This is a genomic window from Mesorhizobium sp. L48C026A00, assembly GCF_000502375.1.
Lineage (GTDB): Bacteria > Pseudomonadota > Alphaproteobacteria > Rhizobiales > Rhizobiaceae > Mesorhizobium > Mesorhizobium muleiense.
Genome location: NZ_AYWU01000017.1, coordinates 1 through 57,671, shown reverse-complemented (window position 1 = coordinate 57,671; position 57,671 = coordinate 1). Strand labels below are relative to the sequence as shown.

The window sequence follows — 57,671 nt, the reverse complement described above, 5'->3', positions numbered from 1 at the left end:
CGCGCACAGCAGCATTGTCTAAAGCACCAATCGCATCAGCGGCCGGCCTGCCTTGCGCTCGACCAGCCTCTCGAAGCCGGCTTTCTCGAAGACCCGCGACGAGCCGACGAACAGCCCGATCGAACGCGAATCTCTCGACAGGTCGATCGGACATGCCTCGACCAGCCGCGCGCCATTCTGGCGAGCAAATTCGATGCCGCCTTCGACCAGCCGGTGCGTCACGCCCCGGCCGCGCGCCTTGACGCGGATGAAGAAGCAGGAAATCGCCCAGACGCCCGGATCGGTGGCGTCGGCGGGATCGACCGGCGCCGACCCCCTGCCTTTGTTGTTCCATTCGGGCACGTCGGCGCGCGGGCCGATCTGCATCCAGCCGACCGCCTTGCCATCCTCGAACGCCAGCACGCCCGGTGGCGGCCCGGCCTCGATCCGCGCCTTGATGTGGTCCTTGTTGCGTTCCCGGTTGCTGGCGCGGCGCGCTGCCGGCGACAGCCGGAAATGTGTGCACCAGCAGCCGTAGCAGGCGCCCTGCTTACCGAAAAGATCTTCAAAATCCGCCCAAAGCTCAGGCGCCAGCGGCGCTATGGTCGTATTCACGAACTCTCTCCCGGCCCACCGCCTTGTCGTGGCGTCCGTCCTGACGTACCATTGCTTTTGTTCTCTTTATGTTCGCAGCGATGGCGGTTCCTGTCAACAATCCCGATCACGGTTTTTGCCGCGACTGCCTGACCTTTCAGCGCGGTGAGGCACGGCGCTGTGAGCGCTGTGGCAGTCCACGGCTGGCCCGCCATCCGGAGCTCTATCGGCTGCATCTCGCCCATATCGATTGCGACGCGTTTTATGCGGCGGTCGAAAAGCGCGACAACCCGGCGCTGAAGGACCGGCCGTTGATCATCGGCGGCGGCAAGCGCGGCGTCGTCTCCACCGCTTGCTACATCGCCCGCGTCCACGGGGTGCGCTCGGCGATGCCGATGTTCAAGGCGCTCGAAGCCTGCCCGGAAGCGGTCGTCATCCCGCCGGACATGGAAAAATATCGTCGCGTCGGCCGCGAGGTGCGCGCCATGATGCAGGCGCTGACGCCGCTGGTCGAGCCGATCTCCATCGACGAAGCGTTTCTGGACCTTGCCGGCACCGAGCGCCTGCATGGTCTGCCGCCGGCGGTGGTGCTGGCGCGCTTCGCGTTGGGTGTGGAGAAAGAGATCGGCATCACCGTTTCATCAGGCCTTTCCTACTGCAAGTTCCTGGCCAAGGTAGCGTCGGACTTTCGCAAGCCGCGCGGCTTTTCGGTGATCGGCGAGGCCGAGGCGACCGGCTTTCTGGCCGAGCAGCCGGTGACGCTGATCTGGGGGGTGGGAAAAGCCTTCGCCGCCACGCTTGAGCGCGACGGCATCCGCACCATCGGCCAGTTGCAGCGCATGGAGCGCGGCGACCTGATGCGCCGCTACGGCGTGATGGGCGACCGGCTCTACCATCTTTCACGCGGCGAGGACGACCGCCGCGTCCACCCCGACCAGGATGCGAAAAGCGTCTCGGCAGAGACCACTTTCGACGCCGACATCGCCTCCCCCGAGCAACTGGTTTCGGTGATGAGAGCGCTGTCGGAAAAAGTCTCGGGGCGGCTGAAGAAATCCGGCATTGCCGGGCGCACCGTCGTGCTGAAGCTGAAGACGCAGGATTTCAAGACCCGCACGCGCAACCGGCAGCTCGGCGACCCGACACGGCTGGCCGACCGCATTTTCTCGACCGGGCTCGAGCTGCTGCGCAAGGAGGCGGACGGCACCCGATACCGGCTGCTCGGCATCGGCGTCAGCGACCTCTCGAATGACGAAAAGGCCGATCCGCCCGACCTCGTCGATATCCAGTCACGCAAGCGTGCCATGGCCGAAAGCGCCATCGACAGGTTGCGCGACAAGTTCGGCAGCAGGGCGGTGGAGACCGGCTACACCTTCGGCAAGGGCCGCAATGCCCACCCGCCCGAGCCGATCGAGGACTAGTTTAAGCATGACCCCGAACCTAAGGTCCGCGCAAGCGAAAAGCGGATCCAGTTTCCGAAGGATCACGCCCAAGCAAGATGGGTAAAGCAGGCCTCTTCAGATGCGTCGCAAATCGATCCGGCTGGTCGTCACGCGCTCGCCGGTTTTTGGGTCGACGTCGATAACGGTCAGCCGCATGCCGTCCTCGCCGTTTTTCTCGACGGTCATTTGCGCGGTACGATCGCCGTTGACCTCCTTCGCCCAGCGGATGCCGAGATTGATCGCATTGCCCGAGCGCTTGCCGCTGAGCTGCGCCGGCCCGGTGCGGGATCCGACATAGGTGCCGGTGTACTTCGTCCCGCTGGACTTCAGGTCGGCACTGATGGCGCGCGTCACCACGACGAGACCGCGGCAGGTGCCGTCCAGCGACAGTGAACTCGATGTCGCGTCGGAATTGAAGCGGCAGGAGACGTTCACCGTCGGCGCCTCGGTGGTTACCTTGACGGTGCCCTTGCCGGCAAAATTCCCCTCGAACGAGCGAAGAAAATCGGCCTCGTCGGCATGAGCCGCGCCGGCGGCAGCCGTCAGGCAGCCGGCGAGTGCAAATCGTGCACATGATTTCATTGGATCTCTCCCCTTGAACTGGCTGTTGGACCAACGCTCGCCGTGACGGCGGGTTCCGCCCTCAACATGACCGTTTTGCAACGCGCCGCTCTGGCCCAGCCGAATGCGTCGACTAGCGGTTGCGGTGAAAGTCCCGACTTGCGACATAGCGCGCATGGCACCCTCGCCCTCGATCCCCAAGGCTGCGTTCTGGATGGCGCTGTCGATCGCATCGTTTCTGACGATGTCGGTCGCCGGCCGCGCCACGACGGCCGAGCTCAATGTATTCCAGGTGCTGGAGCTGCGATCGGTGATCGGCCTGTTCATCCTCCTGCCGCTGGTGATGATGTCAGGCGGTTTTGCGGCGATGCGCAGCAAACGCCCCACCGCCCATATCGCCCGCAACGTCGTCCATTTTGTCGGCCAGGCGGCATGGCTCTACGCCTTGACATTGATCCCGCTGGCCGTGCTGATCTCCATCGAATTCACGACGCCGATCTGGACGGCCATTCTGGCGGTCGGCTTTCTTGGTGAAAGACTAAGCCGGCCCAGACTTGCAGCGATCGTGCTCGGGCTGATCGGTGTGCTGATCATCGTCCGTCCGGGCGTCGGCTCGGTCGATCCGGGACATGTTGTCGTGCTGGGTGCCGCGGTCTGCTTCGGCATATCCGTGGTCCTGGTCAAATCGCTGACGCGGACGGACAGCGTCGTGTCCATCATCTTCTGGATGCTGGTCATCCAGTCCGTGCTCGGCCTTGTCCCGGCGTTCTACGAATGGCGCAACCCGCCGCTCGAACTGTGGCCGTGGATCCTGCTGATCGCCTTCACCGGCATGTCGTCGCATTTCTGCATGGCGCGTGCACTCGCCTATGCCGACGCCACCGTCATCTCGCCGATGGACTTTTTGCGCGTGCCGCTGTCGGCGCTGATCGGCTGGCTGCTGTATCAGGAGCAGATCGACGCCTTCACCGCCGGGGGCGCCTTGCTGATCCTGCTGGGCAATCTGCTTAATCTGCAGAAAAAGGCGACCAAACCAGCGGAAGTGGCAGCGTCTTAGCATTTTGCGGCCAAACATCTTCGTTTGGCGTCCGACAAAATGCGTCAAAGCAAAGAGCTACCGCGCGGTTTTGGTTCCACAAAACCGCGCTTAGCCTCGCATTTCAGTCGCCTTCGTCGGGTATGTTGAGGAGATGCCCGCAGGCCTTGCAGTGGACGGCGTCGGCTTCATGCCGCTGGAGGCCGCATTGCGGGCACGGGAAGAAGACCTTGTTGGGACGGAAGAGCGCCTGCGCCAGCCTGACGAACAGCGATATGCCGATGATCATGGTAACGATGGCGGTGAGCTTGCCGGCTATCCCCGGCAGGACGATGTCGCCGAAGCCGGTCGTGGTCACCGTGGCGACGGTGAAATACAACGCATCGACATAGCCTTCGAGACCGGCCCCGGTGCGGAAGAAAAAGGTGTAGACGAAACCGGTGACGACAAACAGGAATGTCAGGAGATTGATGACTGCGTGGCTTGCCTCGCGCCATTTTTTGAGGCCGCGCATCTCGAAAAACCGCCACAGCGCGCCGCTGCGCGACAGCGACCACAGCCGCAATATGCGCAGAAAACCCAGATTGGCCAGCGTTGTAGGCATCAGCAGCGTCAGCAGGATGAATGCGTCGACCCACGACGTCGGCTGTTTCATCAGGCGCAGCATGTCGTTTGACGCCAGCAGCCGGGCAATCATGTCGACGGCGACAAGCGCTGCCACTGAATAATCGAGCCAGAGGAACGAGGACGATTCCTGGATCACCGGTGTGGCGATGAAGAAGGCGATGATGGCAAGGTCAATGATAACAGCCGCCAGCTGAAACCGGAAAGCCGCGCGCGTGCGCCCGTGATAAAGCTTGCGCAATTTGTCGCGCAGCCGTGCCAGGGCTGAAAACTCCTGCACTCCGTCACTTTCCGGCGCCTTCATGACAACTGCGATAACGCTCGCCGCGACAGCCGTCCAGAGGGCAGAGCAGAGGCAAGCCGCTGTGGCTTGAGAACATCCGGAGCGTTTCGGACCCGGAAAGCATTCAGACCGGTTTCGCCTCGATGACGCTGATGCGAGGTCCGGCTTCAACGATATTCGCGACCTGGAAATCCGACGCCGCAAGCAGCAACCTGAATTCTTCCGCCGTGCGCTCCTGCCCGCCCGGCATGACCAGCATGTTCAGATCGCCGAATTTTGCGCCGGCGCCTTCGTTGGGCGGCGCCAGAATGCTCTCGAGCACCAGCAGTTTGCCTTCTAGGCGGATCGCCCTGCGGCAGGTTTTCAGGATCCGGATGTTTGTGTCGTCGTCCCAGTCATGCAGGATCCATTTGAGCACAATCGCATCGGCGCCCTCGGGCACCGAGACGAAGAAATCGCCGGCGACGATGTCGCAGCGATCGGCCACACCCGCGGCGTCAAAGACCGGGCCGGCCTTCGCCACGACCTGCGGCTGATCGAATAGAATGCCGCGCTGGCCGGGATTGCGGCGGAGGATTTCGGCAAGCAGCGCGCCCTGCCCGCCCCCTACATCCATAACGACAGAGAACCGCCGGAAGTCATAGGCCGCGAGCACCGCGGCGGCGACGCCACGCGACATCGCCGTCATCGCCCGGTCGAAGATGACGGACTCTTCCGGATGCTCGGCCCGATATTCCCAAACGCCCTTGCCATGAGCGTGGCGAAAGGCGTTTTCGCCGGTGCTGACACTGTGCAGCAGATCGCTCCATGCCTGACGGAAATAGGGCCGCCCGGCCAGTATCGCCCATGGCGCGACCGAATGCTGAACGTCGGATCGCAACGCACCGCCAACCGGGGTCAGCGAGAAGGATCGGTCTTCCGCTTCATGGAACACGCCGACCGACGCAAGGGCGCGCAGCAGCCGGTAAAGCGCCTGCGGATGAGTATTGGTCAACGCGGCAAGTTCGCCGCTGGTGCGTTTCCCGTCCTTCAGATGGTCTGCGATGCCCAGCGTGGCGGCGACGCATATCGCCTGAGACACCTGGAAGCCATTGACCATTTTCTGGAGTTCGGCAGCGGCTGTCCGCTCATCCATGACGCGCTCCCCCGGCCGCCAAAAAGAGCCAGGCCGCCGAGCTCACAATACCAGCGGCATGGTCACCGGGCAATGCGACCCGGGCTGGCGGAATACGGTCGCTAGCTCACACCAACTCAACTTCCACCACGCCCGGCACCGCGCGCATGGCCGACGCGATCTGTGGCGAGACGCGGTAGCGGTTGGGCAGTTCGATCTCGACCTCGCCCTGCGCCTCATCCTTGATGACGATGATGCTCACCTGGCTGTCGCCGCGCTGGGTAAGCTGCGATTGAATCGCCGACGCCGGCCTGTCGTCCCTGACAAAGATGCGCAAGGCTTTTTGGATGCGGCTTGCCTCGCCCTCCAGCGACTGCACCGTCTGGATGCGCAAATTGACGCCTTCGGGCCTGTCCTCGGCCGAAACTGTGATCACCACCGAACGGCCGGGCTCGAGCAGGTCCCGATATTGCGCCAGACCTTCGGAAAACAGCACTGCTTCATACTGGCCCGACGTGTCGGAGAACTGCACGACGCCCATCTTGTTGCCGGTGCGCGTCTTTCGCTCCTGCTTGGTGGTGACGGTGCCGGCAAGCCGCCCGGCGGCAGCACCGCGTTTGACGGCGGCCGAGAACTCGGCCCAGGTCTGCACCCGCATCTTCTGCAGCGCCGCCTTGTATTCGTCCAGCGGGTGCGCCGAGAGATAAAAACCGACCACCTGGAATTCGCGGTGTAGGCGGTCGGCGGCAAGCCACGGGTCGGTCGCCGGCAGGTTGAGCGCCTGCGACTGTGCGCCGAGCGAGGCGCCGAAAATGTCGTGCTGGCCCGATATTGCATTCTGCTGCGCCAGCGACGCCAGCCCCATCATCCGCTCGACGCCCGCCATCATCGCGGCGCGGTCGTGGCCGAAGCAGTCGAGCGCGCCGGCCATGATCAGGCTTTCGAAGACGCGCTTGCCGACGATCTTCGGGTCGACCCTTTCGCAGAAATCGGCGAGGTTCTTGAACGGTTTTTCGCCGCGCACGGCGACGATATGCTCGACCGCCGCGTCGCCGACGCCCTTGAGCGCGGCCAGCGAATAGAAGATCCGGTTTTCGGCGACTTCGAAGGCGCGGAAGCTTGATATCACCGACGGCGCCACGACATCGATGCCGAGGCGCAGCGCATCCTGGCGGAAATCGGCGAGTTTATCGGTGTTGCCCATGTCGAGTGTCATCGACGCGGCCAGGAATTCGACCGGGTAGTGCGCCTTCAGATAGGCCGTCTGGTAGGAGACGACCGCATAGGCGGCGGCATGCGACTTGTTGAAACCGTAATCGGCGAACTTTGCCAGCAGGTCGAAGATGAAGTCGGCTTGCGGCTTGCCGACGCCACGCTCGATCGCGCCCGAGACGAAGCGCTCGCGCTGCTTGTCCATCTCGGCACGGATTTTCTTGCCCATGGCGCGACGCAGCAGGTCGGCTTCGCCGAGCGAATAGCCGGCAAGCTCCTGCGCGATCTGCATCACCTGCTCCTGGTAGACGATGACGCCTTGCGTCTCCTTGACCAGATGGTCGATCTTCGGATGGATCGACGCCATCTCCTCCTCGCCATGCTTTCTGGCGTTGTAGGTCGGGATGTTCTCCATCGGGCCCGGCCGGTAAAGCGCGACCAGCGCGATGATGTCCTCGATGCAGTCGGGCCGCATGCCGATCAGCGCCTTGCGCATGCCGGCACTTTCCACCTGGAACACGCCGACCACTTCGCCGCGTGACAGCATGGCGTAGGTGTCGGGGTCGTCGAGCGGAATGTGGGCGAGATCGATCTCGATGCCGCGGCGGCGGATCAGCTTGACCGCGGTCTCCAGCACCGTCAGCGTCTTCAGGCCGAGGAAGTCGAACTTCACCAGCCCGGCCTGCTCGACATACTTCATGTTGAACTGGGTGACCGGCATGTCGGAGCGCGGGTCACGGTACATCGGCACCAGCTCCCACAGCGGCCGGTCGCCGATGACGATGCCGGCGGCGTGCGTCGAGGCGTGGCGGTAGAGCCCTTCCAGCTTCTGCGCCATGTCGAGCAGTGTCTGCACGATCGGCTCGCGCGCCGCCTCCTCGGCAAAGCGCGGCTCGTTGGCGATGGCGTCGGCGAGCTTGACCGGATTGGCCGGGTTCGACGGCACCATTTTGCTGAGCTTGTCGACCTGGCCATAGGGCATCTGCAGCACGCGGCCGACATCGCGCAGCACCGCGCGGGCCTGCAGCGTGCCGAAGGTGATGATCTGGCCGACCTGGTCGCGTCCGTATTTCTGCTGGACGTAGCGGATGACCTCCTCGCGCCGGTCTTGGCAGAAATCGATGTCGAAGTCGGGCATCGACACGCGGTCGGGATTGAGGAAGCGCTCGAACAGCAGCGAGAAGCGCAGCGGGTCGATGTCGGTGATGGTCGTCGAATACGCGACCAGCGAGCCGGCGCCCGAGCCGCGCCCCGGCCCGACCGGAATGCCTTGCGCCTTCGCCCATTTGATGAAGTCGGCTACGATCAGGAAGTAGCCGGGGAATTTCATCTTCTCGATAATGCCGAGCTCGAATTCCAGCCGTTCGCGGTATTGCTCGACCGTGTAGCCGGGGGCCAGGCCGTGCGCGGCGAGCCGCGCCTCCAGTCCTTCATGCGCCTGTCTGGCAAGCTCCTGCGCCTCCGCCTTCACCGCCGCATCGGCGTCGGCGACATCGCCGCCGGCAAAGCGCGGCAGGATCGGGTTGCGGGTCTTGGGATAGTAGGAGCAGCGCAGCGCGATTTCGACGGTGTTGTCGATCGCTTCCGGCAGATCGGCGAACAGCCTCGCCATGTCAGCCTGGCTTCTCAGAAAATTGTCGGGCGACAGCCGCCGGCGATTGTCGACGGCGACGACCGACCCTTCGGCGATGGCGATCAGCGCGTCATGCGCCTCATAGTCGTCGCGCGAGGAGAAAAACGCCTCGTTGGTGGCAACCAACGGCAAGTCATTGATATAGGCGAGGTCGACTGACGATTTCTCGATGGCCCGGTCATAACCGGAAACCCGTTCCAGCTCGACATAGAGCCGGTCGCCGAACAGCGCCTTGAGCGCCAGAAGCCGCGTCTCGGCGAGGTCGCGGCGGTCCTCTTTCAGCGCGTTGCCGATCGGGCCGCGCGGCCCGCCGCTGAGACAGATCAGGCCGTCGCAATGGCCTTGCAGCATCTCGGTCGTCAGATGCACGTCCTCGCCGGGCGGCGTTTCCAAATAGACCCGGCTGACCAGCCTGACCAGATTGCTGTAGCCGGCCTCGGTCGCCGCGATCAAAACCACGGGCCGCATTTCCGGGCCTTGCCGCCTGCGGTCGCGCTGGCTGTCGCTGGCTTCGCCGGAAAAAGCGAGAGCGGTCTGGCAGCCGATGATCGGCTGGATACCCTCCTTCACCGCCTTTTGCGCAAATTCGAGTGCGCCGAACAGATTATTGGTGTCGGTGACGGCAATGGCCGGGGCGTCATCCCTGACCGCATGGGCGACGACCGTGCCGAGTTGCAAAGCGCCTTCGAGCAGCGAATAGGCCGAATGCACGCGCAGATGAATGAACGGACGCGCCGGCGCTTCCGGCCGCGACGCCTTCACAAAGGCCTCGCGCCGCAACGGATCGCGGGGAAGTATCTCATTCGCCATGGTTTTTTAGCGCCGCCTCAAAAAGACTCAGTCGATGAGGATGTATTGTCCGGCACCGGACGATGCGAGTCCAGCAATTGAGGAAGTTGCGACCTCGCGATCAGTGCTAATGACGGTGTAGAGCAATCGCCTGAGGTCTGCGCTGCTCATCGCCGCGGCAGGCGCGGTCGGCGAAGCTGCCGATCTCCCCTTGCGGGGGAGATTGGCCGTCATCGCGGCTTTCGCCAATCTCCAACGACCCAGATTGGTGTCGAGCATGTTTTTTCAGCCTCACGCAAATTCCATGATCACCGCGTCGACGGCGAGACTGTCGCCCGGTTTTGCCTTGAGTTTCGACACGGTGAGATCGCGCTCGGCGCGCAGCACGTTTTCCATCTTCATCGCCTCGACGACCGCCAGCGTCTCGCCGGCCTTGACCTCCTGCCCTTCGGCAACGGCGATCGACACGACGAGGCCGGGCATCGGGCAGAGCAGCATCTTGGAGGTGTCGGGCGCCACTTTTTCCGGCATCAGCCTTTCGAGTTCGGCGATGCGCGGCAGCATGGCGCGTGCGCTCACCGACATGCCTTTCCAGGCGATGCGAAGCCCGTTCGGCACCGGCCTGACCTGCGCGGCGATTCTTCGCTCGCCGACCGTGCCGCGCCAGACGAGATCGCCCGGCCGCCAGTCGGACGCCACCGTCAGCGCCGTGCCACCGTCGATCGACACACCGAGCTCCATCGGAATGGAGATCATGCCTTCGATAACGCAGGCCGAAAGGTAATCCTTGCCGATCTTGACCACCCAGTCCCGTTTCAGCACACCCGAATGCGGCGCCAGCCGCCCGCCCAGCCGGTCGAGCCGGTCGCGGCGCAGCAGTTCGACCGCGGTGGCGATGGCTGCGAGCACGGCCTTTTCCTCGCTATCAGGCACAATCGGCGCGAAGCCGTCCGGATATTCCTCTGATATGAAGGCGGTCGATATCCGCCCTTCCCGCCAGCGCGGATGCTGCATAAGTGCTGCCAGAAACGGCATGTTGTGCTCGATGCCGTCGACGACAAAACTGTCGAGCGCTTCCGACATGGCGTCTATTGCCGCGAGCCGCGTCGGCGCCCAGGTGCACAGCTTGGCGACCATCGGGTCATAGAACATTGAGATTTCCGAACCCTCGGCAACCCCGGTATCGTTGCGGATGACGATGTCGCCGAACCGTCCCTCCTCCGGCGGCCGGTATCTCGTCAGCCGCCCGATCGACGGCAGGAAATTGCGATACGGGTCCTCGGCGTAGAGCCGGCTTTCCACCGCCCAGCCGTTCAGCCTGACGTCGCTTTGCTTGATGGCGAGCTTTTCGCCGGCCGCTATGCGGATCATCTGCTCGACTAGGTCGATGCCGGTGACGAGCTCGGTCACCGGATGCTCGACCTGCAATCGCGTATTCATTTCAAGGAAATAGAAGTTCTTTTCACTATCGACGATGAACTCGACCGTGCCGGCGCTCTGGTAGTCGACCGCACTGGCCAGCGCCACCGCCTGCTCGCCCATGGCTTTCCGGGTCCTGGCGTCGAGGAAAGGTGAAGGCGCCTCTTCGACGACCTTCTGGTTGCGGCGCTGGATCGAGCATTCGCGCTCGCCGAGATAAAGCGCGTTGCCATGTGCGTCGGCCAGCACCTGGATCTCGATGTGGCGCGGATCGACCACGAACTTTTCGATGAAGACGCGGTCGTCACCGAACGAGCTTTTGGCCTCCGACCGCGCCCGGTCGAACCCGTCGCGCACCTCGGCCTTGCTCCAGGCGATGCGCATGCCCTTGCCGCCGCCGCCGGCCGAGGCCTTGATCATCACGGGATAGCCGATCTCGCCGGCTATTTTCTCGGCATGACCGGCATTCTCGATGACGCCGAGCCAGCCGGGCACCGTGCTGACCCTGGCTGCATTGGCGAATTTCTTCGATTCGATCTTGTCGCCCATCGCCCTGATCGCTCCGGGTTTCGGGCCGATGAAGACGATGCCTTCCTGCTCCAGCGCTTCACAGAAGGAGGCGCGTTCGGACAAAAACCCGTAGCCGGGATGCACGGCTTCAGCACCCGTCGCCTTGCAGGCGGCAATGATCTTCTCCGGCACCAGATAGCTCTCAGACGCCGGCGAAGGCCCGATATGGACAGCCTCGTCGGCCATCTCGACATGCACGGCGTCACGATCGGCGTCCGAATAGACCGCGACGGTGGCTATGCCCATCTTGCGCGCCGTCTTGATGACGCGGCAGGCGATCTCGCCACGATTGGCGATCAGGATTTTTGTGAACATACGGGTTTTGTTCCCTCGGCTGCCTTTCTTTTATGGGCTTGGCCCGGCCGGTCAAGGCACGTAGGCGCATATCCGGGCGTAAGTCGGCTGGTGCCGACCAAAACCGCGCTACGAACTGTCAATTCGTCCCATAGTCCAGAACCTGCAGATACGCTAAAGCTCGCCTCGATTGCCGATTTGGCTTGAGAGGAGAGCCCCGATGAAAACCCGTGCCGCTGTCGCTGTCGCCGCCGGAAAGCCGCTCGAAATCCTGGAGGTCGACCTCGACGGCCCTCAGCCCGGCGAGGTGCTGGTCGAGATCAAGGCGACCGGCATCTGCCACACCGACGAGTTCACGCTGTCGGGCGCCGATCCCGAAGGGATTTTTCCGGCGATCCTCGGCCATGAGGGCGCCGGCATCGTCGTCGATGTCGGCAAGGGCGTCACCTCGGTCAAGAAGGGTGACCACGTCATCCCGCTCTACACGCCGGAATGCCGGCAATGCCCATCCTGCCTGTCCAGAAAGACCAATCTGTGCACCGCGATCCGCGCCACGCAGGGGCAAGGGCTGATGCCGGACGGCTCGTCGCGCTTCTCGATGGGCAAGGACAAGATCTTCCATTATATGGGCTGCTCGACCTTCTCCAACTTCACCGTGCTGCCCGAGATCGCGCTTGCCAAGGTCAATCCCGACGCGCCCTTCGACAAGATCTGCTACATCGGCTGCGGCGTCACCACCGGCATCGGCGCGGTGATCAACACAGCCAAGGTCGAGATCGGCGCGACGGCCGCCGTCTTCGGCCTCGGCGGCATCGGCCTCAACGTCATCCAGGGACTGCGCCTTGCCGGCGCCGACATGATCATCGGCGTCGATCTGAACAACGACAAGAAGCAATGGGGCGAGAAATTCGGCATGACGCATTTCGTCAATCCGAAGGAGATCGATGGCGATATCGTGCCCTATCTCGTCAACATGACCAAACGCGGCGCCGACCAGATCGGTGGCGCCGACTATACGTTCGACTGCACCGGCAGCACCAAGGTGATGCGCCAAGCGCTTGAGGCATCGCACCGCGGCTGGGGCAAGTCGGTCGTCATCGGCGTTGCCGGCGCCGGCCAGGAGATCTCGACGCGGCCATTCCAGCTGGTCACCGGACGCACCTGGATGGGCACCGCCTTCGGCGGCGCGCGCGGCCGCACCGACGTGCCGAAGATCGTCGACTGGTACATGGACGGCAAGATCGAGATCGATCCGATGATCACCCACACGCTGAAGCTGCAGGACATCAATAAGGGTTTTGACCTGATGCACGAGGGCAAGAGCATCAGGAGCGTGGTGGTTTATTGACGAGAACCCGCGAAGAGCAAGACAATCGCTTAGGTTTGCGCTGCCCCTCATCTGCCTGCCGGCATCTTCTCCCTGTATAGTGACGGGGAGAAGGGGCTGATCGCAACGTCGGCGCGCTTTCTGCCACGCTGAAGATTGGCGAAATCCTTTGCGAAGGCGTCTTTCTCCCCGTCACTATACGGGAGAAATGCCCGGCAGGGCAATGAGGGGCAGCGCCGACCTTTGACCGCTCGAACAGCCAAGCGAAATCGCCCGGCTCCATACGCGTTGGAACGAACCATGCCCGCACCTGCCATTTACGTCGATGCCGATGCCTGTCCGGTTAAGGCCGAAGTCGAGAAGGTCGCCGGGCGCCACGGCGTCGTCGTCACCTTTGTCTCCAATGGCGGCCTGCGTCCGTCGCGCGATCCGATGATCCGCAACGTCGTCGTGTCCAAAGGCGCCGACGCGGCGGACGACTGGATCGTCGACAATGCCAAGCCCAACGACATCGTCGTGACATCAGACATCCCGCTTGCCGCCCGCACGGTGGCGCTCGGCGCCCATGTGCTGGGGCCGACTGGACGCCCGTTCACGCCGGAAACGATCGGCATGGCGGTGGCGATGCGCGACCTCAAGCAGCATCTGCGCGAGACCGGCGAAAGCAAGGGCTACAATGCCAGTTTCGCGCCGCAGGACCGCTCGCGGTTTCTCGGCGAGCTCGACCGCACCTTGCGGCGTGCGCTGAAATCCGCCGCACCGGATTAGAACGCGATCTTGAGGCCCAGCTTGCCGCTGACGGTTGAACTGTCCTCGGACCATTTGCCGCGAATTTCAGTGCTGACGGTTGTCGATGAAGACATCTTCAGATTGAAGCCGGAGGACAGCGCCACCGAGAAGTCCGCATCCTCAAAATCGCTCTTCAGGCCAGAAACGCTTGCCGTGTTCGAATAGCCGAAACGCTGCTGCAGATCGGCGCGCGCATAGGGGCTGATCACCATGCCGTTTCCGAGCTGATAATCCGCGTAAACCCCAGGGTCGAACTTGATCGCGCCAAACGATAAACGGCTCTTTCCGAATTCAAAGCCGGAGTCGTCCCTGTATCCGTCGCCGGTAAAGGTAACACCCAACAGCCCGCCGCGAAGATCGAAACGCACGCGATCGGTCAAGTTGAAGATGCGGCCGATCGACCCTGTTATCGCGTAGCCTTGCGTGTCGTAGCTGGCGTCATTTCCCTCGACGTCCGTGTTGCCCAGGAACGCCGAGGCGGCGACAAGAGCATAGCTGGTGCCGTGACGATAAAGCCCATAGCCGCCGAACATGCCGCTTCTGTTGGTCGCGTCTCCAACTCCGAAATCGTCGGCATTGACGTCAGCCGAGGCATAACCGCCGAACAGCCCCAGGTTCAAACCATGCTTGCTGTCGAACCCGAAATGCTTTGCCGCATTGAAGTCGACACTGACGGCAGCGGAGAATTCATCGACATCGAAACTCGGTCCGTCATGGACGCCCAAATCGCTCGCAACGATGAAGCCGTCATGCTCCGTGTGGGCCAACTGGCCGGAAGCGAACACGCCGAACGGTGAAGACTGGGTCGGCGGAGCTGCATTTGCTGGGCCGACCCCTGGGCCGACTCCCGCCTGGATGATGTCGTCAGACAATTTGAGAAGCGCATCCAGGGACGTGTCGACGATCGCGCTATTGACTGTCACGCCGGCATAGCAACCCGGCAGCAGGAAGGTGCCCTCTCCTTCACTCTCCTCGACAATACAGGCGTTTGCCTTCGAAGGCAGGAAAACCAATGCAGCGCCAATCGAAATTGAACTCGCGCACAGGCGCAAACGCCAACTCTTGCCTTTCATTGTCCCCTTCCCCTGCTACTTGTGTCGTCTGGCTTAAATATCAGGACATGCAATGCGCAGTTGAACTATGAAAAACATCACTGACTGCGGTAGATGCGGGTGCAACACTAAGCCAGCGTCGGTAGGAGCATAACAAATTATCTCTGCCGTGGATATGATTTCGAGTGGACCGCTTCCGGCGGACCAAAATGGCTGCGGCGGCTACTTTCCGGCTGGACCCCCGAGGCATCCACACAGGGAAACCGAGCTCAGCCAGATCGAAGCGGGTCGCGTCCTACGCTTCCTTTGACATGGGTTATGGTGTAAAAATTGCGTCGGTCTTCGGAGAAACCATTCCAGCGCTTGAGCGGAACGGCGCCAGTCGGGCGGACACTTCGGCGACTTGAAGATGTCACGCGCCGAAACGAGCCCTTGCCATGAGTTGTCGTCTCCTCCTGCGCATTGCTGTGGTCCTGCTGGTTTCACTTGTCGGATCCCTCGGCGCTCAAGCCGCGGTCGAGGAAGGCAAGTCGCCTCAGCCGAGCAAGCGGCTGGCGATTGTCATCGGCAATTCCGACTACCGGGGCGCCCGTCTCCCGCATCTGGCCAATGCTGCAAACGACGCCGCCAGAATCTCTGAAAGCCTGAAGAGGCTGAAATTCGATGTGCTAACGGCAACCAACCTGTCGTCCGACGGGTTCACCAAGCTTTTCAAACAAGCCGAGGGCAAGTTGGCAAGCGCCAGTGCTGTCCTCATTTTCTACGCTGGCCACGGCGTGCAGCTCGGGGGCGAGAACTATCTTCTGCCGGTCGATACGCCCAGCGCCGAGAACCTGCAGGAGTTGATCGGCGGCGCGGTCAAGCTCAACGATGTGATTTCGAGATTTGCCAGCCGTGAAAGGCAGACCTTCGTGTTTCTTGATGCCTGTCGTAACAACCCGATGGGCAAAGGCCCCAGCGCCATGGACGGCCTCGCGCAGATCGAAGTCGGTGAAAACACGTTCATTGCCTTTGCAACACAGCCTGGCAACGTTGCTGTTGACGGCTCCGGCGACAACAGCCCCTTCACCACGGCACTGTTGAAGAACGTCGAGATTCCCGGGCTCAGCATTTCGGATATGATGATCCGGGTGCGCAACGAGACCGAGGCAATCACCATCGGGCGTCAGGTTCCGTGGGATCAGTCGAACCTTCGCGAGCAGTTTTACTTCACCGAGCAGCAAGTGCTCGACCCGGCCCAGCTCAGTGCCAGCCTGTCGCGCATCCTGGCCGATCCTGCCGCCAAGGAGAGGTTGAAGGTCGAGCTCGCTTCCAACGACCTGCAGACGGCCGTGCTGATCGTTGGCCAGGCATTGCGTTCGGTCGAGGTTTCGCCCTTACCCGACGCTGCGGCCAAGCCCGCCGGCACGCAGGTCGCCAGCCTTGAGGGGGCCAAGCAGAGCATCGTCTCCGGACTTGAAGCGCTGATCGTCGGTACTTCGGCGACTGAAACGGATTCCAAAAAAGCGACCGATCTCGCGCGAAGCATCCAGACCGAATTGCGACGTTTGGGCTGCTATCGGATGACAGTGGACGGAAGTTGGGGCAAGGGCTCCATGCGTGCGCTCACCAACTACTACAAAAATACCGCGAGAACCGCATCCGCGACCGAGCCTACGGTTGAGCTCCTGAGTGACCTGTTCCTGCACTCCGGGCGGGTTTGCAAGGATCCGGTGGTCGTTCGGAAGATCAAGCCGGCGAAGGTGGCATCGGAGGCGGCTCCGGCACGCAAGGGGGCGGGCAGCCGAAAAGCCGCAAGGTCGCAGCAGCAATCCTCGCGTCCGGCTGCACCGCCGCCCGACATCAGCGGCGGCATTGGGATCGGCGGCGTTTTCTAGAGCGTTTGATGTGTTTCCCCTGTGGCGAGCCGATCCTCGCGGAGAGTGGCGCAGGCATGCGCAGATTCAAAAGAGCTACAACGTCGTTTGCGCGTAAGACAACCGGGCCATGACGACCGAGCTGCCCCTGAAGAAACCACTGCACCGCCACATGCAGTTCGCGGTGTCGGCCTGCATCGGTGTGGTGGCACTGGCGATCGCGCTGGTCCTGCGCACTCCGCTCGCCGTTTCGATCGGCGCCAATGTGTTTTTCGCCGCCTACACCGTCATCGTCGTCGCCCAGATGCCGCTGCTCACCGGCCGCTATCTGAGCAAGAATGCCCGCGCCACCGACCAGCCGGTGCTGGTCATCTTTGCGGTGACGCTGATTGTCGTCACCGTTGCCATCATCTCGCTGTTCCAATTGATCAATCGCGAGGGCAGCGCGCACCCTGTCGAACTCACCTTCGCGCTGCTGTCGATCCCGCTCGGCTGGTTCACCATCCACGCCATGACAGCGCTGCACTACGCGCATGTTTACTGGGTCAACGATGAAGAGACCGACCCGGGCAGCAAAGCGAAGCAGAAAAAGCCCGTCGGCGGCCTCGTATTTGCCGGTAAGGAGCGGCCGGACGGCTGGGATTTCCTCTACTTCTCGACCACCGTCGGCATGACCTCACAGACTTCCGATACCGCGGTCTCGACCCGGCAAATGCGTCACATCGTGCTTTTGCATTCGATCCTGTCGTTCTTTTTCAATACAGTGATCGTCGCCGCCGCGGTCAACCTCGCCGTCAGTCTCGGGAGCCAGTAGTATCGGGCAGGCCGTAATAATTCCGTGATCGGATGAAACATCGCTTTGGCTGGCAACGTATTGGGAGGAGAACGATCGGAAAGGCCGGCTGAACGGCCGGGAGGACGCAAAAAAATGCAATCGCTTGCAAGGAGCCAATCCACTGTCGGGCCAGATGCTGCCGCGCCGAAGGATGCGACGCTGATCTACCGGCAGTCGCGCTGGACGCGGCTGACGCACTGGCTCTGGGCCATTTCGCTGTTCTTCATGCTGCTTTCCGGCCTGCAGATCTTCAACGCCCGCCCCCAGCTCTATATCGGCAAGGAATCGGGATTCGCGTATAACAACACCATCTTCGCCATCGGCGCCGAGAACACCGCAAACGGCCCGCACGGCTACACCGAAATCTTCGGCAAGCGCTTCGATACAACCGGTGTGCTCGGCTGGTCGGGGCCGGCGGGTCGGGAGACGTCCCGCGCCTTCCCGTCCTGGGCGACGATCCCCTCCTATTACGACCTCGGCACCGCCCGCGTCGTCCATTTCTTTTTCGCCTGGATACTGACCACGACCCTGGTCGTGTGGCTGGTCGCCAGCCTGGTCAACGGTCATCTGCGCCGCGATCTTGTCCCTCGCATCGACGATCTCAGGCGCTTGCCGCGAGACATCGTCGATCATGCCAAATTCAAGTTCCACCACAGACGCGAGTACAACACGCTGCAGAAGATGGCCTATGGCGGCGTGATGTTCGTGCTGCTGCCGCTGATGATCATCACCGGCCTTGCCATGTCGCCGAGCATGAATGCGGCGCTGCCATTCCTCAACGATCTGCTTGGCGGCAGGCAGACGGCGCGGACCATTCATTTCATCGTAATGCTGCTGCTCGTCGCCTTTTTCATCATCCATATGCTGATGATCTTCGCCGCCGGCCCGATCAACGAGCTGCGTTCCATCATCACCGGCTGGTACCGGACCGATCCGCCGGCGCATGGCAGCAAGGCGCCGCAGAGGGGTGCGTGAGATGCCGAAGTTTGTGATCAGCCGCAGAAAATTCCTGACCTCGGCCAGCCTCGGCGTCTCCGGCATCATGCTGTCGGGTTGCGATGCCTTCGACAGCCAGCTTCGCGTCGGCGACGGCCTGCGCAGCTTCCTCGAAGGCGCCAACGGCCTGACCTGGCGCGCGCAACGCCTGCTTGCCGGCGATTCGCTGGCGCCGGAATTCACCGAGGCCGACATTCGCCAGCCGCAGCGGCCGAACGGCGTCACCGCGCCGGACGACGATGTCTACAAGGGCCTGCTCGCCAACAATTTCGCCGACTGGCGCCTCGAGGTTTCCGGCCTCGTCGAAAAGCCGCTGTCGCTGACCCGCGAGCAATTGATAAACATGCCAAGCCGCACCCAGATCACCCGCCACGACTGCGTCGAAGGCTGGAGTTGCATCGCCAAATGGACCGGCACGCCGCTGTCGCTGGTGCTTGATCAGGCGGTGGTCAAGCCGCAGGCGCGCTACGTGATGTTCCATTGCCTCGACACGATCGACCGCAGCCTGTCCGGCGACATCAAATATTACGGCTCGATCGACCTGATCGATGCCCGTCACCCGCAGACGATCCTTGCCTATGGCCTGAACGGCAAGCCGTTGCCGGTCGAGAACGGCGCGCCGCTGCGTGTCCGCGTCGAGCGCCAGATCGGCTACAAGATGCCAAAGTATCTCCGCAAGATCGAACTGGTCGACAGTTTCGCCGCTATCGGCGGCGGCAGGGGCGGCTACTGGGAGGACAATGGCTACGACTGGTACGGCGGCATTTGACGCCATAGCTCCGCCATTCCGATCAGCGTTTTGCGCTTTTTGCTCAAGCGACCTTGTCGATCAGCGGCTTGAGCGCCGGATGGATTTCCGCCGAGGCATGCTTGATCAGTGTCAGCAGCGCGCGCTCGTTCTCATGCAGCGGCCGGTCGCTGCCGATGCGCTCGGCCAGCCATTTCGCCTCGCCCGCGTCGATCGTTTCGGCGCGGCGGGCCAGCGCCTCGGCTGCCTTGTTCTTCGATTCCCATTCGGATTCGATATCGCCCGGCGCGCGATAGGCTTCCATTATGCCGGCGAGACCGCCCGATACCATGCGGCCGAAAAAACCGCCGATCTCTGGATCGGCCTGCTCCAGGAAAGCATCTTGGCGCAGCGCCACGTCGCGCATCGGCGCTTCGTAGCCGGCCGAGCACATGACGTAATTGGCGATCGCCTTGACGAACAGATCATTCCACGACGGATCGTTGTTGGCTGCCGCGATCCGCTCGTTGATCTTGAACAGCACCTCTGCCTCGACGCGGGTGATGGCAATGTTGCCGTCGCCGCCATAGGCATAGAGGATGCGGCGCAGAAGCTCGACCTCCGCCTTGGCGAACAGCCCGGGAACCAGCTTGCCGCCGTGCATCAGCGGCCCTTTGCCGTCGATGACCGCATGGGCGACCTGCTCCAGCGCATAGGCGCAAAGCCCGTTCGGCGACGATTTCGCCTTTTCCAGCACATGCACGAGCAGTTCGAGTTCGGTCAGGCTGTCGACCATGCCGTCACGCGAAATCGCTCGGACCAGCCAGTCGGCATTGTCCTGCGAGATATAGCCCACCGGCTTTTCCTGATGAACGATGAAGTCGGTGATGGCTTCGATGAAAAAACCCGGCCATTCCGCGCATTTGTCTCCTTTTATCGCGTCGAGCGCAAACAGCGCCTCGGCCTCGCTGCGCGTCACCACCCCGTCCCCGAACACCTCGCGGCGCAGCATGACCACGTCTTCCGCTGTGACCCGATTTTTCGAGGCCAGCTCGGCCACCGGAGCGCTCTTCAATTCGCCCATTTCGTTTCCCATCCATACGTCGCTTGGACCCAACATATCCGCAGTTCCTTGAGAAACCGGCAAACCGCGTGGTTAGCGAAGACTTGCCGGTAAGCTGTCGCTGGCAGGTGACAAGGTGTCGCCGACAGGCTATGGATGACGAGTCGAGGGCTCAAATTGAGTCCTACCTGTTTGCGGGAGAGAGCAGCGAGAGCTGCCGCCGAAGGGGAAATCGCCCGAAATCTCTCAGGCAAAAAGAACCGTAGACGGGAAAGACACTCTGGAAAGTCGGGGTTTTTTTCGCCCCGCGCCGAAGGTGTAAGCGCTGCCGACAGAGTTACGGGGCGCGAGTCTCTCAGGCTTCAGACAGAGGGGCACGGACTGGTCGCCATTCGCGACCGATTGCGTGCGACTCTGGAGACGACATGACGGGCAACGACACCAAGCACCTTCCCCTCGAAGACCTGCACCTGGCCGCCGGTGCGCGCTTTGGCGCGTTCGCCGGCTGGTCGATGCCGCTCACCTATCCGGCCGGCGTGATGAAGGAGCACCTTCATACCCGCGAACATGCCGGCCTGTTCGACATCTCACACATGAAGCTGTTCGAGATCAGTGGCTCGGGCGCTGAAGCACTGCTCAATCGTGCCTGCCCGTTCGACGCCGGCGCGCTTGAGATTTCCCAGTCCAAATACACGTTCTTTCTCAGTGAAGCGGCCGGCATCATCGATGATTTGATCGTCACCAGGCTCGGCCGGCAACGCTTCATGGTCGTCGCCAATGCCGGCAATGCCGAAGCCGACGAAAAACACCTTCGTGAGCTTGCCGACTTTGATGCCAAGGGGGACTTTGACGCCAAGATTGAAGCACTGGATCGCGTCTTCCTGGCGATCCAGGGGCCGGAAGCCTGGGCCGCCCTGTCGCGCGCCGGCATAGAAACCGGATCGCTGCTGTTCATGCACGGCTTCGAGCCCCGCGAAAACTGGTTCATGAGCCGCTCGGGCTATACCGGCGAAGACGGTTTCGAGATCGGCCTGCCGGAAGCGGATGCGCGAAATCTCGTCGCCAAACTGCTCGAGGACGAGCGCGTGATATGGGTTGGGCTGGCCGCCCGCGACAGCCTGCGGCTCGAAGCGGGGCTGTGCCTGCACGGACTGGACATCACGCCTGAGATCGACCCGGCCAGCGCCGGGCTGATGTGGGCGATCCCGAAGGAGGTTCGCGCCACTGGCGCTTTCATCGGCGCCGACGCATTGCGTGCCATCCTGGAGCGCGGCCCGGCGCAAAAACGCGTCGGACTGAAGCCGGAAGGCCGCCAGCCGGTGCGCGCCGGTGCAACCCTTTTCGATGCCGACGGCAATCCCGCCGGCCACGTCACCTCCGGCGGTTTCGGCCCCTCGGCCGGCCATCCGGTCGCCATGGGTTACGTCCAGACGTCGCTGGCCAAACCAGGCACAAAACTCTTCGCCGACGTTCGCGGGACCAAAATCCCGGTCGATATCAATCCCCTGCCCTTCACGCCGCATCGCTACCGCAAAGGATGAACTTCATGGCAAAGACCTATTTCACCGAAGATCACGAATGGCTCCGCGTCGAAGGCGGTATCGCCACCATCGGCATCACCGACTACGCGCAGGAACAGCTCGGCGATCTCGTCTTCGTCGAATTGCCGGAGCGTGGGAAAAAGCTGGCCAAGGGCGACACCGCAGTCGTGGTCGAATCGGTCAAGGCGGCATCGGACGTCTATGCGCCGGCCGACGGCGAGATCACCGAGGCCAACACCGCGCTTTCGTCTGATCCGTCCCTGGTCAATTCGGCGGCGACCAGCGACGGCTGGCTGTGGAAGATGAAGCTGGCCGATGAAAGCCAACTCGAAGGTCTCCTGGATGAGGCCGCCTACAAAGCCCATATTGGTTGAGAGAGCAGGACAGGAAGATGACCGCAGCACCCTACCCCTTCTCGGCCCGCCATATCGGCCCTGGCCTCAATGATGTCAGAGCCATGCTGGCGACGATCGGCGTTCCCTCGGTCGAGACGCTGATCAGCCAGGCGGTGCCGAAATCGATCCGGCTCGACCGGCCGCTGGCCTTGCCGGCTCCGGCGAGCGAAGCCGAGGCGCTGGCCGAGCTTTCAGCGACAATGGCGAAAAATACGGTTTTGAAAAGCTTCATCGGCGCCGGCTACCACGGCGTTCACGTGCCGCCGGTCATCCAGCGCAACCTGTTCGAGAATCCGGCCTGGTATACGGCTTACACGCCCTACCAGGCAGAGATCAGCCAGGGCCGGCTCGAAATGCTGTTCAATTTCCAGACCTTGGTCACCGAACTGACCGGGCTGCCGGTGGCGTCGGCCTCGTTGCTCGACGAGGCGACGGCGGTGGCCGAAGCAGTCGGCATCGCGTTACGCCACCACCGCGACAAGCGGACCAAGGTGGCGTTGGCCGGCACGCCGCATCCGCAGACGCTTGACGTCGTGCGCACCCGCGCCGAACCGCTCGGCATCGAGGTCGACGGCGACACGATCGACGACAACACCGCCGCTCTGCTGGTTTCCTGGCCCGATACGTTTGGCGCCTATGGCGACCACAGGGCGGCAATCGAGCAGGCCCGCGCCGCTGGCGCGCTGGTCGTCTTCATTGCCGATCCGCTCGGCCTTACGCTGACCGACGCGCCGGCTGCGCTTGGCGCCGACATCGCCGTCGGCCCGATGCAGCGCTTCGGCGTGCCGATGGGCTTTGGCGGGCCACACGCCGCCTATTGCGCCGTATCCGACAGGCTGACACGGCTGATGCCCGGCCGCCTTGTCGGCCAGTCGACCGACAGCAAGGGCCGGCCCGGCTATCGTCTCGCCTTGCAGACGCGTGAACAGCATATCCGTCGCGACAAGGCGACTTCCAACATCTGCACCGCGCAGGCGCTGCTCGCCAACATGGCGACCGCCTATGCGATCTGGCACGGCCCTGCCGGGCTGCAGGCGATTGCCGGCCGAATCCATGCATTGGCCAACCGGCTGGCGGCCGGTCTCAAGGCAGCAGGCGTTTCGGTGCTTGGCGCCAGCCGCTTCGACACCGTGACGGTGGAAGTGAAAGGCAGAGCCGGGGTGATTGGCGCCGCAGCCGAAAAGACCGGCCGATTGCTGCGCGTCGTCGACGCCGACCGCATCGGCATCAGCTTCGACGAGACCTCGACCGATGCCGATCTGGAGGCGATCGCGGCGCTGTTCGGCGCCAAGCCGGGCCCAGCCGTCGGCAGCACCATGCCCGGACAGCCGCGCGGCAAGGCGTTTCTCACGCAGCCTGTCTTCCGCGAAAACCACTCGGAAACCGACATGATGCGCTTCCTGCGCCGGCTGGCCGACAAGGACCTGGCGCTCGACCGCGCCATGATCCCGCTCGGCTCCTGCACGATGAAGCTCAACGCCGCCGCCGAGATGATGCCGGTGAGCTGGCCTGATATCGCCAATTTGCATCCCTTCGCCCCGGCAAGCCATTCGGCCGGCTACCGCACCATGATCGACGAGCTGGAAGCCTGGCTGGCGGAAATCACCGGCTTTGACGCGGTGACCTTGCAGCCCAATGCCGGCAGCCAGGGCGAGTATGCCGGGCTGCTCGCCATTCGCGGCTATCACCGCTCGCGCGGCGAAGGCCACCGCACGGTCTGCCTGATCCCGTCATCGGCGCATGGCACCAATCCGGCGAGTGCGGCGATGGCCGGCATGAGCGTCGTAGTCGTGCGCTGCACCGAGGATGGTAATATCGATTTGGACGATATGAGTGCCAAAGCCAATGAGCATTCCAAGAATCTCGCCGCGCTTATGTTCACCTATCCCTCGACGCATGGCGTATACGAAGAAGGCGCGCGCCACCTCTGCGCCCTCATTCACGAGCATGGCGGCCAGGTCTATTTCGACGGCGCCAATCTCAACGCGCTGGTCGGTCTCGCCCGCCCGGGCGACATCGGCGCCGATGTCTGCCACATGAACCTGCACAAGACCTTCTGCATCCCGCATGGCGGCGGCGGTCCCGGCGTCGGCCCGATCGGCGTCAAGGCGCATCTGCAACCGTATCTGCCCGGCCACGTCAGCGAAGGCTCGGGCCATGCCGTGTCAGCTGCACCGTTCGGCAGCGCGTCAATCCTGCCGATCACCTGGATGTATATCCGCATGATGGGTGCTTCCGGCCTCAAGCAGGCCACCGAGACCGCGATCGTTTCCGCCAACTATGTGGCGACGCGGCTCGCACCGCACTTCCCGCTGCTCTACAAGGGCAGGCACGATCGCATCGCCCATGAGTGCATCCTCGACACCCGGGTGCTCAAGGAGAACTCCGGCATCAGCGTCGACGATATCGCCAAGCGGCTGATCGATTATGGTTTCCATGCGCCGACCATGTCGTTTCCGGTCGCCGGCACCTTGATGGTCGAGCCGACCGAGTCCGAGCCCAAGCGCGAGCTCGATCGCTTCTGCGAGGCGATGATCGCGATATCGGGCGAGGCAGCCAAGGTGGCGAAAGGCGAATGGCCCCTGGCCGACAATCCGCTGGTCAATGCGCCGCATACCGCTGCCGAGGCGCTGGCCGGCCAGTGGACCCATCCCTATTCGCGCCTGGAGGCGGCCTACCCGGCCGGCGATGCCGACACATCAGCCAAATACTGGCCACCGGTGTCGCGCATCGACAATGTCGCCGGCGACCGCAACCTCGTCTGCTCCTGCCCGCCGCTGTCGGAGTATCTGGGGGCGGCGGAGTAGACCACGATCCCGAAAAGTGGAATCCGGTTTTCGGATCATGGTCTAACAAGATAGAAGCCTCAATCAGGCAGAACGCAAGGCCGGCGCGTCGGCCTTGCTCGCCTTGTTCTGGGCGACGACGCGATTTCGCCCGGCGCGCTTTGCCGCATAGAGTGCGGCGTCGGCTTCGGCCAGCACATTGTCGAGACTGGTGCCATCCGTCGCGCCAAAGCCGATGCCGCCACTGACTGTGCTGCGCAAGGGACCAAGCTGGGTGGCGACGACTTCCGTGCCGAAGGCGACGCTGATCTTGCTCGCAATGTCATAAGCTTTCTCTTCAGTCATCCGCGACATGACGAGGACGAATTCCTCGCCGCCCAGCCGGAAGGCGTCGACGCCGGTCCTGGAGTATTTTCTGATGACAGCGGCGAAGCGGCGCAGAACCTGATCGCCGACCGGATGACCGAACACATCGTTCGTCTTCTTGAAATGGTCGAGGTCGAACATGGCGACGGACATGAATGGCCCGAAAACCCGCTCACCGTAGAATGCCGTCAACGCCCGCCGGTTCATCAGCCCGGTCAATGGGTCGGTCATGGTCTCGGCCTTCAGTTCGATCTGCGCCTGCAAATGGTGCAGGGAGAGCGTCAATGCGCCGAGCCCCGTCATGCAGGCGACCGCCACGGCGGAATTCAACCGTTCGGCCCAGTTGTCGGGCGCAACGCCGAGCACCCATTGGCCCTTGACCAGCAGGACCGCGCCGCAAAGTCCGAAGGACAGCGCACAGACGCCGCTCAGGAACGAAACGACCAGCAATATCCGGCGATCATGACCACCTTTGATCCAGAACATCACCCCGATAAGCGAGAGCAGCGCCGTTACCGTCGCGTAGGTGACGATGAAGCCGACGCCGTCAAAGCCCAGCGACGTCGCACCTGCGCAAACCGCCATCGCAGCCAGGGTCGGCAGGATGGCGCGCCTGTAGTCGCGGACGCCGAGATACTGCATGGCCGACAGGCAGAGGGTCAGAAGGCCCAGGCTGAGAAGCGCAAGTACAATCTGGCAAAGCCAGGGGCTGGGATGCCTGGCATAGTGCCAGAACAAGACCACATGTGCGACGAGCACGAGAATGCCGCACGCCACCGTCAGCACAAAGCGTGCCTGTGGCGCGGTGCACCAGATCGCAAACGTGGTGATGCTGAGGCACGTGCCCGACAGCGCTGCCGCAAGCAGGAGCGAACTGTAATCCAACATGCGTAAGCGACAGCCTCTTCACGGGTTCTGCCGCATTCTAGGTCAGCAGCAATCCGCGAATACCCTTTTTCGGCCAACCTTCCGGCGTAACCTTCGGACAAGGTTTACAAAGCGTCGATGCCCTCGGCCCATTTCCGCCGCTTGGTTGTCGGATGGTTTTGCAGTAAGAGGCTCTATCCTCGAACGTAACGGGAACCTCCGTCGCCTGCCCGCAAAAAGCGTGGCAGTATCGGGTGGTGATTCGCAGCATCGCAATCCAGGACCAGCATGAACGACAGCAACGATCTTTTCGGCAATCTGGACAAGCAGCCGCAACCGGTTCGCGCCACCGCGCGCCCGGCCGATCCGCTGGTGCAGGCGGCGAAGCGCCCGGCATCCCGCGACGGCAGCGAGAGCTACAGTGCCGCCGACATCGAGGTTCTGGAAGGACTGGAGCCGGTGCGGCGGCGGCCCGGCATGTATATCGGCGGCACCGACGACAAGGCGATGCACCATCTGTTCGCCGAGGTCATCGACAATTCGATGGACGAGGCGGTCGCCGGCCACGCGACTTTCATCGATGTCGAGCTTTCGGCCGACGGATATCTGGCGGTGACCGACAATGGCCGCGGCATTCCGGTCGATCCGCATCCGAAATTCAAGAAGCCGGCGCTCGAGGTCATCATGACGACGCTGCATTCGGGCGGCAAGTTCGACAGCAAGGTCTACGAAACCTCGGGCGGCCTGCACGGCGTCGGCGTCTCCGTCGTCAACGCGCTGTCGGACCATCTCGAGGTCGAGGTCGCGCGCGGCCGCCAGCTCTATCGCCAGCGCTTTTCGCGCGGCGTTCCGGTGACCGGCCTGGAGCAGCTCGGCGAGGTGCATAACCGCCGCGGCACCAGGATACGCTTCCATCCCGACGAGCAGATCTTCGGCAAGGGTGCTGCTTTCGAGCCGGCGCGGCTCTATCGGATGACGCGCTCGAAGGCCTATCTGTTCGGCGGCGTCGAGATCCGCTGGACTTGCGACCCGTCGCTGATCAAGGAGAAGGACACGACGCCGGCCAAGGCCGAGTTCCATTTTCCCGGTGGCCTCAAGGACTATCTGAAAGCCTCGCTCGGCGACGAATTCCAGGTCACCCGCGAAATCTTTGCCGGCAAAAGCGACAGGCAAGGCGGCCACGGCTCGCTCGAATGGGCGGTGACCTGGTTCGGCGGCGACGGGTTCCTCAATTCCTACTGCAACACCATTCCGACCGGCGAAGGCGGCACCCATGAGGCCGGCTTCCGCAACGTCTTGACGCGCGGCCTGCGCGCCTATGCCGAGCTGGTCGGCAACAAGCGTGCTTCGATCGTCACCTCGGAAGACGTCATGATCTCGGCGGCGGGCATGCTGTCGGTGTTCATCCGCGAGCCGGAATTCGTCGGCCAGACCAAGGACCGGCTGGCGACGATCGAGGCGATCAGGATCGTCGAGGCCGCGATCCGCGACCCCTTCGATCACTGGCTGGCCGACAACCCGCAGGAAGCTTCGAAGCTGCTCGAATGGGTGATCGCACGTGCTGACGAGCGGGTGCGCCGCCGCCAGGAAAAGGAAGTCTCGCGCAAGAGCGCGGTGCGCAAGCTGCGGCTGCCCGGCAAGCTCGCCGACTGCACGCAGAATGCCGCGGCCGGCGCCGAGCTTTTCATCGTCGAGGGCGATTCGGCCGGCGGCTCGGCGAAACAGGCGCGCGATCGCGCCAGCCAGGCGGTGCTGCCGCTGCGCGGCAAAATCCTCAACGTCGCCAGCGCCGGCAACGACAAGCTTGCCGGCAACCAGCAGATTTCCGACCTGATCCAGGCGCTTGGCTGTGGCACGCGGTCAAAATACCGCGATCAGGATCTGCGCTACGACCGGGTCATCATCATGACCGACGCCGACGTCGACGGCGCCCATATCGCTTCTCTGCTGATCACCTTCTTCTATCAGGAGATGCCGAGCCTGGTCCGCGACGGCCATCTCTACCTGGCGGTGCCGCCGCTCTACTCGATCCGCCAAGGCGGCAAGGTCGCCTATGCCCGCGACGATGCGCACAAGGACGAACTGCTGCGCACCGAGTTCACCGGGCGCGGCAAGGTCGAAATCGGCCGCTTCAAGGGGTTGGGCGAAATGATGGCCGCCCAGCTCAAGGAGACCACCATGGACCCGAGAAAGCGCACGCTGCTCAGGGTCGACGTGATCGACGCCGAGGCGGCGACCAAGGATGCAGTCGACGCGCTGATGGGCACCAAGCCGGAAGCCCGCTTCCGCTTCATCCAGGAACGCGCGGAATTCGCCGAGACGGAAGTGCTGGATATCTGAGCGTTCCCCCTTCTCCCCTTGTGGGAGAAGGTGGCCTCGCGAAGCGAGGTCGGATGAGGGGTGTTCCGGCTTGGCACCGCCGGCACTCCGGCCAGCACCCCTCAACCGTCTCGGCGCTGCGCGCCGATCCACCGCCCGGGGCGAGTCACGGGCCTCGCCCGCCCTTCGGGCCCCACAAGGGGAGAAGGCAAGACCGCGCTATCGCCACGGTGCAAACTCTGGTTGCCGACGCTAAGCCGCCGCGATCGCCAGCGCGTGGCCGCGCGCGTTTTCGCGCAGCGCATCGAGGTGGATCGATTTGACCAGCCCGGCGAGATCGCCTTCGGCGGACTGCCCGCCCAATTCCTTCAGCATCAGCCAGCTGACTTCCTGGACGCCGGCGAGGCGCTTGCCATTGGCGACCTCGCGCCAGATCTTCAGCGCGCGCAGGATGATGGCGTGCGTTGCCGCGGCCAGGCCGGCGCTGCGCAGCAGCGCCTGCAGCGCCACGTCGTGCCCGCCTGCCAGCAGCGCCCTCACCCGTTGTTCGGACTGCTGGCTGAGCGCGACCAGCACTGAGCCGACGAAATCGACCTTGCCGTGCGCAATGGTGCGAATGATGAAGCTTGCGGTCAGGTCGCCGCGCAGGCGCAGGTGCTCGATGAGCGCCGCATGTTCTTCCCGGCGCGTGCCTTCGATCAGCGTCATCGAAGCCTTGACGCAGGCGTCGCGCATGACGCGCTCGGTTCTGGCACGGCCCATCAGCGCCAGCACCAGCGGCGAACCCTTGAGCGTTTCACCAAGTTTTATCAGCAGCATATGCCGGCAGTCGGCGGGCAGGCGCGCATCCGATATCAGCGCTTCGCGCAGCGAAGGCAGATGGCCATGGCGTTCGGCGATACGGCGGAAGCTGAGCGAAGCGATGTCCGCGCCGCTGTTGGCGAGAAGCGTGGCGCAGGCTTCCGGCTCGCCGATTTCGGCGATTGCCGCTGCGAGCGCCATGGAGATGCGCGCACGATCCGCGATCAGTTTCTGGATCGCCTTGTGGCCGCCGGCAACGCGGTCGATCAGATCGGCATCGGTAAGCATCGGCGAACGTGCCAGCACCAGGCTTGCAACTTCCGGTTGATCTGACGCCAGCGCACTGATGATCTGCAGCGGCGCGTGATGGCTCATCGACAGCGCCTCTGCAATCGCCAGCCGCACTTTCGACGAGGCATCGTCGAGCAGCAGCGTCAGCGCCGCCTCCGCCGCGCAGCGATCCTCGAAAGGCAGCTCGGCATTGATATAGGCGCGAGCCAATGCGCTCGCTGCCGCGGCGCGCTCAGAGACCCTTGCCGTATGAATCCATTTCAGGAAATGCGAAACAACCATGCCGTCCGCCGTGCCCCTAGCCCGAGTCCGTTCCCGCCCCAGTGAAGACCCTAGGCAGAAATGGTTTACGAACGGTTCACCATGTTTGTTAACTGGCACATGTTCCTTAACTGGCTTGCGAGCGCCTAGCGACGTGCGCGGTTGCGGAAAGTACGCTAACACTTTGAATCTTCGCATCGTGCTTTCCGAAAAATCGATTCCGATTTTCGGACCGATGCGGCAGCGGAGGAGATCGACCATGGCCGGGCTTTATCTGGAAGAGTTCGTCGTCGGCCATGTCTTCCGGCATACGCTGCGGAAAACCGTCACTGAAAGCGACAACATGCTGTTTTCGGTGATGACGCTGAACCCGCAGCCGCTGCACATCGATTTCGACTTCGCCGCCAAGAGTGAATGGGGCAAGCCGCTGGTCAATTCGCTGTTCACGCTAGGCCTGATGATCGGTATTTCGGTGAACGACATCACCGTCGGCACCACCATCGCCAATCTCGGCATGAAGGAGACGGTATTTCCGCATCCGGTCTTCCACGGCGACACCATCCGCGTCGAGACGACGGTGGTGTCGGTGCGCGACTCCAGGTCGAAGCCGGACCGCGGCATCGTCGAATTCGAGCACCGCGCCTACAACCAGAACGACTTGCTCGTCGCCAAATGCACGAGGCAGGCGATGATGATGAAGAAAGCAGCCTGACCGATGCGCTCGCTTCTGTTCGTTCCCGGCGATTCGGAAAAGAAGCTGGAAAAGGCGATTGGCGCCGGCGCCGACGTGGTCATCGTCGATCTCGAGGATTCGGTCGCGCCGCAAAACAAAACCCTGGCCCGCGATATCGCCGCACGCTTCATCACCGGACACAGGCATCAGACCAGATCCGCGATCTATGTCCGCATCAACGATCTCTCGACCGGCCTGGCGGATGACGATCTGGCGGCACTGGTTGCGGTGAAACCCGACGGCATCATGCTGCCGAAGTCGAACAGCGGACAGGATGTCCAGCAGCTCTCGGCCAAGCTCAGGGTGCACGAGGCCGAAAGCGGGGTGCCGGACGGTGCGTTAAAAATCCTGCCGATCATCACCGAAACAGCTGCCGGCGTGCTGGCGGCTGCGACCTACGCCAAGGCAAGTGCGCGGCTTGTCGGCGTGACCTGGGGTGCGGAAGATTTATCGGCAGCAATCGGTGCGCGCACGGCCCGCGACGAGAATGGCCGCTACACCGATGTGTTCCGCTTCGCCCGCACCATGACCATCCTCGCCGCCGGTGCCGCGGAAGTCGCGGCGATCGACACGGTTTTTCCGAACTTTCGTGACATGGCCGGCTTCGCGGCGGAATGCGCCGAGGCAGAGCGCGACGGCTTCACCGGCAAGATGGCGATCCATCCGGCGCAAGTGCCGGTCATCAACGCCGCCTTCACGCCGTCGGCCGAGGCGGTGAAACACTCCCTGGCGATCGTCGAGGCATTCGAGGCGGCTGGAAATCCCGGCGTCGTCGGCATCGGCGGCAAGATGTACGACCGGCCGCATCTCAAGCTGGCCGAGCGGCTTCTGGCACGCGCCAGGGCGGCGGGGATTTCGGCCTGATCTTTTCCCCGGCCCTAACCTTTTCCCCAATGAGGCCGGCGCATCGAGAAGATCTCGCTGACGCTGGCATAATCCATATAGCCGAGACGGCCGACATTGCCCGCCCTGAGGATGTCGAAGATGCCGTCTTTCAGGAAGGCATCGTCGATATGCACCCCGACGACTTCGCCGGCGACGACGATGGCGCTGGTCGGTGTCCCGTCCAGCGCCTTTGGCCGCAGGATCTCCGTCACTCGGCATTCAAGCGCCGCGGGCGCTGCCGCAACGCGGGGTGGCGCAACCAGCCGCGACGGCGCCATGGCGAGATCGGCATAGTCGAATTCGGTGACGCCACGCGGCGCATCGACCGCGGTGCGGACCATTTTTTCAGCGAGATCGCGGCTGACGAGATTGGCGACGAACTCGCCCGTTTCTTCGGCGAAGGTGGCGCTGTCCTTCTCGCCTTCGGACGAAAACCAGACGATGAAGGGCCGTGTCGAAAACGCATTGAAGAAGGAATAGGGGGCGAGGTTGACCTCGCCGGCCTTGTTCACCGTCGAGATCCAGCCGATCGGCCGTGGCGCCACGATCGCCTTGGACGGGTCATGCGGCAGCCCGTGGCCTTTAGACGGCTCGTAGAACATTCAGCCCACCCATGGCCCTGCATAATCGCCATAGAGCTTTGCCGGATCCGGCCGCGGCCGCTCGGGCGCCGGCCCCTGATAGGAGCCGATATGGATGAAGCCGACCACCCGCTCATGCGGCGCCAGCCCCAGGATCGCCCTGCCCTCCGGCACGTCGGAATACCAGTTGCTGATCATGTTGGTGCCATAGCCCAGCGCATTGGCTGATAGCATCAGGTTCATCGCCGCCATGCCGCCGGACAGGAACATCTCCCATTGCGGGATTTTTGGGTTTTCCTTCGGGCTTGACACCACGCCGATCACCAAAGGCGCGCGCGAAAAGCGCGCCAGTTCCTGGTTATGGCGGCTTTCCGGGAGCGGCCCTTCGCGCTGTGCGGCAAGGGCCGCCAGCTTCTTGCCGATCTCGACGCGCGCCTCGCCCCGGTAGAGGATGAAGCGCCACGGCTCGAGCCGGCCGTGGTCCGGCACCCGCGAGGCGGCGGCAATCATCGTCGCGATGTCAGCGTCGCTGGGCGCCGGTTCCTTCAACTCCGGGATCGGCGCGGAATTTCGGGTCAGCAGAAAGTCGATGATCGGCGACGCCATGGGCGCAAGTCTCCTTGGAATTTGAGCTGAAGCGCACCATCGGGGCATCGGGCGGCTCGGGCTTGGCGCGGTGCGCCGCACAAAGAGCCCTCCAGTAGAAGCTGATCGGACTTTTGAGCCTTGAAATTGCCACCGCCTTGGGCTTCAACGCAAGCCATGTTTGAGGGGACATCGCGACTTTTCCCGATCTGGCTCGCAGCCGCACTGTTGATGGTGCCGGTTTCGCTTGCCGTCGCGCAGGATGCGGACGGCCTCGGTGATCTGAAACTTCCCGGAATGTCGAACTATGCGCCCCCAAAAAGCGAGGCACCGCTGGCAGCGGCGAGCAGCGGGGCGATCACGCTGTCGGCGCAATTGACCGACAAGGGCGCCGACATCACACGCGGCATCGTCTGGCGCGTCTTCAAGCCTGACGCCACCGGCGACGGCAAGCTGCCGATGGTCGCTTCCGCCCATGGCGGCAGCGCGGTGTTCCAGCTCGAGCCCGGCAGCTATCTGGTCCACGCCTCTTACGGCCGGGCCGGAGCCACCAAGCGCATCACCGTCGGCAAGGACGCCAAGCGCGAAAGCCTCGTGCTCGATGCCGGCGGACTCAAGCTTGACGCCGTGCTGTCAGGCGGGGTGCGCATACCGCCGAAGAAATTGCGTTTTTCGATCTATGAAGGCCAGGCCGAGGCCAATCACGATCGCGCCCTGATCATACCCGACGTCGAGCCGAACAGCGTCGTGCGGCTGAACGCGGGCGTCTATCACGTCGTCTCGACTTATGGCTCGGTGAATGCGGTCATCCGCTCAGACATCCGCGTCGAGGCCGGCAAGCTGACCGAAGCAGCCGTCGAGCATCGTGCGGCGGAGATGACCATGAAGCTGGTGCGCGAGCCGGGCGGAGAGGCGATCGCCGACACCTCCTGGTCGTTGCTCAACGAATCCGGCGATCCCATCCAGGAAACCGTCGGCGCCTTTGCTTCGATGGTGCTTGCCGAGGGCGACTACACAATCATCGCCAAGAACCGCGACCGCATCTACCAGAAAGATTTTACGGTCGTGGCCGGGCAGAACCAGGAAATCCAGGTTTTGGCCACGGAGGCCTCGGCGATCGATCCTCAGGAAGGCGCGGACTAGACGTCCGAACCCTGTGCGGGAACCGGTCCAGCAGCGTATGATTGCCGATCAAGCGGCGTTACGCATGCGTTGCGGCAGAAACTGGCCGCGGCCGCGCGGTTCCGCCGGAGCCAGATCGAAGACAGCCCGGTAAAGCCGCTCGAGCAAAGCCTTGCGGTCGCGCACCTGCTCCAGTTCGTCCCATCCCAGCACGTCGCCGACGCGCACGTCGATCGATTTGCCGGACAGCCGCGCGAATTCGTGGATGAGCAGCGAAATGCGCAGCGTCAGCGAAGCCCTGCCGACGAACTTCGCCACGCGCCCGTCACGCTCGGCCAGGTTCATGGGTCCGCTGACCAGGTGGAACAGCCGCCCATTCTGGCCGAAAAAGTGCATTGGGACAACCGACGCCTTGGCATCCCTAATGAGACGGGCAGGAAACATCTTCCACGGCAGGTCGCGCGCCCTGCCAAAACCTTTCGGCGCGGTGGCGACGCCGCCCGCGGGGAAGACGACGATGATGACGCCGTCTTTCAGCAGCCGCACCGCCTCATGGCGCACCGCCATGTTGTTCCTGAGCGCGTCCTTGGTCTCGGAAAAGTCGATCGGCAGCGAATAGGGCTCCATCTCGCGGATCTTGAGCAGATCCTTGTGGATCATGACACGGAACGGGCGCTGAAGCTGCTCGGCCAGCGACAGCACCGCAACGCCGTCGCCGATGCCGAACGGGTGGTTGGCGACGATCACCAGCGGCGTGTCGGGCAATTTTTCCGGCGGCCATTGGCCGGTGGTCCGCACCCTGACATCGATCAGCTCCAGCATGCGGCTGAACACGCGCTCGCCGGTCGGCACCACATGGCGGCGCCAAAAGTCATAGAGCGCCGCGAAGCGATCGCGGCCGGACAGGCCTTCGATGGAGTGGATGAACCAGCGCGTCAATGCCGGCTGATGCGGGCTGGCATAGGAAAGCTCGGGAAACGGTCTTTCGCGCATCTTCAGCTTGAGCATGAGGCTCGTTACAAGGCCGGCGTGACAACCGTGTGAAATGGCGGGCATGTGAATGGCGTGCATGTGAATGGCGGTGGATCGCTCCACCGCCATTTCATCGACAATCCGGCTGAACTCAGGCCGCTCGTTTGCGCTTGCGGTCGGGCGTCACCGCCTCTTCGGCAAGCATTGCCACTGCCTGGCCAAGGCCAAGCGACTCCTGGTCGCGCGAGCCGAGCCGGCGGATGTTGACCGTCTCTTCCTCCGCCTCGCGCTTGCCGCAGACGAGGATGACCGGAACCTTGGCCAGGCTGTGCTCGCGGACCTTGTAGTTGATCTTCTCGTTGCGAAGATCGGCTTCCGCCAACAGTCCGGCCGCCTTCAGCTGCGCGACGACCTTTTGCGCGTAGTCGTCGGCATCGGAGGTGATCGTTGCAACCACCACTTGCAGCGGCGCGAACCACAGCGGGAAATGGCCGGAATAGTTCTCGATCAGGATGCCGAGGAAGCGCTCCATCGAACCGCAGATGGCGCGATGCACCATCACCGGCTGCTTTTTTTCCGAATCCGAGCCGATGTAGAAGGCGCCGAACCGTTCCGGCAGGTTGAAATCGACCTGCGTGGTCCCGCATTGCCAATCGCGGCCGATGGCGTCCTTCAGCACATATTCGAATTTTGGCCCGTAGAACGTGCCCTCGCCCGGATTGACGCCGGTCTTGATCCGGTTGCCCGACCGCGCTGCGATCTTGTCGAGCACGTCCTGCAGCACGCCCTCGGCATGATCCCACATAGCGTCGGTGCCGACCCGTTTTTCGGGACGCGTCGCCAGCTTGACGGTGATTTCGTCGAAGCCGAAATCGGCATAGGTCGACAGGATCAGGTCGTTGATCTTGATGCACTCGTCGGCGAGCTGTTCCTCGGTGCAGAAGATGTGGGCATCGTCCTGGGTAAAGCCGCGCACGCGCATCAGCCCATGCAGCGCGCCGGACGGCTCATAGCGATGCACATTGCCGAATTCCGCAAGTTTTACCGGCAGATCGCGGTAGGACTTCAGACCGTGCTTGAAGATCTGAACGTGGCCGGGGCAGTTCATCGGCTTCAGTGCAAACATCCGGTCGTCGTCGGTGTCGTCGCCGGCAACCGTCACCTTGAACATATTGTCCCGGTACCAGCCCCAGTGACCTGACGTCTCCCACAGACTCTTGTCGAGCACTTGCGGCGCGTTGACTTCCTGATAGCCCTGCTCGTCGAGGCGGCGGCGCATGTAGTTGACCAGGTTCTGGAACAGTCTCCAGCCCTTGGCATGCCAAAAGACGACGCCCGGCCCCTCCTCCTGGAAATGGAACAGGTCCATCTCGCGGCCGAGCTTCCTGTGGTCGCGCTTTTCGGCTTCCTCCAGCATGGTCTGATAGGCATCGAGCTGCGCCTGATCGGCCCAGGCCGTGCCATAGATGCGGGTCAGCATCGGGTTGCTCGAATCGCCGCGCCAATAGGCGCCGGCCACCTTCATCAGCTTGAAGGCGCTGCCGATCTGTCCGGTCGAGACCATATGCGGGCCGCGGCAGAGGTCGAACCAATCGCCCTGAGCATAGATCTTGAGGTCCTGATCTTCGGGAATGGCGTCGATCAGTTCCAGCTTGTAGCGCTCGCCCTTGTCGGCAAAGATCTTTTTCGCCTTCTCGCGCGACCACACCTCTTTGGTGAACGGCTTGTTGCGCGCGATGATCTCGCGCATCTTCTTCTCGATCACCGGGAAATCATCGGGCGTGAACGGCTCGTTGCGGGCAAAATCATAGTAGAATCCGTTCTCGATCACCGGGCCGATGGTCACCTGCGTGCCCGGCCACAATTCCTGCACGGCTTCGGCCAGCACGTGCGCTGCGTCATGGCGGATGAGCTCCAGTGCGCGCGGGTCTTCGCGGGTGATGATCTCGACCTTGCCGGACTTGCCGAGCGGGTCGGAAAGATCGCGCAGCACGCCATCGATCGAGTAGGCGACCGCCTTCCTGGCCAGCGACTTCGAGATCGATTCCGCCAGGCCGGCGCCGGTCATCGCCGCTTCGTAGTCGCGGACGGAGCCATCGGGAAATGTCAGGGAAACGGAATTCAGCATAAAATTCTCCTATCCAGTCCCGCAAACGAGCGCGGGTGGTGAAATGCATGTCGCCCAAAAGTGTGCAGCGGTTTTTGGCCGACGACATGCATAAAGTAAAAAGCCGGATGCGTCCGGCGGCAGTCTTTTATGGGCAGATTTTCGTGCCGTAAAGGCGAATGGCCAATCACTTGCTCCTGTCGACGAGATTCGACAGCTCTTTCAGGAACATCGTCCGCGCCTGAGGCCCCTTCGGCGTATCGGAACGTTTCGTATCGATTACCAGGCGGGCAAAGACGATGCTGCGCGCATCCTTGTTCGCCCAGCCGACAAACCAGCCGAGCGAGCGCTTGTCGGCGCTTTCGCCAAGCCTGGTGGTCCCGGTCTTGCCCTGCACCGTCCAGCCACCTGACCGGAAGGTCGGCAAGATCGCTTTGGTCATCGCGTGGGCTTTGGCCGAAACCGGCAGTTCGCCGGCAAGCAGCCGGCGCATGAAATTCACCTGTTCGACCGGCGATATCTCAAGGGAAGAATTCACCCAGGACCGGGTGAGGCCATCATTCCTGCCGGGAGTGCCGGCAACATCGGTGTTGCCGTAGTCGAATTTCGAGACATAGCCGGCAAACCGCTCGTTGCCGAGCCGGCGGGTGATTTCCTGCGAAAACCACAGCACCGAGTCTTTTTCCCAGATCGTCGGGTCGACGGTTTTCTGATCCCGCTTTGCCGCCTTGAACTCGGGCTTGTAGTCCCAGGCCGGCGTGTGCTCGTCGCTCAGGATTCCCGCGTCATAGCCGATCAGGGCCAAGGGGACCTTGAAAGTCGAGGCGGGACTGAAGCGCTGGTCGCAGACCCCGTCCCGATACAGCGTTTCACCGCTTGCAGCATCCAGGATCAGCGTGCATTCGACCTCCCCCAGCGGCGCCGATTGTGCGCGGATCGGAAAACCAAAAAGCCAGGCCAGAAGGTAGATAACCAAGGCGAAAACGAATGGACGGCGGTCTATCTGGCGCATTGGCAATCTCTCCTGATGGCTATCAGGAGCGGCTTAGCGAGGCGTCTTGTCTCGATTTTGTCTTAAATGCGCAACGTGCGGTTAACCCTAGCAAATCGTAAAGATCCTGCTCTGGTTGCAGAGCTTACGCCCCACCGGCATCAGTTTCCGGATCACTGCGCTTTTTCCCGATCCGCCAATACCGCCAGGGTGTGAACCAGACATAGCGCTCGGCCAGCACCTCCGGCACCCGGTCGATGCCATGCGTTCCGCCCGGCCCGCAGCGCAGCACGCGGAAAAAACCCAGCCAGCCGCCGGCCCATAGCCCATGGCGGGCGATCGCTTCGTGCGCGTATTCGGAACAGGTCGGCAAATGCCGACAGGAATTGCCGACAAAGCCGGACAGCGTCAGCTGGTAGAAGCGCACGAGTGAGGTGCCGAGGATTCGGCCGGGCGTCTTGCGCCAGGGGCCCGGCCAGTTGCGTGTATATCGCGGCCTCTGATGCGTGTGATCCGTCGCCATTTGACGGCTACGCCGCCTGTTCGGCGCGCTTCTTCTCGATCTGGCCGATCGCGTCGACCACCGCATCGAAGGTCAGCATGGTCGAGGCATGGCGCGCCTTGTAGTCACGCACCGGCTCGAGATATCTGAGATCGGCGAAGCGGCCTTGTGGCGGCGCGCCGTTTTCCTTCAGCATCTTCAGCATCGTCTCGCGAACGCTGCGCAATTCATCCGCGCTGGCGCCGACGACATGCTGCGCCATGATCGAGGACGACGCCTGGCCAAGCGCGCAGGCTTTGACGTCATGGGCGAAATCGGTGACGATGCCGTCATCCATCTTCAGATCGACGGTCACCGTCGAGCCGCACAGCTTGGAATGCGCGCGCGCGGTTGCATCGGGATGGTCGAGCCGGCCGATCCGCGCGATATTCCCGGCAAATCCCAGAATTTTCGCATTGTAGACGTCGTCGATCATATTTTTCCAATCCGTCGCCGCCGAGCGAACAGCGATTGCCGCAGACGGCCTTCCTTTCGCTCGCAACGATCATATATAATGCTGGTACTCGGGTATGGACAAGGCGACCCAACGACCGCGTCCCTGCTCAATTCACTTCACGCCGCTTACGGGCTGGAAACAGGGCACGTTTCTAACACCCGAAAGGTCGTGGTCCGTTCAACTCGTTCCTCCTGAGAGGGGAACTACGGGAGACGCCTTTATGGATGCCGTCATCAAGAAATTCATGCCCCCTTCCGCCTATATGGAAAAGCCGGTCACCGATCGGCCGACCGAAGCCGAAGCCGAGGCCGCGGTTCGCACGCTGTTGCGCTGGACCGGCGACAATCCGGACCGGGAGGGCCTGGTCGATACGCCAAAGCGTGTGGTGAAGGCCTATCGCGAAATGTTCGGCGGTTACGACAAATGCCCGGCCGAAGAACTCGGCCGCACCTTCGAGGAGGTCGCCGGCTATGACGATCTTGTTCTCGTCAAGGATATAACGTTCCATTCGCATTGCGAGCACCACATGGTGCCGATCATCGGCAAGGCGCATGTCGGTTATCTGCCGGACGGCAAGGTCGTCGGCCTGTCCAAGATCGCCCGCGTGGTCGATATCTTTGCCCAGCGCCTGCAGACCCAGGAAGCGATGACCGCACAGATCGCCGGCGTCATCCAGGATGTGCTCAATCCGCGCGGCGTCGCCGTCATGCTCGAAGCCGAGCATATGTGCATGGCCATGCGCGGCATCCGCAAGGAAGGCTCCACGACGCTGACCTCGACCTTCACCGGCGTCTTCAAGGACACGCCCGAGGAACAGGTCCGTTTCGTCACCATGGTGCGCGGCGGCAGGGGCTGAACGAGCCTCGCCGGCCGCCAGCCATGGTCGCGAGAAATGAGAACCGGTTCTCGGATCAGATCATGGCCAAACAACAAGACAGAGCCTCGCCCGTTCCGATCCGATCGTGCTCGGCGAGGCTCTGAACAAGGACCGGCGATGTCGGCAGTGGAATTTCCGAAAGCTCCATCAGACAAGAAAGCACTGGAAGAAAGCACGGTCTTTTCGCCGCGCTTCGATGCCGGCGGCCTGGTCACCGTCGTCGTCACCGATGCCGAAGACGGCATGCTGCTGATGGTCGCGCATATGAACGCCGAGGCGCTGGCGCTGACGCTGGAAACCGGCATTGCCCACTACTGGTCGCGCTCGCGCAGCGCTCTGTGGAAGAAGGGCGAAACGTCCGGGAATGTCCAGAAAATCGTCGAGATGCTCACGGATTGTGACCAGGACGCAATATGGTTGCGCGTCAAAGTGATGGGCCACGACGCAACCTGCCACACCGGCCGGCGTTCCTGCTTTTATCGGACGGTGGGACTGATCGACGGCAAGGGGACGCTTGCCAACGATGGCAGCAAGCCGCTGTTCGATACGCAAGAAACGTATCGAAAGCCTCATGAACCATCTATTTGAACCATTCGCCGAACTGCAATCACGTATATTCATGATTTCGATACGGCCTGCCGATAATTTAGCCGCGGGACAAGGGAGATTGTGATGCTCGAATGGGCGTCATTGCATAACAGACCAGACGTTCGGGAGGCGAATGGCCTGTCATCGTCCGCCGGTGCATCCGAAAAGAGCCCCGCCAGGAAAACAGGCATTTCGCTGGCGCTGGGCGGCGGCTGCGCGCGTGGCTGGGCCCATATCGGCGTGCTGCGCGCGCTCGACGAAGCCGGCATCGAAGTGTCGATGATCGCCGGCACCTCGATCGGCGCGCTGGTCGGCGGCTGCTACCTTGCCGGCAAGCTGGATGAGCTGGAAGAATTCGCCAGAAGCCTGACCAAGCGGCGCATTTTTGGTCTTCTCGATCTCAACCTGCGCGGCAGCGGACTGTTCGGCGGCATGAAGCTCGATGCACGGCTGCGCGAGCACATGGCCGGCATCCGTTTCGAGGATCTGCCAAAACCTTTCGTCTGCGTCACCACGGAGATCCGCACCGGCCATGAAATCTGGCTGTCGGGCGGCTCGCTGATCACCGCCATGCGCGCCTCCTACGCCCTGCCCGGCGTATTCGAACCGGTCAGTTGCAACGGTCGCGTGCTGGTCGACGGTGCGCTGGTCAATCCGGTCCCGGTCTCGGTCTGCCGCGCCTACGAGCAGCCGCTCGTGGTCGCGGTGAACCTTCACTACGATCTGTTCGGCCGCGCCGCCGTCATCAAGCACAGCGCCGGCGAACTGGTCGTCGAGAAGGACGCGCCACGGCCCGGCCTGATCGACACAGGGCACCAGTACCAGACACGGCTCGGGATCACCGGAGTTATGGTCGAAGCCTTCAACATCATCCAGGATCGCATTTCGCGGGCGCGTCTTGCCGGCGACCCGCCTGATATGTCGCTGCAGCCAAAACTCAGCCATATCGGCCTGACCGAATTCCATCGCGCCGACGAGGCGATCCGCATCGGCTATCAGGTGACGATGGCGCAGATCGACGAGTTGGCCCGCCTGCAGGCGGTTCTCGCCTGAAGCGCGACCCGAACTGAGGTCCGCGCAGAAAACGGAAGCTATCCTCAGGCGCGCGCCGCATCGACGATGCGGAACTGCACCGTGCGGTTGCCGTTCCAGTGATTGCCCGACAGCGAACCGGCGACATGCACCGGCTTGCCCCTGTTCTTGAACAGGAATTCGCCGAGCGCCGTATCGACGGCGCGAAACGCGATCGCCTGGATGCGGCCGCCGCTTTCCGACTGCAACTCGGCGCGGATGTGATTGGTGCCGACCGGCCTCGCATCGGCAAGGCGATGGCGCGGCAGCGCGAAGACCGGTGCGACATGCCCGGCGCCGAACGGGCCGGCTTTCTCCAGTGCATCGAGCAGGCCAAGCGTCGCGCCTTCGGCGGCCAGCGCGCCGTCGATCGCCAGGCTTTCCTCGCCTTGCAGCCGGAACACCTCGGCCGCCGCTCGTTCCTCGAAGAAGGCCCTGAGCGCGCCAAGTTTCGCCCGCTCCACCGTGATGCCGGCCGCCATGCCATGGCCGCCGCCCTTGACGATCAGCCCGGCAATGGCCGCCTCGCGCACCAGCCGGCCAAGATCAAAGCCCGACACCGAACGGCCGGACCCGGTGCCGACACCATTGGCGTTGAAGGCGATGGCGAAAGCCGGCCGGCGCGCATGGTCCTTGAGCCGCGAGGCCAGCAGGCCGACGATGCCCGGATGCCAGTTGGAGCTGGCGGTGACGACGATGGCCGGGCCATTGCCGCCGGCAAGCTCGGCATCGGCCTCGACCCGTGCCGCGGCCAGCATTTCCAGTTCCATCTGCTGCCGCTCCTGATTGAGCCGGTCCAGCGTCTCGGCGATGGTGCGGGCCTCGACGGGATCGTCGGTGGCGAGCAGGCGGCTGCCGAGTGCTGCGTCGCCGATGCGCCCACCGGCATTGATGCGCGGGCCGATCAGATAGGCCAGATGAAAGGTGCTGACCGGCTCGCCGATGCGCGAGACCCGCGCCAACGCCGCCAATCCTTCGTTCCTCTGCTGGCGTGCGATCTGCAGTCCCTTGACCACGAAGGCGCGGTTGACGCCGGTCAGCGGCACCACGTCGCAAACGGTGGCCAGCGCAACGAGGTCGAGCAAGCCGAGCAGGTCCGGCGGTGCGGCATCGGGCAACCGGCCGCGCAGGATCCTCGCCGTCTGCACCAGCGCCAGGAAGACGACGCCGGCGGCACAAAGATGGCCCTGCCCCGAAAGGTCGTCCTCGCGATTGGGATTGACGACCGCAACCGCTGCCGGCAACGGACCGCCGAGCTGGTGGTGGTCGAGCACCACGACATCGGCGCCGGCAGCGTTCGCCGCGTCGATGGATACGGCGCTGTTGGTACCGCAATCGACGGTGACGATCAGCGTCGCGCCGCGCGAGACGAGTTCGCGCATCGCTTCCGGATTGGGGCCGTACCCTTCGAAGATACGGTCCGGTATGTAGATCTCCGCAGGCACCGAGAAATGCGTGAGGAACCGCTTGAGCAGTGCCGACGAGGCGGCGCCGTCGACATCGTAGTCGCCGAAGATGGCCACCTTTTCCCTGGCAACGACTGCCCCGGCGATGCGGGCGGCGGCCTTGTCCATGTCGGTCAGCGACGCCGGGTCCGGCAAAAGATCGCGGATGGTCGGATCCAGGAACCGCTCGGTCTGCTCGGCGGTCACGCCGCGCCCGGCAAGCACGCGCGCAACGATGTCCGGCACGCCATAGCCTTGCGCTATGGCAAGCGCGGTCATGTCCTGCCGCTCGGTCAACCGGTGTTCCCAGGAAACACCTGATGCCGACTGCCTGACATCGAGGAAGATACGGTTTTCGCCCGTCATGCGACGCGCCGTCTGCGGATTATCATTGCTCACAATATGCGACGGCCAGCCGAGTCGGGAATCAAAACTTTTCCAGATCCTGGTGCCTGGCCTTGATCTCGCGCACGGTGCGCGACGACGAGCGCAGCACGATCGTATGCGTGGTGATAAAATTGCGGCCGAACTTGACGCCGGCCAGCATGTTGCCGTCGGTCACGCCGGTTGCTGCGAACAGCACGTCGCCGCGCGCCATGTCTTGCGCGCGGTAGACCCGCTTCGGATCGAGGATGCCCATCTTCGCCGCGCGCGCCAGCTTTTGCGGCGTGTCGAGGATCAGCCTTCCCTGCATCTGGCCGCCGGTGCAACGCAACGCTGCCGCCGCCAGCACACCCTCCGGCGCGCCGCCGGTGCCGAGATAGATGTCGATGCCGGTTTCGTCCGGATCGGTGGTATGGATGACGCCGGCGACGTCACCATCGCCGATCAGCCGGATCGCAGCGCCCGTGGCGCGCACCGCCTCGATCAGCGCGCCATGGCGCGGCCGGTCGAGGATGCAGGCGGTGATCTCCGACACCGCCACGCCCTTGGCCCTGGCCAGGCTGGCGATGTTTTCGGCCGGCGCGGCATCGATGTCGATGACGCCGTCCGCATAACCCGGGCCAATGGCGATCTTGTCCATATAGACGTCGGGCGCGAACAGAAGGCTGCCCTTTTCCGCAATGGCGATGACCGCCAGCGCATTGGGCAGGTTCTTGGCGCAGATCGTCGTGCCTTCGAGCGGATCGAGCGCAATATCGACCGCCGGGCCTTTGCCGGAACCGACCTCTTCGCCGATATAGAGCATCGGCGCCTCGTCGCGCTCGCCTTCGCCGATCACCACCGTGCCGTTGATGGCGAGGCGGTTGAGCTCTTCGCGCATCGCGTCGACCGCGACCTGGTCGGCAGCCTTTTCGTCGCCGCGTCCGCGCAATCTGGCTGCCGCAACGGCGGCGCGTTCGGTCACACGCACCAGTTCCATGGTGAGTATCCGGTCAAGGCCGGCGACGATGTTCTGGGCAACGTTCATCGGTGGACAATCCTCGTTGGCACATGCCTCCCGCCAGAGGCGCGCCGGTTGTGTCAAAGCTCCATGACAACAGCAAGACCTCAGCGGGTCTTTTTTGAAAACACAACGATATCAATCGATTGAAGGAGAAAAGAGATACGCCTATTCCGCCCGTTCGATGCGGATGACCTGCGGCTTGTCGGTCAGATGATCGTCCCTGGTGATGCCGTCGACTGCCTTGCGGACCGCCGCTTCCGTCGTCTCGTGGGTGACGAGGATCACCGTCTTCTGCAAGGCGGTATCCGGCCCGGCGGCGTGCTGCACGATCGATTCCAGCGAAATGTCGTTGTCGGCCATGCGCTTGGCGATGGCGGCAAAGACGCCGATGCGGTCATGCACGGTCAGCCGGATGAAATAGCCGCCCGCATGGCTGCGCATCTGCGCCTTCTTGTACGGCCGCAATTCCTTCGCCGGCAGGCCGAAGACCGGACCGTGCTGGAAGCCGGGCCGGCTCTTGGCAATGTCGGCAATGTCGCCGACCACCGCCGATGCGGTGGCGTTGCCGCCGGCACCGGGACCGGAGAGCAAAAGCTCGCCAAGGATATCGGTTTCGATGGCCACCGCATTGGTGACGCCGTGCACCTGCGCGATGACCGAGGCCGTCGGCACCATGGTCGGGTGCACGCGCTGTTCGATACCGCTTTCCGTGCGCTGGGCGACGCCGAGCAGCTTTATCCGGTAGCCGAGGTCGCCGGCCGCGCGGATGTCGGCCTGGCTGATGTTGGAAATGCCTTCCATATAGATGTCGTTGGCGGCAATCCTCGTGCCGAAGGCAAGGCTGGTCAGGATCGACAGCTTGTGCGCGGTATCGTGGCCCTCGATGTCGAAGGTCGGGTCGGCCTCGGCATAGCCAAGCCGCTGCGCATCTTTCAGACAGTCGTCGAACGACAGGCCCTCGGCTTCCATGCGGGTCAGGATATAGTTGCAGGTGCCGTTGAGGATGCCGAAGACGCGGGTCACCGAATTGCCGGCCATCGCCTCGCGCATCGTCTTGATGACCGGAATGCCGCCCGCCACCGCCGCCTCGTAATTGAGCAGAACACCCTTCTTCTCGGCGGTCTCGGCCAGCGCCACGCCATGCTTGGCGAGCAGCGCCTTGTTGGCGGTGACGACGTGGCGGCCGGCTTCAAGCGCCGCTTTCACCGATGAATGCGACGGCCCTTCGTCGCCGCCGATCAGTTCGACGAAGACATCGATCTCGGCGGTCTGCGCCATTGCTACCGGATCGTCGAACCACTTGGCCGCGCCGAGATCGACGCCGCGGTCGCGTTTGGGATCGCGGGCCGAAACGGCCGATACGACGACCTCGCGGCCGCATTGCCGAGTCAGTTCCGCCGCCTTGTCGCGCAGCACGCGCGCCACCGAAGCGCCGACAGTGCCGAGACCGGCGATTCCAACACGCAACGCTTCAGCCATGTCCGGCGACGCCCCTCAAGAATTTGGTCGATGTGATCTGTGGCAACTCAACGATGCGCGGCGAGCGGCACCACATTGTTGGGCTGTTTGGCGCTGGACGCCAGGAAGCGCTTGATGTTGCGCGCCGCCTGCCGGATCCGGTGCTCGTTCTCGACCAGCGCGATGCGGACATGGTCGTCGCCATGCTCGCCGAAGCCGACGCCCGGCGCCACCGCCACGTCGGCGTGCTCGATCAGAAGCTTGGAGAATTCGAGCGAGCCGAGATGCTTGAACGGCTCCGGGATCGGCGCCCAGGCGAACATCGACGCCGCCGGCGCCGGGACGACCCAGCCGGCGCGGCTGAAGGCGTCGACCATGACGTCGCGGCGCTTGTGGTAGATGTCGCGCACTTCCGCGATATCGGCGCCGTCGCCGTTGAGCGCGTGCGCCGCCGCCACCTGGATCGGCGTGAAGGCGCCGTAGTCCAGATAGGATTTCACCCGCGTCAGCGCCGAGATCAGCCGCTCGTTGCCGACGGCAAAACCCATGCGCCAGCCGGGCATCGAAAAGGTCTTCGACATCGAGGTGAACTCGACCGCCACGTCGATCGCGCCCGGCACCTGCAGCACCGAGGGCGGCGGATTGCCGTCGAAATAGATTTCCGAATAGGCAAGGTCAGACAGGATGATGATGTCGTTCTTCTTGGCGAAGGACACCACCTCCTTGTAGAAATCGAGCGAGGCGACCTGCGCCGTCGGGTTCGACGGATAATTGAGGATCAACGCCAGCGGCTTCGGGATCGAATGGCGGATGCCGCGCTCCAGCGCCGGAATGAAGCCGTCGTCCGGTTCCACCTGCAACGAGCGGATGACGCCGCCAGACATGATGAAGCCGAAAGCGTGGATCGGATAGGTCGGATTTGGGCACAGGATCACGTCGCCGGGCGCGGTGATCGCCTGCGCCATATTGGCGAAGCCCTCCTTCGAGCCCAGCGTCGCCACCACTTGCGTGTCCGGGTCGAGTTTCACGCCGAAACGGCGGGCATAGTAATTGGCCTGGGCGCGGCGCAGGCCCGGAATGCCGCGCGACGATGAATAGCGGTGCGTGCGCGGGTCGCGCACGACCTCGCACAATTTGTCGACGATGGCCTTGGGCGTCGGCAGGTCCGGATTGCCCATGCCAAGGTCGATGATGTCGGCGCCGCGCGATCGGGCACTGGCCTTCAGCCGGTTGACCTGCTCGAAGACGTAGGGCGGAAGCCGGCGGACCTTGTGAAATTCTTCCATGTCGTTTCCAGTGGTGGGTTCAATTCCAGACGGTCAAAGTGGTTTTGGCAAAGGTGGTTGTCGGTCGCGCGATATAATCCTATTTGCAGGTAGGGTCGAGGGCGGGATCGCATTTGGCTTCGATCTGCTTCAGCGCATCGGCGCCGTGCTGCTTCGCCAATGTGTTCAGCGCCGCCGGGTTCGCGACCTTGACCGCGCCGCCCTTTGAGCCCTGCGCCTGTGCCTCCGCCTTCAACTGGGCGAGCTTGGCGTTCTTTTCCGCCTCGGTGAATTGCTCCGCCGCCGCCTGCGGCGGGATATTCAGGTTCGGATAGGTGCCGGTGTTCTTCGGCCCGTCGGTAGCCGCGACAGGCGTGGCGCCCTCGATGTTGGTGCTCGAACAGCCGGCGATCGCCAAAAAGACGACCGCCGCGCCTGTGCGGCAAAAACGACCAGTGCCAGAAAAAACAGTTTTGCCAGTATCAGTCGTCATATTGTTTCCCGGGCAGCCAAGATAGAGCGCGTTGGACCCTGTTGGATGTGCCATGATACTATGTCAAGAAAACGCTTCGGGAGGAACCCCGCGAACCATGTCCAAAACACCCGATTCGGGCAAAGCGGAAGATGACCGGCCTTCGACCGTCGAGCAATATCTGGTCAAGGATCCGGAGCGCTTCGCCTTGAACATGGCGCGCATGATCGAGCAGGCCGGCAAGGCGGCTTCCGCATGGGCCGAGCCGCGCGAAAAAGGCGAGGTGCGCGATCATGTCGCCGAGCCGGTCGTCGATATGGTGAAAACCTTCTCCAAGCTCAGCGAATACTGGCTTTCCGATCCGCAGCGCGCGCTGGAGGCGCAAACGCGGCTGTTCTCCGGCTACATGACCGTCTGGGCCAACTCCATCCAGCGCCTCAGCGACGGCGGCGAAGACGCCGAAGGCGCGTTCAAGCCCGAGCCCGGCGACAAGCGTTTCCAGGACCCGGAATGGGGCCGCAACGCTTTCTTCGATTTCCTCAAGCAGGCCTATCTCGTCACCTCGCGCTGGGCGAACGACCTGGTCGAACACGCCGATGGCCTGGACGAGCACACCCGCCACAAGGCCGGTTTCTACGTCAAGCAGGTGTCCAACGCCATTTCGCCGTCGAATTTCATCCTGACCAACCCGGAACTGTTTCGCGAGACCATCGCCTCGAATGGCGAAAACCTGGTGCGCGGCATGAAGATGCTGGCCGAGGACATCGCCGCCGGCAAGGGCGACCTGAAACTGAGGCAGGCCGACTATTCGTCCTTCGAGATCGGCAAGAACCTGGCCACGACACCCGGCAAGGTGGTGGGCCGCAGCGACGTCGCCGAGATCCTGCAATATGATCCGGCGACCGAGACCGTGCTCAAGCGGCCGCTGCTGATCTGTCCGCCATGGATCAACAAATTCTACATTCTCGATCTCAACCCGCAAAAATCCTTCATCCGCTGGGCGGTCGAGCAGGGCCACACCGTCTTCGTCATCTCCTGGATCAACCCGGACGAGCGGCACGGCACCAAGAGCTGGGAGGCCTATATCAGAGAGGGCCTGCAATACGGCCTGGACACGATCGAAAAGGCCACCGGCGAACAGGACGTCAACGCCGTCGGCTATTGCGTCGGCGGCACGTTGCTGGCAGCCGCCCTGGCGCTTTTGGCGCAGGAGGGCGACCACCGCATCAAATCGGCCACCTTCTTCACCACGCAGGTCGATTTCACCCATGCCGGCGACCTGAAAGTGTTCGTCGACGAGGAGCAGGTCGCGGCCGTCGAAAAGGCGATGAACGAGAAAGGCTATCTCGACGGCACCAAGATGGCGACCGCCTTCAACATGCTGCGCTCGGGCGACCTGATCTGGCCCTATGTCGTCAACAACTACATGCGCGGCAAGGATCCCCTGCCCTTCGACCTGCTCTACTGGAACGCCGATTCGACCCGCATGGCCGCAGCCAACCATTCCTTCTACCTGCGCAATTGCTATCTCGAGAACAGACTTTCGCAAGGCGAGATGGAACTGGCGGGCCACGTCGTATCGCTGAAGGATGTCACCATCCCGGTCTATAACCTCGCCTCCAAGGAAGACCATATCGCGCCGGCGCTTTCGGTGTTCCTCGGTTCGAAATATTTCGGCGGCGAGGTCGACTACGTCCTGGCCGGCTCCGGCCACATCGCCGGCGTCGTCAATCCGCCGGCAGCGCAGAAATATCACTACTGGACCGGCGGCAAGCCAACCGGCGACTTCAACGAGTGGCTCGCCAAGGCCACCAACCATCCCGGCTCCTGGTGGTCGCACTGGCAACGCTGGGTCGAAGCCAGGGACGACACCCGCGTGCCGGCCCGCAAACCCGGCAAGCACATAAAAACCCTCGGCGATGCGCCAGGCACCTATGTCAAGGTGCGTGTGTAACCTTCTGTAATGTGTGGTGAGTTGACGCGCCGGTAAAAGAGGGCGAAATGGTGTCGTCAACCCTTAAGCACTCCCGATTCTTCTCTAGCCGTCGAATTATTCTGGGGCTTGCGGATTTGACACAGGTCTCGTTTCCGTTCGGGGGCAAGGGTTTATTGCGGCGAGACGTTTCGGTGCCGCCAATGAAGTACCGACCGGACATCGAGGGGGAATTTGGTTTTGAAATCAGCAGGATCGCGCCTCGCGAAGGGAGAAAGCCGCGCCATTGCGGCCGCGCTTTTCTCCGTGCTCCTGGCGTCCTGCACCTCGGCCGGCGACCCATCCCTGTCCGTCGGCATGCCCGGCTACAATGCCTCGGCTACGGACACAACCTCCGGCAGCCAACAGGTCACCACTGATTCATCGTCGCAGATGACGACTTCACAAATGACGATGACCGCCAAGGGCGACGCAAGCCTTCCCGAGCAGGTCGCTCATGTGCCAGCGGCCAAGCCGGGGGCGCAGGCCTCCCAGGGAAGCGCCAAATCGGATGCCGGCTTCCCCGTCCCGGCCAAAGCGGGCGCAGAGACGGCTGCAGGCCAGACGCCGCAGCCACAGGCGGCGCAGACGGTTGAACAGGCCGACGCTGCTGCGCAGAAGACTGAAACCGCCGATGCCGGCACGGCCGCGCCGAAGTCAAAGGCCGAGGCCGCCGCGCCGGCGATGAACAACCCGGTCTATGTGACCGCCGCTGAGCCGCAGGCCTATGCGCCGAAGAAGAAGGGGTTCCTCGCCTCTTTGTTCAGCACGCCTGCCTCGGCAGCACCTGCCCCGCAGGCCAGCAACAGGTCGGGCGAGCAGCCGCCGGCGGCGCAGCCCAAGGCCGCTCAGCCCAAGGCGGCGGCAAAACCCGCCATCACCCTGGCCTCGGCCAAATCGGCTGAAAAGCCGGTGCAACTGGCTTCGCTCGGCGATACCAGCCGTTTCACCGATGACGCGCTGCCTGGCGTGCGCAAGACCGCGCTTTTCGAGATCAAGCGCAAATCCGGCCTCGACGACGACAGCGACGTCGATCTGAATGAGGATGAAGGCGGCGCCTATCAGGTGGCATACGCTCCCGGTCTTGCCCGGCTGGCGCCCAACGGTCTTTTGAAGCAGACCGAGAATGTCGACGTTGCCTGCCTGAAACCTTCGCTGGTCCGCGTGCTGAAGACGATCGAGGGCCACTACGGCAAGAAGATGATCGTCACCTCCGGCTATCGTGATCCGGCCCGCAACCGCCGCGCCAACGGCGCCAAGAATTCGCTGCACATGTATTGCGCCGCCGCCGACATCCAGGTTCCAGGCGTCTCGAAAGCGCAATTGGCAAGCTACATCCGCAGCATGCCCGGGCGCGGCGGCGTCGGCACCTACTGCCATACCGAATCCGTTCACATCGACGTCGGTCCCGAGCGCGACTGGAACTGGCGCTGCCGTCGGCGGCGGTAACGGCTGGTTCTCCCTCTCGTCCATGCAATGCCCGCACTGTGCTGTCTCAGCACGGCACGCGTTGCTGCGTCGAACCCGGGCAAATCGCCGAAAATGCGCGGTTTTGCGGTCACCGAAAAAAGTTGTCGCAGGTAGCGGCAGACGGGTTGCCGGTTTGGTGCAACGCAACTATAAGCGCTCACATCTGAGCGCGCCCATCGTCTAGCGGTCAGGACACCGCCCTTTCACGGCGGTAACAGGGGTTCGATTCCCCTTGGGCGTACCAGATAAAGTCAAGCTGGCTGCTTCCCCCATCCTGCCACGTCGATTCCAGGTCAAATAACTGTCGGCAAACGCTGGCGGACTTTCCCGCTATTTCCATTCAAACCTGTCGGTCGGCTCAAGGCTGGATTGAAACGTTTGGCGAAGGGCCGCCAGAGCCGCCGTTTTCCCATTCAGATAGGCATCGAAGAACGACACTGCTGCGTCTTGTACAACGCGCGTGTAGCGGGTCTCTTCCTCGGGGCCGTGGGCGTGTGGCCCGTGCTTCAGGCCGGAAAACGCATTGTGGCCAGCACCGTCGAGAACGAGCAGATATTGATGAGGGATGGTCAGCGCTTCGTAAGGAAGGGTCCGCTGTATCGGATCGAATTCCTTGTTGCCGGGCACCGCATTGCCATCTTTCGTCCCCGTGATGTGAAACAGCGGGATACTGATATCGCGGTAAAGGGCGGCCAAGTCGCCGCCCTGGATGGGTATGTTCGGGCTCATGACCAAGCCAGCGCGAATTCCTGGCTCCTTGAACGACCACTGCCCGCCCGGGCCCATTCTCTGCCCTGCTGCAACCATCGTCGAGACGCCTCCATAAGAGTGTCCGGCCATGCCGATGCGTGTCAAATCCAGGCGGCCGGCGAGCCGCCCCTCGCCGTTCATGCGCGCAAGCTCGCGCAGGGCAAAGGGCACGTCCTGAAATCGCGCGCGCGCAGCATTGGCGTCCCACATGGCTTCACGAAGCAATCGGTAGACTTCCGCAAGGGAGTTTTCCTGTTGCCAGATCGAACTGTCCGTCCCGGTATGCTGCAGGTGCACCGCCACGTAACCACTTTCCGCCAGGCGCCGTCCGAGGTAAGGCATCGCCTCGCGCGATCCGCCAATGCCATGCGACACAAGGATCACCGGGTAAGCGCCGGAGAGGGAAGCGGGGGCATAAAGCCGGTACGGCACCGAACGGCTGCGCGATTCGTCGCGAAAGGCGCCGTCAATGACAGTATATCCCGAAGGTGTATCATCCACGGTTTCGTTCATCCGCCAGCCTCTCAGGAACGTATGCTCGAAAGCCTCTATTGTTCGCCCGGTTCCTTGACCCGCTGGGCCGAAAGCATTAAGGCAACTACAGGTGGAATCCACATCCAAGACATCTATTGCCCGCTAGGTACGTGCTATGGTGGTGTTTGAAACAAGCGCTCACTATTACCGCTTCTTTGCCAACGAGTCTCGTCGTGGCGGCTCTCCCCTCTATGAAAAGCTGTCGCTTGGGATTGCGGACAATGTCGCGCTGCAGCGCCTGGCGGCGGGGCGCAGGAAGGGTCAGCCGGCGGCGAACCTTGTCTTCGGCGCGGTACAGTATCTCCTGCTCGGCGGCGTCGACCATCCTCTTAGGGAATATTATCCGAGTCTGGGCGGAACGCGGCCGGCCGACGATCGCGCATTCGAACTTTTCGCCGCTTTTTGCGGTGCCCACGAAGCCGAACTCGTCGACATCATCGCGAAGCGCGCCACCAACACCAACGAGGCTGGCCGCAGCGCGCTGCTGCTGCCCGCATTCGATCTGGTTGCGCGCGAAGCCGCCTCTCCCCTTGGCCTCGTCGAGATCGGATCCAGCGCCGGCCTGAACCTGAACTTCGACAGCTATGGATATCGGTATACGGACGGGAACGGCGCTCCGAAGCTGGAGCGGTGGACCGATGCGGATTTCGTCCTTTCCTGCATCCTTGAAGGGCCTGGCGTGCCTGTTTTGGGGATGTTCCCGCCCCCCGTTTCATCGAGGATCGGCCTCGAACTTTATCCGACCGATGTTCGGGATGAAAATGAACGCCGGTGGCTCAAGGCGCTTGTCTGGCCCGAGCGCATTGACCGGCTTACAAAACTGGATGGCGCCTTGAAGGTCGCCGCCGCGCATCCGCCCCGGATCAGAGGCGGCGACGCCGTGCTGAACCTGGCCTCTGCGCTGGCGGAGATTCCGCCTTACCAAGCCCGGTGCGTGTATCACACGATAATGGGCTATCAGCTTTCCGGCGATCAACACCGACGCATAAACGATATCCTGTTGGAGGCGAGCAAGACGGCGCCGGTCTGGCGCGTCACTGTGGAGGGCGAGGTCGCACACCCCAACCCCACTGAGACGTTCAATCCTCTAAAGGTCAGCAGATACTTCAATGGCGAGCGCAGGGTAAAAACGCTCGCGATCTGCGATCCGCATGGGCTATCGATGGAGTGGAAAAGTTAGCAGGTCGACGGGTTTACCCAGCCATTCCTGTCCTTGACCAGATGCAAAACGCGATGCGCTTTACTCTAAGGTGTCCACATCATCGGCGATGGATAAACGGTCGCGCGGCAGAGGCACTCGCAACTGGTTGCGGTTGGACAAGGCCTTGGCAAAGTCCGGTTTGAGCGTCAGCGCCTCGTCGAAGCTGGCGAGTGCCTCATCAATGCGCCCCAACGCCCGCAGCGTCACCCCCCGATTGTTCATTGCCTGCACGAAATCGGGTTTCACCCCGATGGCTTTCTCGTAGCACGCGAGAGCCTCGTCATACCGTTTCAGGCCGCGCAAGGCATGCCCCCTGTTGTTGTACGCAGTTGCGGCTTTCGGATTGATCTCAGTGGCGCGAGCCAGGTAAGTGTCCGCTGCCTGATACCGACCGGCCTGAAGACATAGAACGCCCAACAGATAATTAGCGTCGTAATGCCGGGGATTTGCTGCCAGTACCTGCAGATAAATCCTCTGGGCATCCAAAAATTGCTTGCTCCGATGGCATTGCAAGGCACGCGCAAATTGCTCCTCAATACGCCTAGCCGCCACAAGCTCGTCCAGAAGCCGGCGCGCCTCCAGATTGCTCGGTTCAGTTTCGAGCACCTGCCTGCAACCGCGCTCAGCCAGTTGGAACTTCCCCTCCTGACGCAGCTTTCGCACCGACGAAATCACCGAGGGAAGGCTTCTTCGATCCAGCCTGTTTCCGCGGCTGTTGGTGGAGTCGATCCGGACACCCTCGACAAGCCGCTCCTTCGATCCGAAACTGTACTTGTACGAAAAATCTCCAGTGCCAAGGTCGTAAGTCCTGAGGCCGTTTTGAATTGCCCAACGGATGCTGTAGGCGTGAAGCACCAAGCCGGGTGGAGGCTTCCGAATTGCGAGATTGCGGCTGACGAGGAAACAGACGAGTGAACCCTTTGACCTGTCGATAAACGCAATGTGTACTCCTAATGGAGTATCGCCTTTCCACAATACGGGCGCGAACAGCACACCCGCCTTGTGGCATTCAAGTAACATATGGCGGCAGTTGGTAATAACACCCTGAGCATAGACGCGGCTTTTGACCTCCCACTGCGCAAGCCAAAGTTGACAGAAAACCTCCAGGTCGCTTTGGATTGTCTCGAAGTCTGCCAAACTTATCCGGTATTCTCCGCTATTTTCGACCTGACGAAGAAAATGGCGGACATCACGACGGGTTTTCGAGCCAAGGTTGCCATCCAGGAATTCGTCCCAATCGGCTGGCAAATCGACATACATATAGATGTCATGATTTATATTTTCGCCTGTTCGGGTTGTATGGCGACGTCGTTCAATCTTTTCTTTCACAAAATCGTTGTCAGAAAAGCTTCCAAGCAGCATTTGACGGCGCCTGGCCGATATCGAAATGTCGTCGCAGTGTAACGTTGTCCAATTCAGCGCCTGCAGGCGATCGGCGAACAATGAAACGACTTGCTCTTCGAATTCGGGAACGCAGATGAAGCCCGTATAGGTGGCGAAATACGAGCCGGCCATCCTTATGCTGCTATAAAACCCCGCCTGCTCATCAAGCCCGGTGACGAGTTGCAAAGGGAAGAAGGCGACATACTCGTTCGACCCGGGAGACCGCGCGGCCAAAATCACCCAATTTGGGCGTCGCAGCCAATTCGACATCCATGGCCACGACAGGAAGAAGTTCGCCTCCGGATCGGAGTCATATATCCGGTCCCAATTCTCTCTCAGTGGCTCCAACGCTTCGAATTTGTCGACCATATCGATTTGCATGCGCTGACCATCACTGAAGTGCCTTATCCAGCGTTGCGGTTATCTTTGCCGCTTTCTCTGACGCCTGAGACTGCGCGTCAAAACATGTCCCACCAGTTCTTCATACTTGATCCCATGCAGGGCGGCCGAACGATAGACCGCCGAGGCCGGCGCCATGTTGCAGGCGATGTTCACTTCGATGAAAACGGTCCGCCGCGTGTCGGGATCATAACGGAAGTCGAAGCGGGCATAGTCGAATGGCGACATCTCGGCCACCATTCGTGCGGTTGCCTCCGAAACCTCTTCAGCTCCCGGTCCGTCGTAAGGAGCGGACTTGTAGGAACTGTTGAGCCCTCGCTTTGCTTCATTGGTCAGAACATTGTCGCCAGGGCGGCCGCTCTCCTCGAAAACCGCCAATGAACCCGGGGGGAAGCCCTCGACGATTGGAACCGTCAGATTGAGGCCCGGCACAAACTCTTCTGCAATGAATTCACGGCCGCCGTGACGCGGATCCGAGATGGTTGTCAGCGCATCCCGCCAATCCGCTTCATTCTCGACCTTTACAATTGCGTCGGAAGCGATACCCCCCCGCGGCTTGACAATCCACGAACCAGGCAGGCTGAATTTGTCATTGCTGACCTCACCGGGCTGCATGATCCTGTGCTTGGCGACATCGAGCCCCAGGGAAGCAGCCAGTTGCTTGGCCAATACCTTGTCTTCCGAGACCGCCCGACTTGACGCCGATGCGCCGAGACACGGGACGCCACGATAGGCGGCGATTGCCGGCGCCAGGAGCTCGTGACCATCGAATATCGCATGCGAGTGAATGGCATAGAGGAAATCGAAGTCGAGAGGCCCGAACAGCACCTCGTGCTCGCTCGCCGGCGTGACCCTGAAACCCAGCCCGCGCAGCGTTTCGAGCATGATGGCATGGTAGACGACGTGGTAGCCGTACTTGGCCCTGCGCTCCGGGCTGGAGTCGAGGGCATGACGCGCCAAAAACAGCACATGCGTTTGCGCCAGCTCTTCCGCCGATGGGGTCAACAGGTATTCCAACGTCGGCATTTATGAGCCTGATGTGTTCAAAACGCTTTCCTTCCCATGCTTGCATCATGGCTTGAGCCGGTCAAGCAGACCACGGGCAATATTTTGGGTGGCGTTGAAGGTCGAAATGGTACAGATCCAGACTGGGATGCTGGCCGCACTGCCCGGTGAAGAAACGCAGGAGCAGTTCGGGGCGCCTGGCTGTCCTTTGACGGGAGTCAAAGCCCCAGCTCGAATGTAAAAGCCTGCTTGCTTCCGAGAAAATTCCCCAGGGCCTGGATAGCGTCTATCGTATGCTGGGCATTGTCTATGCGAGCCCACCTATTTTTCTCTGCATTGGTCCTGATGGCGCCTCGGTAGACATAGAAAGGAAGAGGAGACTCATCCAGTTTTTCTCTATACTGCAAGGATGCGATGTTTTTCAACGAGAGCATAATAGCGTCAAGGTATCGCCCTGCCCTCACTTCATCCCCTGTCCGCTGCGCCATCTCGAATGCATAAGCCAGCCCCTCGGTATAAACTCCGTCCGAGGACGCGTGCGGAAGGCCGTACTGAGGGGTTGCTGGATTGAAGAATCGTCCAATCCTGTACGACCGGTCCTGAAGTTCAAGCAATTTGTCGTTCAGAGTAAACACCGCCTCGGCGAATTTATCGGCTTTCGTCAACTCATATAGATGCCGATAAGCGATGGTGTGCCAAGGCACGTATGCCGGGTAATAATTATCTGCGATATTGCGGACATATTCCTCTAAATAGAATTCTGCACTGCGCGCCGCTTCGTCGAAATAACGGGTTAATCCAGTCCGGATATAATATTCGAGCAAAGCAACCAGCGCTTCCCCTGAATAAAATGTTAAGAGGTATTTTGCGTCGAAGGAATAATTCGGCTCCTTTAGCCAAGGGCGAAAGGACCCGTCTGCATTCTGGAGCGCAAGGATGCCCTCCGCGGCCGCACTGGCCTTTGACTGGAACTGTTCAAAATGAGGACTTGCCGCGAATGTGCGAAGCAGCATCGCATTTGCCCCGAGCTTTGACTTGCCATCATATTCAATATAACCAATACCACCCTCCTCCCGATACCATGTATTCATGATGAATGACAAATTCCGGCGATGAACAGGGCGAAGCGAGAGATTTCCTACGCTCATTTCCGCCAACGTGCGCGATGACATAAGCTGTCTTAGTTCATTGTTTTTTTCAGATCTCTCGCCCGTATACGGATTGATACTGTAGGTAAACAGGCCCTTTTTTCCAATATTGCGGATTATCCAGGCTTCCGCCAAATCTCGGATCCTTGCCATCTCCTCCGGCAACGACACGATCGTCCGCAGTTCGGGAGACCGTTCGGCCCGATGAAAGTTCGTCTTCGGCATGAGGCGTTTGGAGGTTCGAATCCGGTGGGCGGACATGGTTTCGCCGAGATTGATCGAGTTTTTGGCTGCTCTTCAACCGTCGACTGTAATGGCAGGGTCTATGCGGTGGCAACGGCCTCGGCTGTAGGGCCGGGCTCCAAATGAGCGTAGAGAGCCGTGAAGATCCTGGTTTGTCGCTGCAATTGAAGGGCCGGTCTGCGACGAAGAGATCGGAAGAGCACACGTCTG

The 57,671-nt window shown here is 62.4% G+C and carries 48 protein-coding genes, 1 tRNA gene and 1 riboswitch; of the genes, 22 read left to right on the top strand and 27 right to left on the bottom strand.

All coding sequences use genetic code 11. The annotated features are described in order from the left end of the window. Positions 1–18: 18 nt before the first annotated feature. On the bottom strand, positions 19–594 hold the full coding sequence (locus X738_RS66490; protein ID WP_023801077.1) for a GNAT family N-acetyltransferase: 576 nt from the start codon (positions 592–594) through the stop codon (positions 19–21). Between the two features lie 68 nt (positions 595–662). On the opposite strand from X738_RS66490, the gene X738_RS66485 reads away from it, so the two are divergent. Next, positions 663–1,991 (top strand): DNA polymerase IV, encoded by a 1,329-nt coding sequence (locus X738_RS66485; RefSeq protein ID WP_031255653.1) that lies wholly within the window; start codon positions 663–665, stop codon positions 1,989–1,991. Positions 1,992–2,087: 96 nt separating this feature from the next. On the opposite strand, the gene X738_RS66480 is transcribed toward X738_RS66485, so the two are convergent. Next, positions 2,088–2,594 carry a hypothetical protein gene (locus X738_RS66480; RefSeq protein ID WP_023801075.1) on the bottom strand — a complete coding sequence of 169 codons (507 nt, stop codon included), beginning with the start codon at positions 2,592–2,594 and terminating at the stop codon, positions 2,088–2,090. Between the two features lie 154 nt (positions 2,595–2,748). Between X738_RS66480 and X738_RS66475 the strand changes: the two genes are divergently transcribed. Continuing rightward, complete coding sequence (locus X738_RS66475; protein WP_023801074.1) at positions 2,749–3,630, top strand: DMT family transporter; 882 nt, start codon at positions 2,749–2,751, stop codon at positions 3,628–3,630. Between the two features lie 103 nt (positions 3,631–3,733). On the opposite strand, the gene X738_RS66470 is transcribed toward X738_RS66475, so the two are convergent. From X738_RS66470 to X738_RS66450, 5 genes are all read right to left on the bottom strand, one after another. Then, the gene (locus tag X738_RS66470) at positions 3,734–4,537 is read right to left on the bottom strand and encodes a potassium channel family protein (RefSeq protein ID WP_023801073.1); all 804 of its coding nucleotides are present in this window, start codon (positions 4,535–4,537) and stop codon (positions 3,734–3,736) included. A 103-nt stretch (positions 4,538–4,640) separates the two neighbouring features. Beyond that, positions 4,641–5,651 carry a methyltransferase gene (locus tag X738_RS66465; RefSeq protein ID WP_023801072.1) on the bottom strand — a complete coding sequence of 337 codons (1,011 nt, stop codon included), beginning with the start codon at positions 5,649–5,651 and terminating at the stop codon, positions 4,641–4,643. A 106-nt stretch (positions 5,652–5,757) separates the two neighbouring features. Then, the gene (gene dnaE, locus X738_RS66460) at positions 5,758–9,285 is read right to left on the bottom strand and encodes a DNA polymerase III subunit alpha (protein WP_023801071.1); all 3,528 of its coding nucleotides are present in this window, start codon (positions 9,283–9,285) and stop codon (positions 5,758–5,760) included. Between the two features lie 27 nt (positions 9,286–9,312). Then, a complete protein-coding gene (locus X738_RS66455) occupies positions 9,313–9,543 on the bottom strand; it encodes a hypothetical protein (RefSeq protein WP_023801070.1) in 231 nt (76 codons plus the stop codon). Between the two features lie 12 nt (positions 9,544–9,555). Further along, entirely contained in the window at positions 9,556–11,568 is a 2,013-nt protein-coding gene (locus tag X738_RS66450) for an acetyl-CoA carboxylase biotin carboxylase subunit (RefSeq protein ID WP_023801069.1), read from the bottom strand. 199 nt (positions 11,569–11,767) lie between these two features. On the opposite strand from X738_RS66450, the gene X738_RS66445 reads away from it, so the two are divergent. Then, complete coding sequence (locus X738_RS66445; protein WP_023801068.1) at positions 11,768–12,895, top strand: S-(hydroxymethyl)glutathione dehydrogenase/class III alcohol dehydrogenase; 1,128 nt, start codon at positions 11,768–11,770, stop codon at positions 12,893–12,895. Positions 12,896–13,174: 279 nt separating this feature from the next. Beyond that, complete coding sequence (locus X738_RS66440) at positions 13,175–13,642, top strand: YaiI/YqxD family protein (protein WP_023801067.1); 468 nt, start codon at positions 13,175–13,177, stop codon at positions 13,640–13,642. Here the strand turns inward: X738_RS66440 and X738_RS66435 are convergent. Next, positions 13,639–14,736 (bottom strand): autotransporter outer membrane beta-barrel domain-containing protein, encoded by a 1,098-nt coding sequence (locus X738_RS66435; protein WP_023801066.1) that lies wholly within the window; start codon positions 14,734–14,736, stop codon positions 13,639–13,641. The genes X738_RS66440 and X738_RS66435 overlap by 4 nt on opposite strands. Before the next feature lie 416 nt (positions 14,737–15,152). Between X738_RS66435 and X738_RS66430 the strand changes: the two genes are divergently transcribed. The 4 genes from X738_RS66430 (at position 15,153) to X738_RS66415 (ending at position 19,171) form a co-directional block, all read left to right on the top strand. Continuing rightward, a complete protein-coding gene (locus X738_RS66430; protein ID WP_023801065.1) occupies positions 15,153–16,592 on the top strand; it encodes a caspase family protein in 1,440 nt (479 codons plus the stop codon). 109 nt (positions 16,593–16,701) lie between these two features. Further along, positions 16,702–17,385: a DUF1345 domain-containing protein gene (locus tag X738_RS66425; protein ID WP_023801064.1), complete on the top strand. Its 684-nt coding sequence runs from the start codon at positions 16,702–16,704 to the stop codon at positions 17,383–17,385. A gap of 114 nt (positions 17,386–17,499) precedes the next feature. Further along, the gene (locus tag X738_RS66420) at positions 17,500–18,381 is read left to right on the top strand and encodes a cytochrome b/b6 domain-containing protein (RefSeq protein ID WP_023801063.1); all 882 of its coding nucleotides are present in this window, start codon (positions 17,500–17,502) and stop codon (positions 18,379–18,381) included. 1 nt (position 18,382) lies between these two features. Beyond that, positions 18,383–19,171: a molybdopterin-binding protein gene (locus tag X738_RS66415; protein WP_023801062.1), complete on the top strand. Its 789-nt coding sequence runs from the start codon at positions 18,383–18,385 to the stop codon at positions 19,169–19,171. A gap of 43 nt (positions 19,172–19,214) precedes the next feature. Here the strand turns inward: X738_RS66415 and X738_RS66410 are convergent, their stop codons facing one another. Next, positions 19,215–20,213 carry a hypothetical protein gene (locus X738_RS66410; protein WP_023801061.1) on the bottom strand — a complete coding sequence of 333 codons (999 nt, stop codon included), beginning with the start codon at positions 20,211–20,213 and terminating at the stop codon, positions 19,215–19,217. Positions 20,214–20,377: 164 nt separating this feature from the next. Next, a riboswitch (glycine riboswitch) is annotated at positions 20,378–20,465 on the top strand. Between the two features lie 152 nt (positions 20,466–20,617). On the opposite strand from X738_RS66410, the gene gcvT reads away from it, so the two are divergent. The 3 genes from gcvT to gcvP are packed head-to-tail and all read left to right on the top strand — an operon-like array spanning position 20,618 to position 24,935. After that, a complete protein-coding gene (gene gcvT, locus X738_RS66405; RefSeq protein WP_023801060.1) occupies positions 20,618–21,733 on the top strand; it encodes a glycine cleavage system aminomethyltransferase GcvT in 1,116 nt (371 codons plus the stop codon). A gap of 5 nt (positions 21,734–21,738) precedes the next feature. Further along, complete coding sequence (gcvH, locus tag X738_RS66400) at positions 21,739–22,107, top strand: glycine cleavage system protein GcvH (protein ID WP_023801059.1); 369 nt, start codon at positions 21,739–21,741, stop codon at positions 22,105–22,107. Between the two features lie 17 nt (positions 22,108–22,124). Continuing rightward, a complete protein-coding gene (gene gcvP / locus X738_RS66395) occupies positions 22,125–24,935 on the top strand; it encodes an aminomethyl-transferring glycine dehydrogenase (protein WP_023801058.1) in 2,811 nt (936 codons plus the stop codon). A 63-nt stretch (positions 24,936–24,998) separates the two neighbouring features. Here gcvP and X738_RS66390 read toward each other — a convergent pair whose 3' ends face one another. Continuing rightward, the gene (locus tag X738_RS66390; RefSeq protein ID WP_023801057.1) at positions 24,999–26,168 is read right to left on the bottom strand and encodes a GGDEF domain-containing protein; all 1,170 of its coding nucleotides are present in this window, start codon (positions 26,166–26,168) and stop codon (positions 24,999–25,001) included. 267 nt (positions 26,169–26,435) lie between these two features. Here X738_RS66390 and parE point away from each other — a divergent pair, with 267 nt between their 5' ends. Next, on the top strand, positions 26,436–28,487 hold the full coding sequence (parE, locus tag X738_RS66385; RefSeq protein ID WP_023801056.1) for a DNA topoisomerase IV subunit B: 2,052 nt from the start codon (positions 26,436–26,438) through the stop codon (positions 28,485–28,487). A gap of 231 nt (positions 28,488–28,718) precedes the next feature. Here the strand turns inward: parE and X738_RS66380 are convergent, their stop codons facing one another. Then, entirely contained in the window at positions 28,719–29,840 is a 1,122-nt protein-coding gene (locus X738_RS66380; protein WP_023801055.1) for a DUF2336 domain-containing protein, read from the bottom strand. 214 nt (positions 29,841–30,054) lie between these two features. Between X738_RS66380 and X738_RS66375 the strand changes: the two genes are divergently transcribed. Together X738_RS66375 and X738_RS66370 are read left to right on the top strand one after the other, a co-directional pair. Next, positions 30,055–30,531, top strand: a complete 477-nt coding sequence (locus tag X738_RS66375; protein ID WP_353682514.1) for a MaoC family dehydratase — start codon at positions 30,055–30,057, stop codon at positions 30,529–30,531. Between the two features lie 3 nt (positions 30,532–30,534). Beyond that, complete coding sequence (locus tag X738_RS66370) at positions 30,535–31,416, top strand: HpcH/HpaI aldolase/citrate lyase family protein (protein ID WP_023801053.1); 882 nt, start codon at positions 30,535–30,537, stop codon at positions 31,414–31,416. A gap of 14 nt (positions 31,417–31,430) precedes the next feature. On the opposite strand, the gene X738_RS66365 is transcribed toward X738_RS66370, so the two are convergent. Both X738_RS66365 and X738_RS66360 read right to left on the bottom strand, forming a co-directional pair. After that, on the bottom strand, positions 31,431–32,039 hold the full coding sequence (locus X738_RS66365; protein ID WP_023801052.1) for a flavin reductase family protein: 609 nt from the start codon (positions 32,037–32,039) through the stop codon (positions 31,431–31,433). Next, a complete protein-coding gene (locus tag X738_RS66360) occupies positions 32,040–32,624 on the bottom strand; it encodes a nitroreductase family protein (RefSeq protein ID WP_023801051.1) in 585 nt (194 codons plus the stop codon). A 156-nt stretch (positions 32,625–32,780) separates the two neighbouring features. Here X738_RS66360 and X738_RS66355 point away from each other — a divergent pair, with 156 nt between their 5' ends. Next, positions 32,781–33,746, top strand: coding sequence for a hypothetical protein (locus tag X738_RS66355; RefSeq protein ID WP_023801050.1), 966 nt, complete (start codon positions 32,781–32,783; stop codon positions 33,744–33,746). Between the two features lie 48 nt (positions 33,747–33,794). On the opposite strand, the gene X738_RS66350 is transcribed toward X738_RS66355, so the two are convergent. From X738_RS66350 to X738_RS66330, 5 genes are all read right to left on the bottom strand, one after another. Further along, positions 33,795–34,733 (bottom strand): lysophospholipid acyltransferase family protein, encoded by a 939-nt coding sequence (locus tag X738_RS66350; RefSeq protein WP_023801049.1) that lies wholly within the window; start codon positions 34,731–34,733, stop codon positions 33,795–33,797. A 115-nt stretch (positions 34,734–34,848) separates the two neighbouring features. Beyond that, entirely contained in the window at positions 34,849–36,825 is a 1,977-nt protein-coding gene (gene thrS, locus X738_RS66345) for a threonine--tRNA ligase (RefSeq protein ID WP_023801048.1), read from the bottom strand. Positions 36,826–36,991: 166 nt separating this feature from the next. Further along, a complete protein-coding gene (blaOXA, locus tag X738_RS66340) occupies positions 36,992–37,816 on the bottom strand; it encodes a class D beta-lactamase (RefSeq protein ID WP_023801046.1) in 825 nt (274 codons plus the stop codon). 124 nt (positions 37,817–37,940) lie between these two features. Then, complete coding sequence (gene yidD, locus X738_RS66335; RefSeq protein WP_023801045.1) at positions 37,941–38,318, bottom strand: membrane protein insertion efficiency factor YidD; 378 nt, start codon at positions 38,316–38,318, stop codon at positions 37,941–37,943. A 7-nt stretch (positions 38,319–38,325) separates the two neighbouring features. After that, the gene (locus X738_RS66330; RefSeq protein ID WP_023801044.1) at positions 38,326–38,772 is read right to left on the bottom strand and encodes an iron-sulfur cluster assembly scaffold protein; all 447 of its coding nucleotides are present in this window, start codon (positions 38,770–38,772) and stop codon (positions 38,326–38,328) included. A gap of 241 nt (positions 38,773–39,013) precedes the next feature. On the opposite strand from X738_RS66330, the gene folE reads away from it, so the two are divergent. The 3 genes from folE to X738_RS66315 all read left to right on the top strand — a co-directional run bounded on the left by folE (position 39,014) and on the right by X738_RS66315 (position 41,311). Continuing rightward, complete coding sequence (gene folE, locus X738_RS66325) at positions 39,014–39,649, top strand: GTP cyclohydrolase I FolE (RefSeq protein WP_023801043.1); 636 nt, start codon at positions 39,014–39,016, stop codon at positions 39,647–39,649. 138 nt (positions 39,650–39,787) lie between these two features. Continuing rightward, on the top strand, positions 39,788–40,258 hold the full coding sequence (gene hisI / locus X738_RS66320; protein WP_023801042.1) for a phosphoribosyl-AMP cyclohydrolase: 471 nt from the start codon (positions 39,788–39,790) through the stop codon (positions 40,256–40,258). Between the two features lie 84 nt (positions 40,259–40,342). Continuing rightward, a complete protein-coding gene (locus X738_RS66315) occupies positions 40,343–41,311 on the top strand; it encodes a patatin family protein (RefSeq protein WP_023801041.1) in 969 nt (322 codons plus the stop codon). Positions 41,312–41,355: 44 nt separating this feature from the next. Here X738_RS66315 and recJ read toward each other — a convergent pair whose 3' ends face one another. The 5 genes from recJ to X738_RS66290 form a co-directional block, all read right to left on the bottom strand. Then, complete coding sequence (gene recJ, locus X738_RS66310) at positions 41,356–43,140, bottom strand: single-stranded-DNA-specific exonuclease RecJ (RefSeq protein WP_023801040.1); 1,785 nt, start codon at positions 43,138–43,140, stop codon at positions 41,356–41,358. Between the two features lie 61 nt (positions 43,141–43,201). Then, complete coding sequence (gene glpX / locus X738_RS66305) at positions 43,202–44,185, bottom strand: class II fructose-bisphosphatase (RefSeq protein ID WP_023801039.1); 984 nt, start codon at positions 44,183–44,185, stop codon at positions 43,202–43,204. Between the two features lie 141 nt (positions 44,186–44,326). After that, positions 44,327–45,640: a homoserine dehydrogenase gene (locus X738_RS66300; RefSeq protein WP_023801038.1), complete on the bottom strand. Its 1,314-nt coding sequence runs from the start codon at positions 45,638–45,640 to the stop codon at positions 44,327–44,329. Positions 45,641–45,687: 47 nt separating this feature from the next. Further along, entirely contained in the window at positions 45,688–46,905 is a 1,218-nt protein-coding gene (locus X738_RS66295) for an LL-diaminopimelate aminotransferase (protein WP_023801037.1), read from the bottom strand. Positions 46,906–46,984: 79 nt separating this feature from the next. Beyond that, complete coding sequence (locus tag X738_RS66290) at positions 46,985–47,302, bottom strand: hypothetical protein (protein WP_306454973.1); 318 nt, start codon at positions 47,300–47,302, stop codon at positions 46,985–46,987. Between the two features lie 172 nt (positions 47,303–47,474). Between X738_RS66290 and X738_RS66285 the strand changes: the two genes are divergently transcribed. The 3 genes from X738_RS66285 to X738_RS66275 all read left to right on the top strand — a co-directional run bounded on the left by X738_RS66285 (position 47,475) and on the right by X738_RS66275 (position 51,042). Beyond that, on the top strand, positions 47,475–49,310 hold the full coding sequence (locus X738_RS66285; RefSeq protein WP_023801035.1) for a PHA/PHB synthase family protein: 1,836 nt from the start codon (positions 47,475–47,477) through the stop codon (positions 49,308–49,310). A gap of 213 nt (positions 49,311–49,523) precedes the next feature. Further along, positions 49,524–50,777, top strand: a complete 1,254-nt coding sequence (locus X738_RS66280; protein ID WP_023801034.1) for a D-Ala-D-Ala carboxypeptidase family metallohydrolase — start codon at positions 49,524–49,526, stop codon at positions 50,775–50,777. Positions 50,778–50,967: 190 nt separating this feature from the next. Continuing rightward, positions 50,968–51,042, top strand: a tRNA-Glu gene (locus tag X738_RS66275). Positions 51,043–51,128: 86 nt separating this feature from the next. Here the strand turns inward: X738_RS66275 and X738_RS0142495 are convergent. Next, positions 51,129–52,061, bottom strand: coding sequence for an alpha/beta hydrolase family protein (locus X738_RS0142495; RefSeq protein WP_023801033.1), 933 nt, complete (start codon positions 52,059–52,061; stop codon positions 51,129–51,131). Positions 52,062–52,197: 136 nt separating this feature from the next. Here X738_RS0142495 and X738_RS0142490 point away from each other — a divergent pair, with 136 nt between their 5' ends. After that, a complete protein-coding gene (locus tag X738_RS0142490) occupies positions 52,198–53,262 on the top strand; it encodes a DUF2332 domain-containing protein (protein WP_023801032.1) in 1,065 nt (354 codons plus the stop codon). A 60-nt stretch (positions 53,263–53,322) separates the two neighbouring features. Here X738_RS0142490 and X738_RS66270 read toward each other — a convergent pair whose 3' ends face one another. The 3 genes from X738_RS66270 to X738_RS66260 form a co-directional block, all read right to left on the bottom strand. Beyond that, positions 53,323–55,035 carry a GNAT family N-acetyltransferase gene (locus tag X738_RS66270; protein ID WP_210163892.1) on the bottom strand — a complete coding sequence of 571 codons (1,713 nt, stop codon included), beginning with the start codon at positions 55,033–55,035 and terminating at the stop codon, positions 53,323–53,325. Between the two features lie 51 nt (positions 55,036–55,086). Further along, positions 55,087–56,070: a hypothetical protein gene (locus X738_RS66265; protein ID WP_198032856.1), complete on the bottom strand. Its 984-nt coding sequence runs from the start codon at positions 56,068–56,070 to the stop codon at positions 55,087–55,089. Between the two features lie 218 nt (positions 56,071–56,288). Then, positions 56,289–57,479, bottom strand: coding sequence for a hypothetical protein (locus tag X738_RS66260; RefSeq protein ID WP_023801029.1), 1,191 nt, complete (start codon positions 57,477–57,479; stop codon positions 56,289–56,291). Positions 57,480–57,671 lie beyond the last annotated feature (192 nt).

Bases quoted from the DNA above. Each gene is read 5' to 3' on its own strand.
- X738_RS66260 (WP_023801029.1), bottom strand. From the start codon at position 57,479: ATGTCCGCCCACCGGATTCGAACCTCCAAACGCCTCATGCCGAAGACG.
- hisI (WP_023801042.1), top strand. From the start codon at position 39,788: ATGTCGGCAGTGGAATTTCCGAAAGCTCCATCAGACAAGAAAGCACTG.
- X738_RS66315 (WP_023801041.1), top strand. From the start codon at position 40,343: ATGCTCGAATGGGCGTCATTGCATAACAGACCAGACGTTCGGGAGGCG.
- X738_RS66415 (WP_023801062.1), top strand. From the start codon at position 18,383: ATGCCGAAGTTTGTGATCAGCCGCAGAAAATTCCTGACCTCGGCCAGC.
- X738_RS66365 (WP_023801052.1), bottom strand. From the start codon at position 32,039: ATGTTCTACGAGCCGTCTAAAGGCCACGGGCTGCCGCATGACCCGTCC.
- X738_RS66350 (WP_023801049.1), bottom strand. From the start codon at position 34,733: ATGCTCAAGCTGAAGATGCGCGAAAGACCGTTTCCCGAGCTTTCCTAT.
- X738_RS66375 (WP_353682514.1), top strand. From the start codon at position 30,055: ATGCGGCAGCGGAGGAGATCGACCATGGCCGGGCTTTATCTGGAAGAG.
- yidD (WP_023801045.1), bottom strand. From the start codon at position 38,318: ATGGCGACGGATCACACGCATCAGAGGCCGCGATATACACGCAACTGG.
- blaOXA (WP_023801046.1), bottom strand. From the start codon at position 37,816: ATGCGCCAGATAGACCGCCGTCCATTCGTTTTCGCCTTGGTTATCTAC.
- X738_RS0142495 (WP_023801033.1), bottom strand. From the start codon at position 52,061: ATGAACGAAACCGTGGATGATACACCTTCGGGATATACTGTCATTGAC.
- X738_RS66450 (WP_023801069.1), bottom strand. From the start codon at position 11,568: ATGTTCACAAAAATCCTGATCGCCAATCGTGGCGAGATCGCCTGCCGC.
- X738_RS66435 (WP_023801066.1), bottom strand. From the start codon at position 14,736: ATGAAAGGCAAGAGTTGGCGTTTGCGCCTGTGCGCGAGTTCAATTTCG.
- gcvT (WP_023801060.1), top strand. From the start codon at position 20,618: ATGACGGGCAACGACACCAAGCACCTTCCCCTCGAAGACCTGCACCTG.
- X738_RS66330 (WP_023801044.1), bottom strand. From the start codon at position 38,772: ATGATCGACGACGTCTACAATGCGAAAATTCTGGGATTTGCCGGGAAT.
- X738_RS66300 (WP_023801038.1), bottom strand. From the start codon at position 45,640: ATGGCTGAAGCGTTGCGTGTTGGAATCGCCGGTCTCGGCACTGTCGGC.
- X738_RS66420 (WP_023801063.1), top strand. From the start codon at position 17,500: ATGCAATCGCTTGCAAGGAGCCAATCCACTGTCGGGCCAGATGCTGCC.
- X738_RS66425 (WP_023801064.1), top strand. From the start codon at position 16,702: ATGACGACCGAGCTGCCCCTGAAGAAACCACTGCACCGCCACATGCAG.
- X738_RS66465 (WP_023801072.1), bottom strand. From the start codon at position 5,651: ATGGATGAGCGGACAGCCGCTGCCGAACTCCAGAAAATGGTCAATGGC.
- glpX (WP_023801039.1), bottom strand. From the start codon at position 44,185: ATGAACGTTGCCCAGAACATCGTCGCCGGCCTTGACCGGATACTCACC.
- folE (WP_023801043.1), top strand. From the start codon at position 39,014: ATGGATGCCGTCATCAAGAAATTCATGCCCCCTTCCGCCTATATGGAA.
- X738_RS66485 (WP_031255653.1), top strand. From the start codon at position 663: ATGTTCGCAGCGATGGCGGTTCCTGTCAACAATCCCGATCACGGTTTT.
- X738_RS66475 (WP_023801074.1), top strand. From the start codon at position 2,749: ATGGCACCCTCGCCCTCGATCCCCAAGGCTGCGTTCTGGATGGCGCTG.
- X738_RS66440 (WP_023801067.1), top strand. From the start codon at position 13,175: ATGCCCGCACCTGCCATTTACGTCGATGCCGATGCCTGTCCGGTTAAG.
- X738_RS66360 (WP_023801051.1), bottom strand. From the start codon at position 32,624: ATGGCGTCGCCGATCATCGACTTTCTGCTGACCCGAAATTCCGCGCCG.
- gcvP (WP_023801058.1), top strand. From the start codon at position 22,125: ATGACCGCAGCACCCTACCCCTTCTCGGCCCGCCATATCGGCCCTGGC.
- X738_RS66430 (WP_023801065.1), top strand. From the start codon at position 15,153: ATGAGTTGTCGTCTCCTCCTGCGCATTGCTGTGGTCCTGCTGGTTTCA.
- X738_RS0142490 (WP_023801032.1), top strand. From the start codon at position 52,198: ATGGTGGTGTTTGAAACAAGCGCTCACTATTACCGCTTCTTTGCCAAC.
- parE (WP_023801056.1), top strand. From the start codon at position 26,436: ATGAACGACAGCAACGATCTTTTCGGCAATCTGGACAAGCAGCCGCAA.
- X738_RS66455 (WP_023801070.1), bottom strand. From the start codon at position 9,543: ATGCTCGACACCAATCTGGGTCGTTGGAGATTGGCGAAAGCCGCGATG.
- X738_RS66445 (WP_023801068.1), top strand. From the start codon at position 11,768: ATGAAAACCCGTGCCGCTGTCGCTGTCGCCGCCGGAAAGCCGCTCGAA.
- X738_RS66480 (WP_023801075.1), bottom strand. From the start codon at position 2,594: ATGAAATCATGTGCACGATTTGCACTCGCCGGCTGCCTGACGGCTGCC.
- X738_RS66470 (WP_023801073.1), bottom strand. From the start codon at position 4,537: ATGAAGGCGCCGGAAAGTGACGGAGTGCAGGAGTTTTCAGCCCTGGCA.
- X738_RS66390 (WP_023801057.1), bottom strand. From the start codon at position 26,168: ATGTTGGATTACAGTTCGCTCCTGCTTGCGGCAGCGCTGTCGGGCACG.
- X738_RS66410 (WP_023801061.1), bottom strand. From the start codon at position 20,213: ATGGGCGAATTGAAGAGCGCTCCGGTGGCCGAGCTGGCCTCGAAAAAT.
- X738_RS66355 (WP_023801050.1), top strand. From the start codon at position 32,781: ATGTTTGAGGGGACATCGCGACTTTTCCCGATCTGGCTCGCAGCCGCA.
- recJ (WP_023801040.1), bottom strand. From the start codon at position 43,140: ATGACGGGCGAAAACCGTATCTTCCTCGATGTCAGGCAGTCGGCATCA.
- X738_RS66370 (WP_023801053.1), top strand. From the start codon at position 30,535: ATGCGCTCGCTTCTGTTCGTTCCCGGCGATTCGGAAAAGAAGCTGGAA.
- gcvH (WP_023801059.1), top strand. From the start codon at position 21,739: ATGGCAAAGACCTATTTCACCGAAGATCACGAATGGCTCCGCGTCGAA.
- X738_RS66380 (WP_023801055.1), bottom strand. From the start codon at position 29,840: ATGGTTGTTTCGCATTTCCTGAAATGGATTCATACGGCAAGGGTCTCT.
- thrS (WP_023801048.1), bottom strand. From the start codon at position 36,825: ATGCTGAATTCCGTTTCCCTGACATTTCCCGATGGCTCCGTCCGCGAC.
- dnaE (WP_023801071.1), bottom strand. From the start codon at position 9,285: ATGGCGAATGAGATACTTCCCCGCGATCCGTTGCGGCGCGAGGCCTTT.
- X738_RS66270 (WP_210163892.1), bottom strand. From the start codon at position 55,035: ATGGTCGACAAATTCGAAGCGTTGGAGCCACTGAGAGAGAATTGGGAC.
- X738_RS66295 (WP_023801037.1), bottom strand. From the start codon at position 46,905: ATGGAAGAATTTCACAAGGTCCGCCGGCTTCCGCCCTACGTCTTCGAG.
- X738_RS66285 (WP_023801035.1), top strand. From the start codon at position 47,475: ATGTCCAAAACACCCGATTCGGGCAAAGCGGAAGATGACCGGCCTTCG.